At 71.2% G+C, this 55,832-nt stretch carries 58 protein-coding genes and 1 tRNA gene (2 of these 59 only partly in view); 38 read left to right on the top strand and 21 right to left on the bottom strand.

The annotated features are described in order from the left end of the window. From FB462_RS14575 to FB462_RS14545, 7 genes are all read right to left on the bottom strand, one after another. On the bottom strand, positions 1-145 hold the 5' end (the start) of the coding sequence (locus tag FB462_RS14575) for a TIR domain-containing protein (protein ID WP_208738920.1). The gene continues 1,400 nt to the left of window position 1, outside the view; only the first 145 of its 1,545 coding nucleotides appear in the window; it begins with the start codon at positions 143-145; its stop codon lies beyond the left edge, outside the window. A gap of 53 nt (positions 146-198) precedes the next feature. Continuing rightward, a complete protein-coding gene (gene hrpA, locus FB462_RS14570; protein ID WP_141862621.1) occupies positions 199-4,074 on the bottom strand; it encodes an ATP-dependent RNA helicase HrpA in 3,876 nt (1,291 codons plus the stop codon). Positions 4,075-4,156: 82 nt separating this feature from the next. Next, positions 4,157-6,001 (bottom strand): thioredoxin domain-containing protein, encoded by a 1,845-nt coding sequence (locus FB462_RS14565; RefSeq protein ID WP_141862619.1) that lies wholly within the window; start codon positions 5,999-6,001, stop codon positions 4,157-4,159. A gap of 82 nt (positions 6,002-6,083) precedes the next feature. Further along, positions 6,084-6,611 carry an ATPase gene (locus FB462_RS14560; protein ID WP_141862617.1) on the bottom strand — a complete coding sequence of 176 codons (528 nt, stop codon included), beginning with the start codon at positions 6,609-6,611 and terminating at the stop codon, positions 6,084-6,086. Between the two features lie 4 nt (positions 6,612-6,615). Continuing rightward, positions 6,616-7,683, bottom strand: coding sequence for an NAD-dependent epimerase/dehydratase family protein (locus tag FB462_RS14555; protein WP_141862615.1), 1,068 nt, complete (start codon positions 7,681-7,683; stop codon positions 6,616-6,618). Positions 7,684-7,711: 28 nt separating this feature from the next. Beyond that, positions 7,712-8,572: a sulfurtransferase gene (locus FB462_RS14550; protein ID WP_141862613.1), complete on the bottom strand. Its 861-nt coding sequence runs from the start codon at positions 8,570-8,572 to the stop codon at positions 7,712-7,714. A 207-nt stretch (positions 8,573-8,779) separates the two neighbouring features. Continuing rightward, a complete protein-coding gene (locus FB462_RS14545; protein ID WP_141862611.1) occupies positions 8,780-10,330 on the bottom strand; it encodes an MFS transporter in 1,551 nt (516 codons plus the stop codon). A 145-nt stretch (positions 10,331-10,475) separates the two neighbouring features. Between FB462_RS14545 and FB462_RS14540 the strand changes: the two genes are divergently transcribed. After that, a complete protein-coding gene (locus FB462_RS14540) occupies positions 10,476-11,135 on the top strand; it encodes a TetR/AcrR family transcriptional regulator (RefSeq protein WP_167510130.1) in 660 nt (219 codons plus the stop codon). Between the two features lie 267 nt (positions 11,136-11,402). On the opposite strand, the gene FB462_RS14535 is transcribed toward FB462_RS14540, so the two are convergent. Continuing rightward, positions 11,403-13,034, bottom strand: coding sequence for a dolichyl-phosphate-mannose--protein mannosyltransferase (locus FB462_RS14535; RefSeq protein WP_114850531.1), 1,632 nt, complete (start codon positions 13,032-13,034; stop codon positions 11,403-11,405). Between the two features lie 55 nt (positions 13,035-13,089). Between FB462_RS14535 and rsmI the strand changes: the two genes are divergently transcribed. The 6 genes from rsmI (at position 13,090) to FB462_RS14505 (ending at position 18,825) form a co-directional block, all read left to right on the top strand. Next, a complete protein-coding gene (rsmI, locus tag FB462_RS14530) occupies positions 13,090-13,911 on the top strand; it encodes a 16S rRNA (cytidine(1402)-2'-O)-methyltransferase (RefSeq protein WP_114850530.1) in 822 nt (273 codons plus the stop codon). Between the two features lie 130 nt (positions 13,912-14,041). Then, positions 14,042-15,622 (top strand): methionine--tRNA ligase, encoded by a 1,581-nt coding sequence (gene metG, locus FB462_RS14525; RefSeq protein WP_114850606.1) that lies wholly within the window; start codon positions 14,042-14,044, stop codon positions 15,620-15,622. After that, on the top strand, positions 15,619-16,557 hold the full coding sequence (locus FB462_RS14520; protein ID WP_180224784.1) for a TatD family hydrolase: 939 nt from the start codon (positions 15,619-15,621) through the stop codon (positions 16,555-16,557). The genes metG and FB462_RS14520 overlap by 4 nt, the downstream gene beginning before the upstream one ends. A gap of 2 nt (positions 16,558-16,559) precedes the next feature. Beyond that, on the top strand, positions 16,560-17,408 hold the full coding sequence (gene rsmA, locus FB462_RS14515) for a 16S rRNA (adenine(1518)-N(6)/adenine(1519)-N(6))-dimethyltransferase RsmA (protein WP_114850529.1): 849 nt from the start codon (positions 16,560-16,562) through the stop codon (positions 17,406-17,408). Positions 17,409-17,895: 487 nt separating this feature from the next. After that, positions 17,896-18,375 (top strand): hypothetical protein, encoded by a 480-nt coding sequence (locus FB462_RS14510; RefSeq protein ID WP_167510129.1) that lies wholly within the window; start codon positions 17,896-17,898, stop codon positions 18,373-18,375. A gap of 33 nt (positions 18,376-18,408) precedes the next feature. Beyond that, a complete protein-coding gene (locus FB462_RS14505; protein WP_114850527.1) occupies positions 18,409-18,825 on the top strand; it encodes a hypothetical protein in 417 nt (138 codons plus the stop codon). A gap of 157 nt (positions 18,826-18,982) precedes the next feature. On the opposite strand, the gene FB462_RS14500 is transcribed toward FB462_RS14505, so the two are convergent. Beyond that, entirely contained in the window at positions 18,983-19,723 is a 741-nt protein-coding gene (locus FB462_RS14500) for an SDR family oxidoreductase (RefSeq protein WP_141862607.1), read from the bottom strand. A 101-nt stretch (positions 19,724-19,824) separates the two neighbouring features. On the opposite strand from FB462_RS14500, the gene FB462_RS14495 reads away from it, so the two are divergent. From FB462_RS14495 to FB462_RS14475, 5 genes are all read left to right on the top strand, one after another. Next, positions 19,825-20,679, top strand: a complete 855-nt coding sequence (locus FB462_RS14495) for a helix-turn-helix transcriptional regulator (RefSeq protein WP_114850526.1) — start codon at positions 19,825-19,827, stop codon at positions 20,677-20,679. A gap of 52 nt (positions 20,680-20,731) precedes the next feature. Further along, a complete protein-coding gene (locus FB462_RS14490; RefSeq protein ID WP_141862605.1) occupies positions 20,732-21,727 on the top strand; it encodes an ATP-grasp domain-containing protein in 996 nt (331 codons plus the stop codon). An 85-nt stretch (positions 21,728-21,812) separates the two neighbouring features. Beyond that, positions 21,813-22,880, top strand: a complete 1,068-nt coding sequence (locus FB462_RS14485) for an LLM class flavin-dependent oxidoreductase (protein WP_114850524.1) — start codon at positions 21,813-21,815, stop codon at positions 22,878-22,880. Next, positions 22,880-24,184, top strand: coding sequence for an O-acetylhomoserine aminocarboxypropyltransferase/cysteine synthase family protein (locus FB462_RS14480; RefSeq protein WP_114850523.1), 1,305 nt, complete (start codon positions 22,880-22,882; stop codon positions 24,182-24,184). Before FB462_RS14485 ends, FB462_RS14480 begins: the two co-directional genes overlap by 1 nt. A gap of 9 nt (positions 24,185-24,193) precedes the next feature. Then, a complete protein-coding gene (locus FB462_RS14475) occupies positions 24,194-25,126 on the top strand; it encodes a 4-(cytidine 5'-diphospho)-2-C-methyl-D-erythritol kinase (protein WP_114850522.1) in 933 nt (310 codons plus the stop codon). 44 nt (positions 25,127-25,170) lie between these two features. On the opposite strand, the gene FB462_RS14470 is transcribed toward FB462_RS14475, so the two are convergent. Next, complete coding sequence (locus FB462_RS14470) at positions 25,171-26,808, bottom strand: glycosyltransferase family 39 protein (RefSeq protein WP_167510128.1); 1,638 nt, start codon at positions 26,806-26,808, stop codon at positions 25,171-25,173. A 91-nt stretch (positions 26,809-26,899) separates the two neighbouring features. Between FB462_RS14470 and FB462_RS14465 the strand changes: the two genes are divergently transcribed. From FB462_RS14465 to FB462_RS14445, 5 genes are read left to right on the top strand one after another with little or no spacing between them, the layout of a single operon-like run. Beyond that, a complete protein-coding gene (locus FB462_RS14465; protein WP_058741187.1) occupies positions 26,900-27,313 on the top strand; it encodes a TOBE domain-containing protein in 414 nt (137 codons plus the stop codon). After that, positions 27,310-28,452, top strand: coding sequence for a HesA/MoeB/ThiF family protein (locus tag FB462_RS14460; RefSeq protein WP_114850520.1), 1,143 nt, complete (start codon positions 27,310-27,312; stop codon positions 28,450-28,452). The genes FB462_RS14465 and FB462_RS14460 overlap by 4 nt, the downstream gene beginning before the upstream one ends. Before the next feature lie 37 nt (positions 28,453-28,489). Next, positions 28,490-29,293: a molybdate ABC transporter substrate-binding protein gene (modA, locus tag FB462_RS14455; RefSeq protein ID WP_141862603.1), complete on the top strand. Its 804-nt coding sequence runs from the start codon at positions 28,490-28,492 to the stop codon at positions 29,291-29,293. Continuing rightward, positions 29,290-30,075, top strand: coding sequence for an ABC transporter permease (locus tag FB462_RS14450; RefSeq protein WP_114850518.1), 786 nt, complete (start codon positions 29,290-29,292; stop codon positions 30,073-30,075). Before modA ends, FB462_RS14450 begins: the two co-directional genes overlap by 4 nt. Then, positions 30,072-31,097 carry an ABC transporter ATP-binding protein gene (locus tag FB462_RS14445; protein WP_229666948.1) on the top strand — a complete coding sequence of 342 codons (1,026 nt, stop codon included), beginning with the start codon at positions 30,072-30,074 and terminating at the stop codon, positions 31,095-31,097. The genes FB462_RS14450 and FB462_RS14445 overlap by 4 nt, the downstream gene beginning before the upstream one ends. On the opposite strand, the gene FB462_RS14440 is transcribed toward FB462_RS14445, so the two are convergent. From FB462_RS14440 to FB462_RS14430, 3 genes are all read right to left on the bottom strand, one after another. Then, a complete protein-coding gene (locus FB462_RS14440) occupies positions 31,094-31,333 on the bottom strand; it encodes a MoaD/ThiS family protein (protein WP_208738919.1) in 240 nt (79 codons plus the stop codon). The genes FB462_RS14445 and FB462_RS14440 overlap by 4 nt on opposite strands. A gap of 2 nt (positions 31,334-31,335) precedes the next feature. Continuing rightward, complete coding sequence (moaA, locus tag FB462_RS14435) at positions 31,336-32,373, bottom strand: GTP 3',8-cyclase MoaA (RefSeq protein ID WP_141863377.1); 1,038 nt, start codon at positions 32,371-32,373, stop codon at positions 31,336-31,338. Positions 32,374-32,483: 110 nt separating this feature from the next. Next, positions 32,484-33,968 (bottom strand): glycosyltransferase family 87 protein, encoded by a 1,485-nt coding sequence (locus FB462_RS14430; RefSeq protein ID WP_114850516.1) that lies wholly within the window; start codon positions 33,966-33,968, stop codon positions 32,484-32,486. Between the two features lie 21 nt (positions 33,969-33,989). Here FB462_RS14430 and FB462_RS14425 point away from each other — a divergent pair, with 21 nt between their 5' ends. The 4 genes from FB462_RS14425 (at position 33,990) to pheA (ending at position 37,957) form a co-directional block, all read left to right on the top strand. After that, positions 33,990-35,429 (top strand): molybdopterin-dependent oxidoreductase, encoded by a 1,440-nt coding sequence (locus FB462_RS14425; protein WP_229666951.1) that lies wholly within the window; start codon positions 33,990-33,992, stop codon positions 35,427-35,429. Beyond that, a complete protein-coding gene (locus FB462_RS14420; protein WP_141862599.1) occupies positions 35,426-35,878 on the top strand; it encodes a hypothetical protein in 453 nt (150 codons plus the stop codon). Before FB462_RS14425 ends, FB462_RS14420 begins: the two co-directional genes overlap by 4 nt. Before the next feature lie 9 nt (positions 35,879-35,887). Then, a complete protein-coding gene (locus tag FB462_RS17870; RefSeq protein ID WP_306669557.1) occupies positions 35,888-36,922 on the top strand; it encodes a bifunctional helix-turn-helix transcriptional regulator/GNAT family N-acetyltransferase in 1,035 nt (344 codons plus the stop codon). Between the two features lie 78 nt (positions 36,923-37,000). After that, positions 37,001-37,957 carry a prephenate dehydratase gene (gene pheA, locus FB462_RS14405; protein ID WP_114850513.1) on the top strand — a complete coding sequence of 319 codons (957 nt, stop codon included), beginning with the start codon at positions 37,001-37,003 and terminating at the stop codon, positions 37,955-37,957. 33 nt (positions 37,958-37,990) lie between these two features. Here the strand turns inward: pheA and FB462_RS14400 are convergent, their stop codons facing one another. Beyond that, positions 37,991-39,073: a diacylglycerol/lipid kinase family protein gene (locus FB462_RS14400; protein ID WP_141862597.1), complete on the bottom strand. Its 1,083-nt coding sequence runs from the start codon at positions 39,071-39,073 to the stop codon at positions 37,991-37,993. Positions 39,074-39,114: 41 nt separating this feature from the next. Beyond that, on the bottom strand, positions 39,115-39,483 hold the full coding sequence (locus FB462_RS14395; RefSeq protein ID WP_114850511.1) for a VOC family protein: 369 nt from the start codon (positions 39,481-39,483) through the stop codon (positions 39,115-39,117). Between the two features lie 61 nt (positions 39,484-39,544). Here FB462_RS14395 and FB462_RS14390 point away from each other — a divergent pair, with 61 nt between their 5' ends. The 4 genes from FB462_RS14390 to FB462_RS14375 all read left to right on the top strand — a co-directional run bounded on the left by FB462_RS14390 (position 39,545) and on the right by FB462_RS14375 (position 42,413). Further along, positions 39,545-40,021, top strand: a complete 477-nt coding sequence (locus tag FB462_RS14390) for a MarR family winged helix-turn-helix transcriptional regulator (RefSeq protein ID WP_141862595.1) — start codon at positions 39,545-39,547, stop codon at positions 40,019-40,021. 70 nt (positions 40,022-40,091) lie between these two features. After that, positions 40,092-41,360, top strand: a complete 1,269-nt coding sequence (serS, locus tag FB462_RS14385) for a serine--tRNA ligase (protein ID WP_141862593.1) — start codon at positions 40,092-40,094, stop codon at positions 41,358-41,360. Then, the gene (locus tag FB462_RS14380; protein WP_175326059.1) at positions 41,357-42,262 is read left to right on the top strand and encodes an HAD family hydrolase; all 906 of its coding nucleotides are present in this window, start codon (positions 41,357-41,359) and stop codon (positions 42,260-42,262) included. The genes serS and FB462_RS14380 overlap by 4 nt, the downstream gene beginning before the upstream one ends. A gap of 63 nt (positions 42,263-42,325) precedes the next feature. Then, a tRNA-Ser gene (locus FB462_RS14375) sits at positions 42,326-42,413 on the top strand. A 36-nt stretch (positions 42,414-42,449) separates the two neighbouring features. Here FB462_RS14375 and FB462_RS14370 read toward each other — a convergent pair. Continuing rightward, complete coding sequence (locus tag FB462_RS14370; RefSeq protein ID WP_141862591.1) at positions 42,450-43,568, bottom strand: tyrosine-type recombinase/integrase; 1,119 nt, start codon at positions 43,566-43,568, stop codon at positions 42,450-42,452. Beyond that, positions 43,568-44,110 (bottom strand): helix-turn-helix transcriptional regulator, encoded by a 543-nt coding sequence (locus FB462_RS14365; protein ID WP_141862589.1) that lies wholly within the window; start codon positions 44,108-44,110, stop codon positions 43,568-43,570. The genes FB462_RS14370 and FB462_RS14365 overlap by 1 nt, the downstream gene beginning before the upstream one ends. Before the next feature lie 122 nt (positions 44,111-44,232). Here FB462_RS14365 and FB462_RS17915 point away from each other — a divergent pair, with 122 nt between their 5' ends. From FB462_RS17915 to FB462_RS14325, 8 genes are all read left to right on the top strand, one after another. Next, entirely contained in the window at positions 44,233-44,436 is a 204-nt protein-coding gene (locus FB462_RS17915; RefSeq protein ID WP_141862587.1) for a helix-turn-helix transcriptional regulator, read from the top strand. Continuing rightward, a complete protein-coding gene (locus FB462_RS14355; protein ID WP_141862585.1) occupies positions 44,433-44,996 on the top strand; it encodes a helix-turn-helix domain-containing protein in 564 nt (187 codons plus the stop codon). The genes FB462_RS17915 and FB462_RS14355 overlap by 4 nt, the downstream gene beginning before the upstream one ends. Continuing rightward, on the top strand, positions 44,996-45,214 hold the full coding sequence (locus tag FB462_RS14350; protein ID WP_141862583.1) for a helix-turn-helix domain-containing protein: 219 nt from the start codon (positions 44,996-44,998) through the stop codon (positions 45,212-45,214). The genes FB462_RS14355 and FB462_RS14350 overlap by 1 nt, the downstream gene beginning before the upstream one ends. 34 nt (positions 45,215-45,248) lie before the next feature. Continuing rightward, positions 45,249-45,878 (top strand): hypothetical protein, encoded by a 630-nt coding sequence (locus FB462_RS14345; protein ID WP_141862581.1) that lies wholly within the window; start codon positions 45,249-45,251, stop codon positions 45,876-45,878. An 11-nt stretch (positions 45,879-45,889) separates the two neighbouring features. Then, positions 45,890-46,198, top strand: coding sequence for a hypothetical protein (locus FB462_RS14340; protein ID WP_141862579.1), 309 nt, complete (start codon positions 45,890-45,892; stop codon positions 46,196-46,198). A 4-nt stretch (positions 46,199-46,202) separates the two neighbouring features. Beyond that, the gene (locus FB462_RS14335) at positions 46,203-46,994 is read left to right on the top strand and encodes a hypothetical protein (RefSeq protein ID WP_141862577.1); all 792 of its coding nucleotides are present in this window, start codon (positions 46,203-46,205) and stop codon (positions 46,992-46,994) included. Between the two features lie 217 nt (positions 46,995-47,211). Continuing rightward, a complete protein-coding gene (locus FB462_RS14330; protein ID WP_141862575.1) occupies positions 47,212-47,910 on the top strand; it encodes a hypothetical protein in 699 nt (232 codons plus the stop codon). 759 nt (positions 47,911-48,669) lie between these two features. Next, on the top strand, positions 48,670-49,587 hold the full coding sequence (locus tag FB462_RS14325; protein WP_229666949.1) for an SGNH/GDSL hydrolase family protein: 918 nt from the start codon (positions 48,670-48,672) through the stop codon (positions 49,585-49,587). A gap of 60 nt (positions 49,588-49,647) precedes the next feature. Here FB462_RS14325 and FB462_RS14320 read toward each other — a convergent pair whose 3' ends face one another. Next, a complete protein-coding gene (locus tag FB462_RS14320; RefSeq protein ID WP_141862571.1) occupies positions 49,648-50,823 on the bottom strand; it encodes a flotillin family protein in 1,176 nt (391 codons plus the stop codon). Positions 50,824-51,161: 338 nt separating this feature from the next. On the opposite strand from FB462_RS14320, the gene FB462_RS14315 reads away from it, so the two are divergent. Then, on the top strand, positions 51,162-51,422 hold the full coding sequence (locus tag FB462_RS14315; protein WP_141862569.1) for a TM2 domain-containing protein: 261 nt from the start codon (positions 51,162-51,164) through the stop codon (positions 51,420-51,422). A gap of 31 nt (positions 51,423-51,453) precedes the next feature. Next, complete coding sequence (locus FB462_RS14310; protein ID WP_141862567.1) at positions 51,454-51,657, top strand: hypothetical protein; 204 nt, start codon at positions 51,454-51,456, stop codon at positions 51,655-51,657. A gap of 119 nt (positions 51,658-51,776) precedes the next feature. On the opposite strand, the gene FB462_RS14305 is transcribed toward FB462_RS14310, so the two are convergent. Further along, on the bottom strand, positions 51,777-52,046 hold the full coding sequence (locus FB462_RS14305; RefSeq protein WP_141862565.1) for a hypothetical protein: 270 nt from the start codon (positions 52,044-52,046) through the stop codon (positions 51,777-51,779). A 517-nt stretch (positions 52,047-52,563) separates the two neighbouring features. Here FB462_RS14305 and FB462_RS14300 point away from each other — a divergent pair. Then, a complete protein-coding gene (locus FB462_RS14300) occupies positions 52,564-53,112 on the top strand; it encodes a GNAT family N-acetyltransferase (protein ID WP_141862563.1) in 549 nt (182 codons plus the stop codon). Between the two features lie 58 nt (positions 53,113-53,170). Here the strand turns inward: FB462_RS14300 and FB462_RS14295 are convergent, their stop codons facing one another. Beyond that, positions 53,171-53,989, bottom strand: a complete 819-nt coding sequence (locus FB462_RS14295) for a helix-turn-helix transcriptional regulator (protein WP_167510126.1) — start codon at positions 53,987-53,989, stop codon at positions 53,171-53,173. Between the two features lie 116 nt (positions 53,990-54,105). Between FB462_RS14295 and hxlB the strand changes: the two genes are divergently transcribed. Beyond that, positions 54,106-54,714 (top strand): 6-phospho-3-hexuloisomerase, encoded by a 609-nt coding sequence (gene hxlB / locus FB462_RS14290; RefSeq protein ID WP_114850506.1) that lies wholly within the window; start codon positions 54,106-54,108, stop codon positions 54,712-54,714. 56 nt (positions 54,715-54,770) lie between these two features. Further along, positions 54,771-55,409, top strand: a complete 639-nt coding sequence (gene hxlA / locus FB462_RS14285; protein WP_114850599.1) for a 3-hexulose-6-phosphate synthase — start codon at positions 54,771-54,773, stop codon at positions 55,407-55,409. Between the two features lie 58 nt (positions 55,410-55,467). Here the strand turns inward: hxlA and FB462_RS14280 are convergent, their stop codons facing one another. Beyond that, positions 55,468-55,832 carry the final stretch of a PepSY-associated TM helix domain-containing protein gene (locus FB462_RS14280; protein WP_141862559.1) on the bottom strand. Its footprint extends 1,048 nt past the window's final position, so only the last 365 of its 1,413 coding nucleotides appear in the window; its start codon lies beyond the right edge, outside the window; the stop codon is at positions 55,468-55,470.

Below are 55,832 nucleotides of genomic sequence, written 5' to 3'. Positions count from 1 at the left end.
CAATGACTACGCCGCGCCCCGGGGTCCTTAGTGCGATTTTGAGTCGAGAATACTCGATTGGTTCGACGAAGGTGACGGTCGGTACGCCGGAGAGTTTGTAGACGTCTTCGAGCTGAAAGGTCACTGCCTGCTTGACGGTACTCATCGCCCGCCAGCCTATGAGGGATCATTGCCTTTGAAGACCCACCCGTTGTGGGGTCAGCGCGCGGCGGCCAGAGCCTTCGTGATGCGCTGCAGCGAGACCGTCTCGGCCGTCCCGAGCTCCTGCGCGAACAGGCTGAGCCGGAACTCCTCGAGCATCCACCGCGCGTGCACGAGCTCCGGGTGCGCGCCGATCGACGGCGGGAAGGTTCCACCGGCGTCGGTGTAGCGGTCCGTCGCGACGGACACCTCGCGCATCCAGCCGGCGTCGCGGCCGGGGTTCTGCAGGAGCTTCTGGACGCGGGCGTCGATGCCCTGCAGGTACACGCGGATGCGCCGGAGGCGGTCGAGGCCGGCGACGCTGACGAAGCCCGGGAAGACCAGGCGTTCCGACTGCTGGCGCATGTCACTGAGCGCCGGCAGGAGCGCCATGGAGTTCGCCTGCTTGAGGGCCTTGTCGGCGGCGCGCTGCGCGGTGAGGACCGCGGCGACCTCGGACACCGCCGTGAACATCGTGTCGACGACCGTCGCGGACACGGCGTCCCGCACGGCCTCGAACTCCGCCTTCGTGAAGACCAGGCCGTCCGGGTGCGCTCGACGGATGCCCGCGTCGACGACCGCGGCGAGCACGTCGTCGAAGAGCGCTGCGGTGGAGGGGTACGGGCTCGCGGCCAGCGCGAGCTTCTCCTGCGCGGTGAGGTGCGACTGCACGTAGGACACGGGGGACGGCACCGCGTGCATCACCAGACGCCGGACACCGGCCGGCATCCGGACGGCCCGGTCGCCCGGGGTCGCGAGCAGCTCGACGCCGACCGTCGCCTTCGGCCCGTCGCCCTCCTCGACCAGGGACGGGTACGCGCGGATCACCCCGCCGGCCTGCTTCGTGTCGAGCACCTGCGGCAGGTCCTGCGGCGGCCACGCCGTCATGCCGGACCGCTCCAGCTGCACACCGGAGGACGCCCCGGCGACGCGCGCCGCGCCTCCAGGCCGGGACGCAGCCTTCGCCGTGGCGGACGCGACGCTCTGCCGGGTCCGGTCCTTGAGCTTGGTCTGCAGGGCCGACAGGTCCTTGCCGGACTCGACCCGCCGACCGCGCTCGTCGACGACGGCCCAGGTCGGGAGCAGGTGCGCCGGGACGCGCGCGAGGTCGAAGTCGGACTCGCTGACGGTGACGTACGTCATCCGCTGGATCGCCTTGGCGAGCGTCGCGCGGAAGGACTCGGTCGGCTCCGTCGGGGCGTCGTCCGGTAGCTCCGCGACGATCTTCTCGGCCCAGTCCGCCGCGGGCACGACGTTCTTCCGGATCTGCTTCGGCAGCGACTTGATGAGCGCCGTGACGAGCTCCTTCCTGAGGCCGCGCACCTGCCAGTCGAAGCCTTCCTCGCGCATGCGGGGGAGCAGCGCGAGCGGCACCTGCACGCTCACGCCGTCGTCCTGCGCGCCGGGCTCGAAGCGGTACTTGATCGCGAGGCGCTGGTCGCCCGAGCGCCACTGCGTCGGGTACTCCTGCTGGTCCTGGGCGGCCTCGGCCGCGTCCTCGTCGAGCAGGTCGGACCGGCGCATCGTGAGGAGGTCCGGCTGGTCGCGCCGTGCCTGGCGCCACCACCCCTCGAAGTCGCGCGTCGTGGCGACGTCCGCGGGGATGCGGGCGTCGTAGAAGTCGTACACGCGCTCGTCGTCGAACAGGATGTCCCGCCGACGGGTGCGTTCCTCGAGCTGTTCGAGCTCGCGGCGGAGCTTCCGGTTGTCGCGGTCGAAGGCCTGCTGGGCGTCCCACTCGCCCTCGACCAGGGCGTGCCGGATGAAGAGCTCGCGCGAGTGCTCCGGGTCGACGCGCTTGTACTGCACGCGACGCCGCTGCACCACGGGCACCCCGAACAGGGTCACCCGCTCGTAGGCGACGGCCGCGCCCTGCTTCTTCTCCCAGTGCGGTTCCCCGTGGGTGCGCTTCAACAGGTCCCCAGCGAGCGGCTCGACCCACGCGGGGTCGATCCGCCCGACGGTCCGGGCGAACAGGCGACTCGTCTCGACGAGCTCGGCGGCCATCACGGCGTCGGGCTGCTTCTTCGCGAGGACACTGCCGGGGAACACCACGAACCGGGTGTTGCGGGAGCCGAGGTAGTCGCGCTTCTCCTTGTCGCGCAGGCCGATCTGGCTGAGGAGCCCGGCGAGCAACGACCGGTGCACCGCGTCGCCGTCCTCGCTCCGGGACTGCCCGACGCGGACGTCGACCTGCTTCGCGGCGCGCGACAGCTGGCGGTACAGGTCCTGCCACTCGCGGATGCGCAGGTGGTTGAGGAACTCGGCCTTGCACAGTCGCCGGAACGCACTCGACGACAGCGCCTCCTGCTGGTCCTCGATGTGGTTCCAGAGGTTGAGCAGGGTGAGGAAGTCGCTCGTCGGGTCGGCGAACCGCGCGTGCAGCTGGTCGGCGTGCGCGCGCTTCTCGAGCGGACGCTCGCGGGGGTCCTGGATGCTCAGGGCGCTGACGATCGCGATGACCTCGCGCCCGACGCCCTGCCGGCCCGCCTCGAGGACCATCCGGCCGAGCCGCGGGTCGATCGGGAGCCGGGTCAGCTGCCGCCCGGTCTTCGTGATGCGCCCGTCGCCGTCCACGGCCCGGAGCTCGCGGAGCAGGTCGAGCCCGTCCTTCACACCACGGGAGTCCGGCGGCTGCAGGAAGGGGAACGACTCGATGTCACCGAAGCCGAGCGAGATCATCTGCAGGATCACGGCTGCGAGGTTCGTGCGGAGGATCTCGGGGTCGGTGAACTCCGGGCGACGGTCGAAGTCGGGCTCGGAGTACAGCCGGATCGCGATGCCGGCGCTCGTCCGGCCGGCACGACCCGAGCGCTGGTTCGCGCTGGCCTGCGAGATCGCCTCGATCGGGAGCCGCTGCACCTTGGCGCGCGGGGAGTACCGGGAGATGCGCGCGGTGCCGGTGTCGACGACGTACTTGATGCCCGGCACCGTGAGGCTCGTCTCCGCCACGTTCGTCGCGAGCACCACGCGGCGGCGGATGCCCGGGGTGCTCCGCCGTTCGAAGACGCGGTGCTGGTCGGCTGCGGACAGCCGGCCGTACAGGGGCAGGACCTCGGTGCCCGGGTACTTCCGCCCCTCGATCGCGTCCTGCGCGTCGCGGATCTCGTTCTCGCCGGACAGGAACACGAGGACGTCGCCCGGGTCCTCCTGCGCCAGCTCGTCGAGCGCGTCGGTGATGCCCTGCAGGACGTCGCGGTCGTCCGCGCCCGCACCGCCGCGGCTGCCGCTGTCGTCGGTCCGCGGGTCGGTGTCGTCGTTTCGCGCGTCGGTGTCGTCGTCCGCGTCGGTGGCGTCGTCCGCCACGAGCGGGCGGTAGCGGACCTCGACCGGGTACGTCCGCCCGGACACCTCGATGATGGGCGCGCCGCCGAAGTGCTGCGAGAACGACTCCGGGTCGATCGTCGCCGACGTGATGACGACCTTCAGGTCGGGACGTCGGGGCAGCAGTCGCTTGAGGTAGCCGAGCAGGAAGTCGATCGTCAGCGAGCGCTCGTGCGCCTCGTCGATGATGATCGTGTCGTAGCGCTTCAGGTCGCGGTCGAAGTGGATCTCGTTGAGCAGGATCCCGTCGGTCATCAGCTTGATGCGGGTGTTCGCCGACACCTTGTCGGTGAAGCGCACCTGGTAGCCGACCAGGTCGCCCAGCTCGCCGCCGAGTTCCTCGGACACGCGCTCGGCGATCGTCCGCGCCGCGATCCGACGGGGCTGCGTGTGACCGATCGACTCGCGCCCGAGCTCCAGGCAGATCTTCGGCAGCTGCGTCGTCTTGCCGGAACCCGTGGCGCCCGCGACGATGACGACCTGGTGGTCGCGGATCGCGGCGGCGATGTCGTCCCGCCGCTGCGAGACGGGCAGTTCCGGCGGGTACGTGATGACGGGTGCGGCAGACATGAGCCTTCCAGGATAGCGGGCCGTCAGGCCCCGATCAGTCGGCGCCGTCGGGTCCCGGTCAGCCGGGGCCGTCGGGTCCCGGTCAGCCGGTCGCTCCGGCGGCCAGTTGCGCGGCGAGGTCCGCGGCGGACCGTGCAGGCAGGCCGCACACCCGGTCGTGGCACACGTACGCCGCGGCACCCGGCAGGTCGCGGCCCGCGAACAGTTCGAAGCCCGCCGCCGTCCAGGCAGCGGCCTGCTCCCCGGTCACCGTGCCGACCACGGTGCCCGGCCGCCGCGCGGCGACGGCGGCCGCGCGCATCGGGTCGTCGACCGGGGCCACGACGACGACCTCGCGCGACGGGCGCTGGAGCGCGAGCGCGACGCCGAGCGCGTCCGCGTGCCCCAGCGGACGCTCCGTGCCGGTGTGGGCCCGGTCCGCGACCAGGACCGCGGCAGCCTCGCGGTACCCGGCGTCGCCGGTCAGCGCCGCGAGCACGGCCGCCGCAGCGGCGAGCGCCACCGTGCCCGACCGCAGTGCCGTCTGCGGCTGTTCCCCCGTCACGGTCCCGGCCGCGGCGAGCACCGGGTCGACGGCGAAGCGTCCCGCGAGGCCGTCGTCCACCAGGGAGCGTGCGACCTGGGCGAACGCGACGTCGCCGGTGACCAGGGCGAGTTCGAGCAGCCCCTCGGCCAGGAGCCCCACGTCCTCGATCGTCGGCGGCGCACTCGAGGCTCCCCGCGGGGTGCTCGAGCGGACCGTGACGTGGCCGTCGCGCACGTGTCCCGCGACGATCGCGTCCGCGGCGCCGCGGGCGAGCGCGATCATCTCGGCGTCGCCGTGCCGTGCGCCGGCGATCACCAGGCCGCGGATCGCCAGGCCGTTCCACCCGGTGAGCACCTGGTCGTCGAGCGGCGGCGGGGCGAACCGTCCGCGCTCGTCGAGGGGGAGTCGGTACCACGCGCCCTCGACCCGCTGACCGTCCATCGTCGACTCGCTGTCCTGCGCGGCCACGAACGCGCCGTCGTCGCGCCGCAGGGTGTCGCGCAGGAAGTCCGTGATGCCTCGGGCCTGGCCCTGCTCGGCGACGGCGAGCAGCCCGGCGTTGTCGTACAGCATCCGCTCGTAGTGCGGTACGCTCCAGTCGCGCTTGGTCGCGTACCGGAAGACGCCGCCGTCGTCGTCGGTCAGCTCGGTGTCCCGGACGGCGCGCAGGCTGCGGTCCAGGAACGCGGCAGCGTCGTCGTCGCCGTCGGCCGCGACGTCGCCGAGGAACTCGAGGAGGGGCGCACTGGGGAACTTCGGCGCGCCTCCGAAGCCGCCGTACGTCGCGTCCTCGGCCGCCGCCAGCTGTCCGGTCACCGAGCGGATCGCATCGATGGACGGGAGGCGCGGCTCGCCCTGGTCGCCCGCGGCACCACCCCGGGCGGCCGCGTCCGCCTCGGCGCCCTGCCGGATCGCCGCCGCGATGGCGGTCGCGTTCGTGTCGACCTCGGACCGCCGCTCCCGCCAGGCGTCGAGCACCGCGGCGAGGACCTGCCGGAAGGAACCGACCTGTCCGACCGGGGTCGGCGGGTAGTAGGTCCCGGCGAAGAACACCCGACCCTCGGGCGTCGCGAACACCGTCAGGGGCCAGCCCAGCTGCTGGGTGAACGCGCTCGCGGCGGCCATCAGGCTCGCGTCGACGTCGGGCCGTTCCTCGCGGTCGACCTTCACGGCGACGAAGTCCCCGCGCAGGAGCTCGCCGATCTCCGGGTCGGAGAAGCTCTCCCGCGCCATCACGTGGCACCAGTGGCACGTCGCGTACCCGACCGACACCAGCACCGGGACGTCCCGCTCCCTTGCCTCGGCGAACGCGTCCGGGCCCCACTCGCGCCAGTCCACCGGGTTCGCGGCGTGCTGCCGCAGGTAGGGGCTGACCGCGGTGCCGAGTCGGTTGTCGCTCATGGGTCCAGCCTGCCCCGGCGTCGCTGGGCGCACCGGGCGGGGCGGGTGGTCTGTGGACGAGCGGCGCCGTGCACAGCTGCGGTCACACGAGCCAGCCGGCCAGGGTGGCGAGTCGACGCGCGACCTGCTGCGGGGTCAGGTCGTCGGTGTCCACCCGGGTGACGCCGTCCGCGGTGGCCGCGTCGAGCCTCCCGGCCGTCGCCGTGCTGTGTGCCAGCTGCGCCTCGGGGACCCGGCCACCTGCCCGCCGGGCGAGGCGACCTGCCGTGGTGTCGTCAGCGGCGCGCAGCAGGACGGCCGTGACCACCGGGTCGTCCCCCATCGCGGCGGCCAGGGCCGGCCACTCGAGGACGGACACCGTGTTCGTGAACACGAGCCGGTGGTGTCCGAGCTCCCGGTACGCCGCCCACAGTGCCGCGAGGTTCCGTTCGGCGAGACGCACCTCGGGGTGCTCGACGTGCGGCGCGGGGTGGGCGAGGTCGAGGAAGTCGCCCTCGACGACCGCGTGCCGGACGTCCGCGGCGACCAGCAGGTCGTGCAGTGCCTCGGCCGCGGTGGTCTTCCAGACGCCCGAGCGGCCGCCGACGAAGAGCACCTCGGACCGCGGCACCGGCTCAGTCCCGTCCGAGCGACAGCAGCAGCAGCGCGGCGTCCTCCGGGCCGTAGTCGAACATCCGCTCCCAGAACGGGTCCTCCGCCCACGGGACGTCGCCGCCCGCCGGTACCGCGTGGGCGGTCTCCAGCAACCATGCGACCTCGGGCCGGACGGCCTCGGCGTACCGCGGCGGCTGCCAGCCGAGGGCGCGCGCGGCGGTGGTGTCGAGCACGAACGGCGTCGGCGAGCTCCACGGGGTCGTCCCGACGAACGCCGGCGCGTCCTGGTCGAGCAGGACCTCGTCGAACCGGTGGTCGACCAGGCCCGCGACGGTCCGGACTATCTCGAGCACGCTCGGGGCGGTCTCGTCGGCGACGTTGAGGATGCGGCGGTCCGGGGCGTCCGCGACGATCCGGACCAGCGACGCGATGCCGGACGCCGCGGTCGTGTGGTCGACGCCTCGGCCGCCGTCGGCGAGCAGGATCCGCTCCCGACCGTCGAGCGCACGACGGACCACGAACCACTCGCGCGGGCGGCCGATGCCCACGCCGTACACCTTCGAGGGACGCAGCACCGTGACGGGGGCGCCGTGGTCGAGCAGCACCTGCTCGGCGGCGATCTTGGCGGCGCCGTAGCCCTCGCGGCTCGTGGGGTCGCCGTCCCCGGCGGGCACGGTCGGCTGCAGCTCGGTCACGGCACCGCCGAAGACCGGCCGCTCGACCGAGTTCGCGTGCCGCCCCTGCTCATCGGCGTAGACGGCCTTCGACGACACGAAGACCGTGGAGCCGACGTCGTCGAGGAACGGACGGAGCTGTAGGGCGTCGCCGCGGGTGGCGCCGACCGCGTCCACGAGCAGGTCCGCACCCGGGCGCAGGAGCTCCCGCAGCACGGCGGTGTCCCGGCGGTCCCCGGGGACGAACGTCGCTCCGGCGGCCGTCAGCGCGTCCGTGGCGGGGCCGCCGTGCCGGGCGACGACGTCGACCTGCCAGTCGTCACCCCCGTGGCCGGACGCGTCGAGGAGGTCGCGGACCACGGCCGAGCCGATGCCGCCGGTACCGCCGAGGACGACGGCGCGCCTGGTGCTCATGGCAGCAACGGTAGTGCCGCCACCGCGGTCAGGACGCCAGTCGCTCCGGCTCCCGCCGCCACCAGTCGAGCAGGGACCCGTCGTAGACCTTGACGTCGTCGTGTCCCAGGACCGTCAGTGCGAGGGCGTCGACGCAGGCCGCGTTGCCCACGCCGCAGTAGGTGACGATCTCCGACGCGTCGAGGACCGGTGCGAAGACCTCGGCCAGGGCCGGACGGCGCAGGAACGTGTTCGTGCGGGGGTCGACGACGTCGTCCGTGGTGATCGACGCGCTCCCCGGGACCACCGCGGGGTGGGTGTCGCCGAGCGACGCCGGGGGAGCGGCGAGCACGAGGGCCGCGGGTTCCTCGCCGCGGACCGCGCGCAGGACCCGGTCGTGGTCGACCCAAACCGGGCGTTCCTCACCCGCCAGGAACGGTGCACCGATCGCCGGGGCCGTCCCGTCGCGCAGGGCGCCGACGCGAACCGGTCGGCCCTCGTCCCGCCACTTGGTGAACCCGCCGTCCAGGACCGCCACGCGGTCGTGTCCGAACGCCCGGAAGATCCACCACAACCGAGCGGCCCACTCGCCGACGCTGTCGTCGTAGACCACGACGCACGACTCGTTCGTCACGCCGAGTGCCTGGACGGCGGTCTCGAACTGCTCCACCGTCGGTCGGGTGAACGGCAGGTCGGCATCGACGTCGGACAGGTCGTGCACGAGGTCCGCGTAGCGGGCACCCGGGACGTGCCCGTGCTGCTCGTACGCGTCGCGGGCGTCCTGCCACCGCATGTCCAGGCCGGCCCCCGTGGTGTGCACGGACGCGTCGAGGACGACGAGTTCGTCAGCACCGAGGTGGTCGGCGAGCCACTGCGTCGACACGAGCGGCGAGGTCAGGACGGGGGCCATGGCGCTCACGATATCCGGGGCCTCCGACGGGTCCCAGCAGGATCGACACAGTGCGCAACGCCGTCGTCCGGCAGGCGCGGTCCCCGAACTTCCGATCACCAGGACGGCCCGGGTCGCGCAGAAGTTCTGCGAGGCCCGGGCCGTCCGTGGTCGTCGCGACGCGTGGTGTGTGCGACGGGTGGTGCGTGCGAAGGGTGGTGCGTGCGGCTAGTGCGCCGCGGCCGGGATACTGCCCGTCGCGGTCGACGCTGCGTGCTCGAGCTTCGCGAGCCGCACCGACTGCCGGTTGATGAGCAGCCCGCCCGCCAGCGCCACCAGGACGAGCACGCCCGCCGAGATCGCGAACGCCGCGTGGTACCCGTCGAGCACCGCCTGCGCCTGCTGCAGCTTCGTCGGCGCCGCGGCGAGCCCGGAGAGCCGGTCTGCGACGACGTCCGCGAAGATCGTCGAGAGGAGCGCCGTGCCGATCGAGCCGCCGACCTGCTGCGCGGTGTTCACCGTCGCCGAGGCCACGCCGGCGTCGGCGCGTGCCACCCCGGTCGTCGCGGTGTTCATGGCGGAGGAGAAGATCGTGCCCATCCCGAGCCCGATGACGATCAGCGCCGGCAGGACGGTGCCCGCGTAGGTGCTGTCGACGTCGGTGCGCAGGAGCAGCAGGAGTCCGGTCGCGGCGACGAGTCCACCCGCGAAGACGAGCACCTTCGGCCCGACCCGCGGCAGCAGGCGGCCACCGATCTGCGTCGAGGACAGCATGATCGACGCCGGCATCGGCAGGAACGCCAGACCCGTCTGCAGCGAGGTGAACCCGAGGGTCTGCTCGAGGTAGTAGGTCAGGAACAGGAAGATGCCGAACATGCCGATCGCCACGAGACCGATCGCGATGAACGAGCCACCACGGTCGCGGTCGAGCACGACCCGGAGCGGGAGCAGCGGGTGCGCGACCCGGGTCTCGATGAGCACGAAGGCGGCGACCAGGACGACGCCGGCGGCGAGCATCACGATGGTGACCGGGCTGTCCCACCCGTTCGTCTCGGCGTTGGAGAAGCCGTAGACGATGCCGACCAGGCCGGCCGTGATCGTCAGGACGCCGGCGACGTCGATGCGGGGTCGGTCGACCTTCGGCGGGCGCGCCATGAACACGAGCGCACCGATGACACCGAGCACCGCGAACACGACGTTGACGTAGAGGCACCAGCGCCACGAGGCGTACTCGGTCAGCACGCCGCCGAGCAGCAGGCCGATCGCGGCACCCGAGCCCGCGATGGAGCCGAAGATGCCGAACGCGCGACCGCGCTCCTTCGGGTCGCGGAAGGTCGTCGTGAGCATGCCGAGGGCGGACGGGGCGAGGAGCGCGCCGAAGACGCCCTGCAGCGCGCGGGCCGCGACGAGGAGTCCGAACGAGTCGGCCAGGCCGCCGAGGACCGACGCCGCCGCGAAGCCGACGAGCCCGATGATGAAGGTGTTCTTGCGGCCGAAGAGGTCGCCGAGCCGCCCGCCCAGGAGGAGCAGGGAGCCGAACGCCAGGGAGTAGGCGGTCACGATCCACTGCCGCTGGTCGGTGGCGAAGCCGAGGTCGGCCTGGGCCGAGGGGAGCGCGATGTTCACGATGGTCGCGTCGAGCACGACCATGAGCTGGGCCAGTGCGATCACCGCGAGGGCGATCCACCGGTGCTGCGGGCGGTCGGGCGCTGCGCCGGTGCCGCTCGCGATGGTGGGAGCGGCGCCCGTTCGGGGCGCCGCGGTCTGTTCTGCCGTCACGGCAGCCTCCTTCGAGAAGGTGGAGGGGAGAGGTGGTCTGGTGGACCGGGAAAACGGATGCGCTGCATCCGGTTCGACCCACTGTAGCCCAAAACGGAGCAGCCGCATCCACTTGTTCCCAGAAAGTTCAACTACATTCGTCGGCGTGAGCACCACCGAGTCCGCCGCCGACGTCGAGCGGCCACTCCGCGCCGACGCCGCGCGCAACCGTGAGCTGATCCTGCAGACGGCGCGTCGCTGCTTCGCGGAACGCGGCACCTCGGTCACCCTCAACGACATCGCGCACGAGGCCGGGGTCGGCGTCGGCACCGTCTACCGACGCTTCGCCGACAAGGACTCCCTGATCGAGGCGCTCCTCGCCGCCAAGTTCGAGGCGCTCAACGACGCCGCGGCGCTCGCCGCCGACGAACCCGACCCGCGCGAGGCCCTGCGTGTCTACCTGATGGGCGTGTTCGCGTTCCGCGCCCGTGACCGCGCACTCGCCGACACCATCGTGCGCGCCGGCAAGGGTCGGCCGTCGATCGTGCGGGAGCGCGACCGCCTCGAGCAGCAGGTCGGTCGGATCATCGAGCGTGCGCGGGAGGCCGGGGTCGTCCGGGTCGGGTTCGACCACCGCGACCTGCCGATGCTCACGACGATGGTCGGTGCGGTCGCGGACGCCACACGCGAGACCGATCCGGAAGCGTGGCGGCGGTACGCGCAGGTGATCGTCGACGGGGTGCTGCCGCAGGCGCCGGTGTCGGGGCTGCCCGGCACGCCGCTCGACCGCGAGGCGCTCGAGCGCGCGCTGCACGCGTCCCCCTGACGGACGCGGCCTGCCGCGCGCCGGTCGGGGACCCGCGCCGCACGTCCGTCAGGTGACCGTCCACCGGCCGGGAGGCGCGTGGCGGGGCCGACCCGTGCCTCCAGTCCGTCCCCCGGTCGCGTCGCGACGTTCCTGCCCATCGCACGTGTGATGGGAGGACGGATCGCGCGTCGGAGGACGGAAGGAACGCCCTTCCATGCGCGGATCGGTCAACCATGCGCGGGTCGGTCGACCACGCGCGGATCGGCACCCCAGGCGCGGGACCGCCTACAACCAGCTGGGCAGCCAGTAGTGCGACCGGATGAAGTCCCACGGCATCTGCATCCCGGTCCACATCGGGTACCAGTACGCCGATGCGAGCACCACGACGCCCAGGTACACCCCGACCCAGGTGAGCGCTAGGGTCCGACGGTGCCGGGGATCGTCGCGCCGCCCGACCACCAGCCCGATCGCCGCCGCGAGCGCCATCACCATGAAGGGCTCGAACGCCACCGTGTAGAACTGGAACACCGTACGGTCGGTGTACATCAGCCACGGCAGGTACCCCGCCGCGACCCCGACGAGCACGAAGCCGTACTCCCATCGGCGCCGCAGCACGAACAGCACCAGGAGCGCCACGGTCGCGACCACCGCCGCGTACCAGACGAACGGGTTCGCGATGCCGGTGATGGCCTCGCCGCAGCGGGAGGACCCGCAGCCGCCCTGCCCGGCGTCCGTGCCGACGTAGTACATCGACGTCGGCCGTTGCATGAGCAGCCAGAGCAGCGGGTTCGCCTGGTACGAGTGCGGGGTGTGCAGGCCGATGTTGAAGCCGTAGATCTCGGACTGGTAGTGCCACCAGTTCTGCACGCTGTCCGGCACCCACGCCAGCACGCCCGTCCACCGCTCGCCGCCGGACGCGATCCAGTTCCGGTCCCAGCCGTCCTTCGACACGAACCAGCCGGTCCACGACGCCAGGTAGGTCGCGGCGGCGATCGGCACAGTGAGCAGGAACGTCACGGGTGCCTGCTGCAGGAACGCGCTCGACGACCAGAAGGCCACGCCCGCCCGGCGGCGCATCATCATGTCGGCGAGCACCGAGTACAGCGCGAAGAACGCCAGGAAGTACAGCCCGGACCACTTCACGGCCGATGCGGCCCCGAGCGCCAGGCCCATCGCCAGCAGCCAGGGCCGCCAGAGCAGCACCGGCCCCCAGAGCGTGTCCCGGTCGGCCGCGGTCCGTGCGGCCACCCAGCGGTCGAGCCGCCGCTGCGCCCACCGCCGGTCGAGCAGCAGTGCGCCGGCGCCGAGCACGACGAAGAACGTCAGGACGCCGTCGAGCAGGGACACCCGGCTCAGGACGATCGCCTGCCCGTCGACCGCGAGCAGGAAGCCGGCGAGCGTGCCGATCGCGGTGGAGCGGAACAGGGACCGGGCGATGAGGGCCGTGAGCAGGACGGTCGCGGTGCCGAGCACGGCGACCGTGATGCGCCAGCCGAACGAGCTGTCGGCGCCGAACAGCAGCATGCCGAGCCCGATCAGGTACTTCCCGAGCGGCGGGTGCGCGATGAACTCGGCGGCGCTCGAGTAGAGGTCGGTCTGCCCGCTCGCGAACCGCTGGTCGGTGGTCGGAGCGCCCTCGTCCGTGGCGTTCGCCGGCCAGGTGCCCTCGTACCCGAGGTGCACGATCGACCAGCTGTCCTTCACGTAGTACGTCTCGTCGAACACGAGCGAGTGCGGGTGCCCGAGCCCGACGAGCCGCAGCACCGCGGCGAGGAGCGTCACGGCGAGCGGACCCGTCCAGCGCCACACCGCGACCCGCCGCGACGTCGAGAGCACCCGGCCCCACCAGTCGTCCAAGCGGGAGCCGACCGGCCCGGAGGGCGTGGTCGTCGGGTCGTCGGTCAGCTCCGTGGTCATCGAGAGGTCATCCTACGGATCGCCCTCGAGCCGGACCTGCCACCACAATGGGGAGGTGATCGTCCTCGCAGCAACGCCCATCGGCAACCTCGGCGACGCGTCCCGCCGGCTGGTCGAGACCCTCTCGAACGCGAGCGTGGTGGCCGCCGAGGACACCCGGACCGCGATCCACCTGATGCGGGCGCTCGGCATCGAGAACCGCCCCCGGCTCATCGCGCTGCACGAGCACAACGAGCGGGCGAAGGCGGCCGAGGTCGTCGAACTCGCCCGCGACGAGGACGTCGTGGTCCTCACCGACGCGGGCATGCCGGCGATCAGCGACCCGGGCTTCCCGCTCGTCGAGGCCGCTGCGGCCGCCGGGGTCACCGTGACGGCGCTGCCCGGCCCGTCCGCGGTGCTCATGGCGCTCGCCGTCTCCGGACTGCCGACCGACCGCTTCACGTTCGAGGGCTTCCCGACGCGGAAGGGCGGTGAGCGACGGCGGCTGTTCGCCTCGCTCGCGGGGGAGCAGCGGACGATGGTCTTCTTCGAGTCGCCGCACCGTCTGGCGGACACGCTCACCGACATGGCATCCGGCTTCGGGGACGACCGCCGTGCGGTGGTGTGCCGGGAGCTGACGAAGCTCCACGAGGAGGTGCGCCGCGGGACGCTCGCCGAGCTCGCTGCCTGGGCGGCGGACGGGGTGCGCGGCGAGATCTGCGTCGTCGTCCAGGGCGCCGCGGGGGAGTCGGACGTCACGAGCATCGAGGACGGTGTCCGGCTCGTGCTCGAGCGGGTCGCCGCTGGTGCCCGGATGAAGGAGGCGGCGTCCGCCGTCGCGGACGCGACGGGGCTGTCGAAGCGCGACCTGTACGAGGGCGCGCTCGCCGCGCGCTGACGGGACCGGCCACCGGCCTGGAGGATCGGGGCGGGCCCGCCACGATCCTCCCGTCCGGTGCCCGGCCGGGTTCTCCACAGGCCCGCGGGGGCGCGTCTTCCGGTCCGCGCCCGCCCGTAGGATGGTCCGCATGTCCGACGGGTCCTCGTTCAGCATCACCACGCCGATCTTCTACGTGAACGACGTGCCCCACATCGGGCACGCCTACACCGAGGTCGCCGCGGACTTCATGGCGCGCTGGCACCGGCAGCGGGGTGACGACACCTGGCTGCTGACCGGCACCGACGAGCACGGCCAGAAGATCCTCCGGACGGCGTCGGCGAACGACGTGTCGCCGAAGGAGTGGGCGGACCGGCTGGTCACCGACGCGTGGAAGCCGCTGCTCGACACGGTCGACGTGGCGAACGACGACTTCATCCGCACCACCGACGAGCGGCACGAGCGCGGTGTGACGGCGTTCCTGCAGAAGCTGTACGACGACGGCTTCATCTACGCCGGCGAGTTCGAGGGCTTCTACTGCGTGGGCTGCGAGGAGTACAAGCAGCCGAGCGACCTGGTGCCCGGCACCGGGGCGTACGAGGGCCAGCAGGTCTGCGCGATCCACTCGATCCCGGTCGAGGTCCTGGCCGAGCGCAACTACTTCTTCCGCATGAGCGACTTCGAGCAGCGGCTCCTCGACCTGTACGAGTCGAACCCGCTGTTCATCCAGCCGGAGAGCGTCCGGAACGAGATCGTCTCGTTCGTCAAGCAGGGCCTCCGTGACCTCTCGATCTCGCGGTCGAGCTTCGACTGGGGCATCCAGATCCCCTGGGACCACGACCACGTCCTGTACGTGTGGTTCGACGCCCTCCTCAACTACGTCACGGCGCTCGGCTACGGCTCAGACGACGACGAGGCGTTCCGGCGCCTCTGGCCGAGCGTGCACGTCGTCGGCAAGGACATCGCCCGGTTCCACGCGGTCATCTGGCCCGCGATGCTCATGGCCGCGGGGCTGCCGGTCCCGGAGCGCGTGTTCGGCCACGGGTGGCTGCTCGTCGGCGGCGAGAAGATGTCGAAGTCGAAGCTGACGGGCATCGCGCCGTCGGAGATCACCGACACGTTCGGCTCGGACGCGTTCCGCTACTACTTCCTCCGCGCGATCACCTTCGGGCAGGACGGCAACTTCAGCTGGGAGGACATCTCCGCCCGCTACGCCGCCGACCTCGCCAACGGGTTCGGCAACCTCTCGTCTCGACTGGTCGCCATGCTCCAGAAGTACTTCGACGGTGCGGTCCCCGCCCGGGGCGAGCTGACCGACTCGGACCGGGCGATCGACGCCCTCGCGGTGTCGGTCACCGAGCGTGCCGACGCGGCAGTCCAGGCCTTCGCGCCGCACGACGCGATCGCGATCGTGTGGGAGCTCGTCGACGCCCTGAACGGGTACATCACCGAGCAGGAGCCGTGGGCCCTCGCCAAGGACGAGGCGCAGCGCGAGCGGCTCGGCACGGTGTTGGCGACGGCGCTGCGGGGGCTCGGCACCGTGAACGTGCTCGTCTCGCCGGTGATGCCGAAGGCGACCGAGAAGCTCTGGTCGGCCATCGGCGCCGGCGGCTCCGTGACGGAGCAGCGCGTCGACCGCGCGTACGAGTGGCAGGGCGCCGAGACCGTCGTGCCGCTCGAGTCAGGGCTCTTCCCGCGCATCGAGCCGCAGCACGAGCAGGGCGCCGCGTGACCGACGCGGCGGACGGCTCGCACGTCCGGGCGCGTGGCGACGGGTCGTCGGGCGGGTCGAAGCGGGACCTGAGCTACCCGCCGCTGCCCCAGGCGCTCGTGGTGCCGGTCTACGACAACCACACGCACATGGAGATCGCCGACGGCGTCGGTGAGGGCGGCGACGGTCCGCTCGACTACCGGGAGCACCTCGACCGTGCGTCGAGCGTCGGCGTGCGCGGTGTCGTGCAGGTCGGCACCGACCTCGCCACCTCGGAGTGGTCCGCGCAGATCGCCGCGCGCGAGCCCCGCGTCCTCGCCGCCGTCGCGCTGCACCCGAACGAAGCACCCGTGCTGGCGGAACAGGGGCTGCTCGACGAGCACCTCGCCGGGATCGAACGGCTCGCGGCGCTGCCCCGGGTCCGGGCGATCGGCGAGACCGGGCTCGACTTCTTCCGCACCGGCGAGGACGGCCGCGCCGCCCAGGTCCGGTCGTTCGAGGAGCACATCCGCATCGCGAAGGAGCACGACCTCGCGCTGACCATCCACGACCGCGACGCGCACGACGCCGTGGTCGAGGTGCTCGACCGTGTCGGCGCTCCCGACAAGACGGTCTTCCACTGCTTCTCCGGCGGCCCCGACCTCGCGCGCCTCTGCGCCGAGCGCGGGTGGTACATGTCGTTCGCCGGCACGGTCACGTTCAAGAACGCCCAGCTCCTGCGCGACGCGCTCCAGGTGGTGCCGCGCCACCTCGTGATGATCGAGACCGACGCACCGTTCCTGACGCCGACGCCGTACCGCGGTCGGCCGAACGCGCCGTACCTCATCCCGCTCACCCTGCGGTCGATGGCCGAGACCCTCGGCACCGACGCCTCGATGCTCGCCGCGCAGATCGCGTCGACCACGGAGCTCGTCTACGGCGCTTGGGACGCCGAGCCCGTCACGGTGGACGAGTGATGATGGGTGCCCTGCTCGGCCCGGCGGAGATCCGGGACCTCGCAGCCAAGCTCGACGTCACCCCGACGAAGAAGCTCGGCCAGAACTTCGTGCACGACGCCAACACCGTCCGCCGGATCGTCGCCGCCGGGCGGGTCACCGCGGACTCCCGCGTGCTCGAGATCGGTCCAGGGCTGGGGTCGCTCACCCTCGGGCTGACCGAGACCGGCGCCTCCGTCACTGCTGTCGAGATCGACGGCCGGCTCGCGGCGCAGCTGCCGGACACCGTCGCCGCGATGCAGCCGGACGCGCGCCTGCAGGTCGTGCACCAGGACGCCCTGACCGTCGCCGCCGACGACGTGCCCGAGCAGCCCACCCACGTCGTGGCGAACCTGCCGTACAACGTGTCCGTCCCCGTGCTCCTGCACCTGCTCGCGACCTTCCCGACCATCGAGCGCGTGCTCGTGATGGTCCAGGCCGAGGTCGGGTACCGGATCGCCGCGGGTCCGGGCAGCAAGGTCTACGGCGCGCCGAGCGTCAAGGCCGCCTGGTACGGATCGTGGTCGACCGCGGGGCAGATCAGCCGGCAGGTCTTCTGGCCGGTGCCGAACGTCGACAGCGTGCTCGTCGGGTTCGACCGGCACGACCAGCCCGGCGACGAGGCCCTGCGGGCGCAGGTGTTCGCGCTCGTCGACGGTGCGTTCCAGCAGCGGCGGAAGATGCTGCGCCAGAGCCTGTCCGGGGAGCTCGGCAGCAGCGCCCGGGCGACGGAGCTGCTCATGGCGGCCGGGATCGACCCGACGGCGCGCGGCGAGGCCCTGTCGCCGGAGGACTTCGTCCGCCTGGGTCGCACGGTCCTCGACGCGTCCTGACGCTCGGCGCCTGGCGCGGCCAGGTGTCTGACACGGCTCGGGTGCGCGGCGGTCCGGCGTGCCCAGTGCAGCCGGGAGCAGGCCACGCCGCCAATCTCCGCGGCGCGCTGTGCTCGCGATGAAGCGGGGTGCACTCGCCCCTCGAACGATCGCGGCGTCGGCAAGATACGAAATACTGGCTCGCGCCGAACCCCACGGGATACCGTCTCTCCACACGAGCGAAGGAGCACCGATGACCCCGACTGATCCTGCCGACGCAAACGCCCGAACCTCGAGATCGCGCAGCCCCCGTGTCTTCTCACGCGACGAGATCGAGGCGATCAAAGCCCGGACCCCGACGCCGGCCGGCACACCGGAGGAGCGGCGGGCACGCCTGCAACGAGCGCTCAACACCTTCGCCTCCGGCAAGGAGTTCACGCCGGCATCGCGACTCCTGCGACGAGGGTGACCGTTCGTGTCGTCGTTCGAGGAGTCAGGGACGCGCGGTGTGCTCGCGTTCGATCACTTCGCCGCGGTACCGGCGCGAGTCGTCCTCGACTCGTGGTTCCTCCGGCGGGCCATCGACACGACGGCTCGGGGGCATGACGCTGCGGCGGCGTTCCTGCAGCGGCTGGACCTCGTGAGCGCCGACTGTTTCTACAACGGCCTCACCGAGCTGGAGCTGATCGAGTCTGCGCATGCGATCGGTCGGCCCGGGCTCCTGGCCGAGTGGGGGACCATCAAGTCGACGACACGCGTGTACTGGGTCGGCGTCGACGAAGTCGCCGACGATGTCGAAGCTCTCGTGGCGCGATACGGACTGACTGCGAGCGGAGCCATCCAGGTCGCCACGACGATCGCGGTCGATGCTGACGCACTCGTGAGCGTCGATCCGGGACTCGCCGTCGTCGACGCTGCGACGCTGTCCCTGCTCGTCGACGTCGACAGTGTCGCGGCCGCGCGACGGTACCGCGGTCAGCCGAGCTGAACGACGCCTCGACGGAGCCCTAGGCTCAGAGGCGTGCACCCTTCTCGCTCCCGGACCGCCGACGCGATCACGCTCGGCTTCCTCGTGGTCGGGCTGGCGGTGATCGTCATCGCACTCGTCGCCCTCGTGCGGGACGTCCGGGACGACGCCGCGTGGGCAGCCGTGCTGCTCGGCCTGGGAGTGGGCGTGTGGGGGCTGTGGTTCCGGCGGCTCGGGACCGATGACGCCGCCGACGAAGCGACCTTGAACCGCTCCGCCACGGGCCGGATCGGCACCGTCGCGATCGTGGGGGTCATCGCGGGCGGTGCGTACTGGTTGCTCCGAGGGGCCCTCGACCGCACGGTCGCCGAGGCGGTCGTCGTCACGGGGATCACGCTCGCGCTCTGGATGGTGAACCGCGTCGTCGACGCACAGATCCGCCGTCGACGCGCCGCGGGCGAGGCCGACTGACGGGCAGCCCGGACCGCCCGCACCGGCGGGCGGAAGCGCGGCGTCGCGTGCCCCCGCACAACCGGAAGCACACCGCACCACGGACTTCAGCGGCGCGCTGCGCTTCCGGTTGTGCGGACCTCCCGGACGCGGGACCGCGGTGGCCCGCCGGACGCGCTCAGTGCCCGCGGCCGGCCATCGCCTCGAGGATCTGCTGGTGCGTCCCGTCGCGCTCGGCCCACCGGAGCGGCAGGACGTCCTCGACGAGGACCTCGGGCGCCGCACCGGAGCGCAGCAGGTCCATGACCTCGTCGGCGAACGCGTCGAGGGGCATCCCGCCGAAGTCCGCGCCGCCCATCAGGTCGGTCCGGACGGCCGGCGGCGCCAGCTCGAGCACCTGGACCGAGCTGCCGACGAGCTGCTGCCGCAGGGCCTGCGTGTAGGAGTGCACGGCGGCCTTCGTCGCGCTGTACGTCGGCGTCGCGGTGAGCGGCACGTACGCGAGCCCCGAGGTGACGGTCACCAGGGTCGATGTCGGCCGCGAGAGCAGCTGCGGCAAGAATGCGTCGATCAGGCGGATCGTGCCGAGCAGGTTCGTCTCGACGGTCGCCACGGCGTCGTCGATGTGCCCGGGGTCGCGAAGGTCCTCGTTCCGCATGATGCCGGACATCGTGACGAGGCCGTCGAGCGCGGGGTGGCGGTCGAGGACCTCGGCCGCTGCGACGCGGATCGAGGCAGGGTCGGAGACGTCGATCGCGACGGTGTCGAAGCCGTGCTCGGCGGCGAGGGTGTCGAGCAGGGAGCGGCGCCGCCCGCCGATGACGACGGTGCTGCCCGCCGCCTGCAGACGCTGGGCGAGCGCGAGTCCGATGCCGGAGGTCGCGCCGGGGATGAAGACGGTGCTGGTGGTGGTGTCCATGACGACCACGATCCGCTCCCCGCCCGCCCCGCACCAGGACGCGCGCATCGGGGGACCGGCGATCCCTGGTTCCGGGCCGCCCGTCGGAGGACGATGGGCACATGGACCGCCACGCCCTCGCCGACTTCCTGCGTCGCCGCCGCGAGCTGCTCCGGCCCGAGGACGTCGGGCTCGGTGCAGGGGCCCGGCGCCGCACGCCCGGGCTGCGACGCGAGGAGGTCGCCGCCCTCGCGGGCATGAGCGTCGACTACTACACGCGGCTCGAACAGCAGCGCGGGCCGCAGCCGTCCGAGCAGATGATGGCCGCGATCGCTCGGGCGCTCCGGTGCAGCCTCGACGAGCGTGACCACCTGTTCCACCTCGCCGGCCACACCGCGCCGGTCCGGATGCACCGGGCCGACCACGTCGACCCCGCGATCCTCCGGGTGCTCGACCGGCTCGAGGACACCCCTGCGATCGTGGTGAGCGACCTCGGTGAGACGCTCGTCGAGAACCGGCTCGCCCGGGCCCTGCTCGGCGGGTCGGTCGACCTGCCCGGCAACGAGCGCTACCAGGCGTGGCGGTGGTTCGTCACCGGCACCGAGCCGGCGAAGTACGCTCCCGAGCAGCACGAGCGCCTGGGCCGGGTGGTCGTCGCGTCGTTGCGGGCGGCCGTCGGGCTCGCCGGGCCCGGGGATCGCCGTGCGACCGAGCTCGTCGCCGAGCTGCAGCGCCGGAGCCCCGCGTTCGCCGAGGTCTGGGAGCGACACGAGGTCGCGACGCGGTGGTCGGACAACAAGACGATCCTGCAGCCCGAACTCGGACGCATCACGGTCGACTGCCAAGTGCTGCACACCGACGACCAGGCGCAGGCCCTGCTGCTGTTCACCGCGCCCCCTGGGAGCGAGGACGCCCAGAAGCTCGAGCTCCTCGGCGTCCTCGGCACGCAGCAGTTCGGCACCGAACCGGCGCGGTAGCACCGCGTCACACTCCTGGCACCTCCCGACCATCCGTGCCTAGGGTGGGGCGGTGAGCACTCCGCGCGTGTACGTCATCCACGAGAACCCCGAGTGGTTCCCACCGCTCGCCGCCGCCTTCGCTGCCGAGGGCGTCCCGGTGCAGGAGGTCCTGCTGACCGAGGGGCAGATCGACCTCGGGGCGGAGCCGGAGCCCGGCGTGTACTGGAGCCGCATGTCGGCCAGCAGCCACACCCGCGGGCACGAGCACAGCAAGGAGTACACCCGCGCCGTGCTCGGCTGGTTGGAGCGTGCCGGTCGCACGGTCGTCGGCGGCAGCCACGTGCTCGAGCTCGAGGTCTCCAAGGTCGCCCAGCACGGGCTGCTGCAGGCCGCGGGCTTCGACGTCCCCCGCACCTCCGCCGTCTTCGGCACGGCACCGCTCAAGGAGGCCGCCCGCACCTTCACCGGCGGGCAGGACGTCCCCTTCATCACGAAGCACAACCAGGGCGGCAAGGGCCTCGGCGTCCGCCGGTTCGACTCGCTCGCCGAGTTCGACGCGTACGTCGACAGCCCCGAGTTCGAGGCCCCGGTCGACGGCATCACCCTGCTGCAGGAGTACCTGACGGCCCGCGAGCCGTTCATCACGCGCGCCGAGTTCGTCGGCGGCGAGTTCGTCTACGCGGTGCGGGTCGACACGAGCGCAGGCAGCTTCGAGCTCTGCCCGGCCGACGCGTGCGAGGTCCCCCAGGTCATCGCGGGGGCGGTCTGCGACGTGCCCGGTGTCGAGGCACCCGGTGCTCCTGCGGCGTTCAGCCTGCGCGAGGAGGTCACGTCTGAGCACCCGCTCGTTCAGCGCCTCCGCACGTTCCTCGCCGACCAGGGCATCCAGATCGCGGGCGTCGAGTTCATGGAGACCACCGACGGTCGCACCGTCGTCTACGACATCAACACCAACACGAACTACAACCCCGCCGTCGAGGCGGTCGCGCCGGTCTCCGGACCGCGCGCCATCGCGCGCTTCACGGGCGCGCTCCTCGAGCGCGACCACGCGGTCGCCGCGGTCTGAGACGAACCACCCACCGGCCTGGAGGCACGGTGCGGGCCCGCCCCGTGCCTCCCGTCCGTCACTCCCCACCAGCAAGGAACCACTCGTGCGATTCGGATACTGGACCCCGCTCTTCGGCGGTTGGCTGCGCAACGTCGAGGACGAGGACATGCCCGTCACCTTCGACTACGTGAAGCGGCTCGCGCAGCGAGCCGAGCGCATCGGCTTCGACCTGACCCTCGTGCCGGAGCTCAACCTCAACGACATCAAGGGGACGGCGGCACCGAGTCTCGAGGCGTGGGCGCTCGCGGCCGCGCTCGCGGCGACGACCGAGCGCCTGGAGATCATGGCGGCGATGCGGCCGGGCTACCACCTGCCGGCCGTGACGGCGAAGCAGGCGGCGACCATCGACGAGATCTCGTGCGGCCGGTTCACGTTCAACGTGGTGAGCGCCTGGTGGGCGGAGGAGGCGCGCCAGTACGGCGGCATCTTCTCGGAGCACGATGACCGGTACGCGCGCACCGAGGAGTTCGTCCGGATCCTCAAGGGTCTGTGGTCGGAGACGCCGTACTCGTTCTCGGGCGAGTACTACGACGTGCAGAACGCGCACCTCGAGCCGAAGCCCCGGGTCACGCCGCGGATCTACGCCGGCGGCGAGAGCGAGGCCGGCAAGAGCTCGATCACGCGCTTCGCCGACGCGTACCTGACGCACGGCGGCACGGTCGACGAGCTCCGGACGAAGATCGCCGAGATGCGCCGCCGCCGCGAGGACGCCGGAGCAGCGCCGTTCGAGGCGTTCGGCATGGCCGCGTACGTCATCGTGCGCGAGACCGAGGCGGAGGCGCAGGCCGAGCTCGCGCGCATCACCGACGTGCAGCACGGCAAGGCGTACGAGTCGTACCAGGACTTCATCTCAAAGTCGCAGCTCGAGCACGTGCCGTCGCTCGAGGACTACTCGGTGTCGAACCGCGGCCTGCGCCCCGGGTTCGTCGGGACGCCGCAGCAGGTGGCGGACCGGATCCTCGAGTTCGAGGACGCCGGGGTCGACACGCTCCTGCTGCAGTTCTCGCCGCAGGCCGAGGAGATGGAGCGCTTCGGCGAGCAGGTCATCCCGCTCGTCCGTCCGACCGGTGCGTCCGTCTCCCCGTCCGCCTCCGCCGGGTCGGTCGCCTGATGGCGGTCGAGGACGACTGGGCGTTCGAGACCCGGCAGATCCGCGCCGGGTTCAAGGCCGACCCGGGCTTCGGCGGGAACGTGCCGCCGATCGCGCAGACCGCCGCGTTCGTGTACCCGTCGGGCGAGGACGCCGCGGCGCGGTTCCTGCTCGACGCGCCCGGGCACACGTACTCGCGGGTGAACAACCCCTCGGCCGCCGCGCTCGAGCGGCGGATCGCCGACCTCGAGGGCGGGATCGGTGCGCTGGCCCTGGCGTCCGGGCAGGCCGCGACGTCGCTCGCGGTGCTCGGCGTCGCCCGCGCCGGCGACCACGTCGTGTCGAGCGCCTCGCTGTACGGCGCGACGTACACGCTGTTCGCGTCGACGCTCCGCGACCTCGGCATCACCTTCACGTTCGTGCAGGACCCCACCGACCTGTCCGAGTGGGCCGCCGCGGTCCGTCCGGAGACGCGGGCGTTCTTCGGCGAGAGCATCCCGAACCCGCGCGGCGACGTGCTCGACTTCGCCGGGGTGGCCGGCGTCGCACACGAGGCCGGGGTCCCGCTCATCGTCGACAACACGATCGCGACGCCGTACCTCGTCCGGCCGATCGAGCACGGTGCGGACATCGTCGTGCACTCGGCGACGAAGTACCTCGCCGGGCACGGCAGCGCCATCGCCGGGATCATCGTCGACAGCGGGAACTTCGACTGGGCGGCACATCCGGAGAAGTACCCGCAGCTGACGACGGTCGAACAGTCCGGGTTCGCCGGCACGGCGTTCACCGAGAAGTTCGGTCGGCGGGCCTTCATCCAGCGCACCCGGTCGAAGCTGTCCGCGGACCTCGGCCCCGCGATCGCCCCGTTCAACGCGTTCCTCGTGCTGCAGGGCATCCAGACGCTCTCGCTCCGGATGGACCGGCACGTGTCCAACGCCGCGACCGTTGCGAGCTGGCTGGACGCGCACGACCAGGTCGGCGGCGTGCACTACGCGGGCCTGCCGTCGTCGCCGTGGCACCACCTGCAGCAGCGCTACGTGCCGAAGGGGCCGTCGGCGGTGCTGGCGTTCGACCTGGTCGGCGGGCTCGAGGCGGGTCGGCGGTTCGTCGCGGCCCTCGAGCTGTTCGACCACGTCTCGAACATCGGCGACGTGCGCTCGCTCGTCGTGCACCCCGCGTCGACGACCCACGTGCAGATGACCCCGTCGGAGCGGGCGGCCGCGGGCGTCGGGGAGGGGCTCATCCGACTGTCGATCGGACTCGAACACGTCGACGACGTCCTGGCCGACCTGGAGCGTGGTTTCACCGCAGCGCGCGCGGGATAGGTTGGAGCCATGACCTCGCTGGCCGCTCCGACCCGCGTACGGGTGCGCGCTCCCGGCAAGATCAACGTGTTCCTGTCCGTCGGGGCCCTGCAGGACGACGGCTACCACGACGTCGCGACGGCGTACCAGGCGGTGTCGCTGTACGAGGACGTCACCGCCGAACCCGCCGACGACTTCTCGGTGCGGTTCACCGGCCCGATCGACACGAGCGGGGTCCCGACCGACGAGTCGAACCTCGCGATCCGCGCAGCCCGCCTGGTCGCGGACGCCGCCGGGCACCGCGGCGGGGTCCGGCTGACGATCGACAAGCAGGTCCCGGTCGCCGGCGGCATGGGCGGAGGGTCCGCGGACGCCGCGGCGACCCTGCTCGCGGTGGACACTTTGTGGGGCACGGCGCTCGGCCGTGAGGGGCTGCTGGCGCTGGCCGCACGGCTCGGGGCGGACGTGCCGTTCGCCTTCGCCGGCGGCACGGCCGTCGGCACCGGACGCGGGGACGAGCTCAGCCCGGCGCTCGCCAAGGGGGAGTTCCACTGGGTGCTCGCGCTGAGCGACGCCGGACTCTCGACCCCGGCGGTGTACCGCGCGCTCGACGCGCACCGGGAGCGCTACCGGGCCGACATCCGGCCGGCGCCGACCACCCCCGTGGTCGAGACGAACGTGCTCCAGGCGCTCCGCGCGGGGGACCCGGGGCTGCTCGCGGACTGCCTGCACAACGACCTGCAGGCTCCGGCGATGCGGCTCCAGCCGGCGCTCGCGACGACGCTCGAGATCGGCGAGAAGGCGGGTGCGCTCGCGGGCATCGTGTCCGGCAGCGGACCGACCGTGGCCTTCCTGGTCGCCGACCGTGACGCCGCGCTCGAGGTGCAGGTCGAGCTGAGCGCCGCCGGGCTCGTGGCGCTCCGGGCGACCGGCCCGGTGCACGGCGCACGCGTCGTGCACTGACCGTCGGCGGTGCCGCGCGCTCCAGCCGCTGCACTGACCGGGCGTCAGCCCTTCACGAACTCCGTCATCACGACGCGGCCGGAGCGGAACTGCTGCTCGACGTGGAAGCCGTGCTCGGCCAGGACGGCGGCGGTCTCCGGCTCGATGTTCCGCGCCTTCGGGGTCCCGCCGACGAACCACACGGTGTCGATCTCGCCGAGCCGGGCCGGGATGGTGGTCGCGAGGTCACCGTTCTGGTTCCACAGCACACCGCTCTCGGCGCCGATCTTGGTCGCGCCCAGGTCGGTCATGCCGGTGAACGCCCACGGGTACGAGATCCGGATGATGTCGGCGGTGGTCCCCGGGTGGCCGTAGACGCTGCCGAACACGACGCCCTCGTTCGCACCGGCACGACCAGCACGCTCGCTGGCGATGATCGACGCGGCGTTCGCCCAGGTGGAGTCCTGCTTGGACTGCGGGCTCTTCACGTACACGGCGGAGGGGATGCCGCCGACCAGGCAGACGGCCACGGCGGCGGCGAGCAGGGCCCGCGGACGGACGAGCGTGACGGCGAGGGCGATGAGGAGCGCCACGAACGGCAGGCTCAGCGACGCGTACTTGGGAGAGTAGAGGTGCTTGCCGAGCGCGGTCGCGATGAGCAGCACGCTCGTGGGCAGCACCGCGAGGGGCAGTGCGACGCGGACCGCCTGCGCCCGGACGAGGTCGCGGACGTCGGGGACGCGGCGGCGCGCGGCGATCAGCGGGACGGCGGTGCCGAGGGCCATGAGGACCCAGGCGACCGCGGCGTACAGGGTGATCCCGCCGAACCAGGCGGTGGAGAACACCTGCGGGAGCGTGCGCTCCCCGATGCCGGAGATCCACGCGACCTGCTTCGACTGGGCCATCACCTCGAGCACGAGGGGCGAGACGAGCAGGGCGGCCCCGGCGGCTGCGACGAGCCAGCGGACGAGCGTCCGGCGGCTCACGAGCGGTGTCGCGCCACGGCCGGTCCGTTCCGCCCGACGCTGCGCGGCCACCGTCCACCCGAGGGCGACGGCGTGCGCGACCACGGCGAGCGACAGGTAGACGTTGAACGTCACCGAGACGAGCGCCACGACGCCGTACGCCACCCACCAGCGAGTGCGGTGCGTCGTCCGTGTCCGTCGGACCGCGGTCAGGCCGACGAGGGTGAGCAGCACCGCGAGCGTCGTGATGGTCGCGTAGGGGCGGCCCTCGGACCCGGCCCACTGGACGCGGGGTAGGGCGATGAACACGAGTCCGGCCGTGATGCCGAGCCGGCGACCCCCGAGCCGGCGGCCGAGCGCCACGAGGAGTCCGGCGGCCACGCCGATGGCGAGGGCGCTCGGGAAGCGGAGGGTGAAGGGCGTGTAGCCGACGAGCCAGAACCAGGCGTGGATGAGCGCGTAGTACAGGCCGTGCACCGCGTCGACGTTGTGCAGTTCGGCCCAGAGCTGCGGCCAGCTGCGCTGCGCGCTCGTGACCGTCGCGCCCTCGTCGTACCAGAGCGACGGCACCCAGGCGAAGGCGGCGCCCGTGAGCACGCCGATCGCCCCGACCGTGAGCTCGGGCGTCCGGACGACGGCCAGGCCGATCACCGAGGACGCGGAGCGCAGGCGCGATCGGACCGGCGGGACGCCGACGGTCGCGGGCACACGGATCGTGCCGGTCTGGGGTGCTGTCACGTGCACGACGGTATCCGGGCCGTCTGGACAGGTGCCCCGCGCGGCCCCGGCCGTCCGTGAGAGTTCGCGATGCCGTAGGGTGCCGTCCACCATGACGACACTCCGCATCCGTGATGCTGCGCGGTACCTCGGCGTCAGCGACGACACCGTCCGACGCCTGGTCGAGGCCGGCACCCTGCCCCGGTCCGAGGACGCCGCCGGGCGCACGGTGGTGCTCGGGAAGGACCTGGCGGCGTACGTCCGCGGACGCGACGCGGGGCTCGACGACCCGTCCGGGGTGCGGAGTTCCGCGCGGAACCGCTTCGTGGGGATCGTCACGGACCTGGTCGTCGACGGGGTCGTGGCGCAGGTCGAGCTGCAGGCCGGCCCGAACCGGGTCGTGTCGCTGATGACCTCGGAGGCGGTGCGCGACCTCGGGCTCGAGGTCGGGTCCGTCGCCGTCGCGTCGGTCAAGGCGACGATGGTGACGGTCGAGGTGCCTGACCGTCCGGAAGGCGCACGGTGACCGGCGACCCGTCCGGGATGCGCACGCCGATGCGTCCCGATCCGGCGCGCCCCGACCCGGCGGACGGCGACCCGCTGGTGGTCCGTCGGCGGATGACCTCGCGCACCGCGGCGCTCGCCGGGGCCGGGCAGCGCGCGACCGACGCCCTGGCCACGGGCCGGGTGCTCGTCGTCGGGGCCGGAGGGCTCGGCGCCCCCGTCCTCACCTACCTGGCCGGCGCCGGGCTCGGGCGGATCACGGTCGTCGACCACGACGTCGTCGACGCCTCGAACCTCGCCCGGCAGACGCTCTTCGCCCTCGCCGACGTCGGACTCCCCAAGGCCGAGGTCGCCGCGGCGCGGGTCCGGGCGGTCGACCCGGTCGCCGAGGTCGTCGCGCTCGCGGAGCCCTTCCGCCCGGAGCACGTGGCCGACCACGACGTGGTGGTCGACGCGGCCGACAGCGTCGAGGTCACCCGGGCGGTGTCGGACGCCTGCGCCGCCGCGGGCATCCCGTTCGTCTGGGGCACGGTGCTCGGGTTCGATGGACAGGTCTCGGTGTTCCACGACGCCGCGGATGATCCGGTCGACTTCCACGACCTGCACCCGGAGGCTCTGCCGGACGAGGGGTCCTGCGCGCTCGACGGCGTGCTCCCCGCGCTGTGCGGCGCCGTCGGCGCGGTGATGGCCGCCCAGGTGACGGCCCTGCTGGCCGGACCCCGACCCGGGTCGACGGCACCGGACCGACACCTGCTCGGTGCGCCCCTGCTCGGTCGGGTGCTCACGGTGGACGCCCGGCGGTGGCGGTGGACGGAGAGCCCGCTGCGGCGTGGTCCGGGCAGCGGTCGTCCGGTGCCGTCTGCCGACGTCGAGCCCGAGCGCACCTCGCCGAGCGCCCTGGCCGAGCGGCTCGCCGGCGACGGGGCACCGGTGCTCGTGGACGTCCGCACCGACGAGGAGCGTGCGACGGGGACGATCGCCGGGTCCGTCACGCCGGACGCCCTCGCGGACGACGACCCCCGCCCGGTCGTCGTGGTCTGTGCTTCGGGGCGACGCGCGACTGCATGGGCACGGACGGCGATCGCCGCGGGACGGGACGCGGTCGTCCTCGACGGCGGCATCACCGCGTGGCGGTCCGAGGGCCACCCGACGACGACCTGAACCGCGAGTGACCCGCACCTGCGGCTAGGATCACAGTGTGAAGCCGCTCCTGCGTTCCGCTGTCCTGCTCGTCGTCGCGGGTGTCGCCCTGACCGGGTGCACCACGCAAGCCGCCACCAGCGGCACGGGCACCGGGACCCCGTCGGCCTCGGCGACGCCGTCCGGCAGCATCACCGTGTTCGCCGCCGCGTCCCTCCAGAAGACCTTCACCGCGCTCGGGGAGCAGTTCGAGGCGGACCACCCCGGCACCACGGTCACGTTCTCGTTCGCGGGGTCGAGCGACCTCGTCAGCCAGGTGCAGAACGGGGCCCCGGCCGACGTGTTCGCCTCCGCCGACCAGGCCAACATGGCGAAGCTCTCGTCGTCGGACCTCGCCGCCGGCTGGCCGCGCGACTTCGCCACGAACGTCCTCGAGATCGCGGTCGCCCCGGGGAACCCGAAGGGCATCCGGAGCCTGGCCGACCTCGACCACTCGGGCGTGCAGCTCGTCACGTGCGCGTCACCCGTGCCGTGCGGTGCCGCGACGCAGGAGGTCGAGCGGGCCGCCGGCGTGCAGCTGCACCCGGTCAGCGAGGAGCAGTCCGTCACCGACGTGCTCGGCAAGGTGGAGTCCGGCCAGGCCGACGCGGGGCTCGTCTACGTCACCGACGTCCGCGGTGCGGCGGGCAAGGTCGACGGCGTCCCGTTCGACGAGTCGGCGAAGGCCGTCAACACGTACCCGATCGGCGTCCTGCAGGAGTCCTCGAACCCGACCACCGCCGCCGCGTTCGCCACGTACGTCCGCTCCGACGCCGGGCAGCAGGTGCTCGAGCGCGCCGGGTTCGGCCGTCCGAAGGGATGACCCGCACCCCCGTCCCCTGGTGGCTCCCCGCCCCCGCGGTCCTGGGCGGCCTGTTCGTCGTCGTGCCCGTCCTCGCGATGGTCGGTCGCGTCGACTGGTCCTCCTTCGTCGCCCTCGTCACCTCGCCCGCGTCGACGACCGCGCTCGCCCTGAGCCTCGGCACCGCCGCTGCGACCACGGGCATCGCGTTCGTGCTCGGCTACCCCCTGGCCGTCCTGTTCTCCCGGTCGACCGCCCGGTGGGTGGGCGTCCTCCGTGCCCTCGTGCTGCTGCCGCTCGTCCTGCCGCCCGTGGTCGGCGGCCTCGCGCTCCTCGCGGCCTTCGGGCGGCTCGGCGTGCTCGGCGCGTTCCTCGACGCGCACGGCCTGCGGATCGCGTTCACCACGACGGCGGTCGTGATGGCGCAGGTGTTCGTCTCGATGCCGTTCCTGGTGTCGAGCGTCGAGGGTGCCCTGCGCGTCGGCGGCGACCGGTACGAACGCGTCGCGGCGACCCTGGGCGCCGGACCGACCCGAACGTTCCTGACCGTCACGACCCCGCGGGTCCTGCCCGGCATCGTCTCCGGTCTGGTGCTGTGCGGTGCGCGGGCGCTCGGGGAGTTCGGCGCCACCCTGACCTTCGCGGGCAGCCTGCAGGGCGTCACGCGGACGCTCCCGCTCGAGGTCTACCTGCAGCGCGAGGTCGACCCGGACACGGCGGTCGCCCTCGCCCTGGTGCTCGTGGTCGTCGCGGTCGTCGTCATCGGGGTCACGTCGCTCCGCACCCGGACGGTCGTCGCGTGACGGCCCCCGACGCCGGTCTGCGCGTCCACGTCGTCGACCGTGACCGCGACGTCGACGTCACGATCGCGGTCGGTCCGGGGGAGTGCGTCGCGCTGGTCGGTCCGAACGGCGCCGGCAAGTCCACCGTCGTCGAGACCGTCGCGGGGCTCCTCCGCGCTCCCGACAGCACGGTCGCGCTGGACGGCCGCGACCTGGCACGGCTCCCGGCGCACCGCCGACACGTCGGGTTGGTCGCCCAGCGCGCCGATCTGTTCCCGCACCTGTCCGTCGTCGACAACGTCGCTTTCGGTCCGCGCGCGGCCGGGACGGGCGGCCGGGAGGCACGTCACCGGGCCGTCGCGGCCCTCACCACGGTCGGCGTGGCCGGGCTGGTCGACCGGGCGCCGGGGGCCCTGTCCGGCGGGCAGGCGCAGCGCGTCGCGATCGCCCGGGTGCTCGCCACCGACCCCGCGGTCCTGCTCCTCGACGAGCCCACCTCGGCGCTCGACGTCGACGCCCGCGCCGCCGTCCGCGAGGCCCTCGCCACCGCGCGCGCCGGTCGGCCGACGGTGCTCGTCACGCACGACCCGCTCGAGGCCGTCGCGCTCGCCGACCGGGTCGTGGTGCTGCAGGACGGACGCGTCGTCGAGCAGGGACCCGTCGACGCGGTGCTCCGGCACCCCCGGACGCCGTTCGCGGCGTCCTTCTCCGGACTCGCGCTCGTCCGCGGGACCGCCACCGCGGGTGGGATCGCACTCGACGGCGGCGGTGCGCTGGCGTCGACGACCGGCACCGTGCCTCCAGGCCGACCCGTCGTCGCCGCCCTGCACCCGACGGCCGTCCGCGTGACGCGGGACGGGCCGGGGCCCGCGCGCACGGTGACCTCGCTGGAGCCGCGCGACGGACTCGTGCGCGTGCGCACGGCCGACCTGGTGGCGGACGTGACGGTCGCGACGGCCGCGGGGCTCGGACTGGCGCCGGGCGTCACAGTCCGGCTGTCGGTCGCGCCGGACGAGGTCGCGGTCTACGAGCCGGGCGCCTAGCCGCCGGCGAAGGGTGGCATCACGTCGACCGTGTCGACGCCAGCGAGCGGTGTCGAGCGGTCGCGTGTGGTGACCCCGTCGACCAGGTAGGAGCAGCGCTCCTGCAGCGCCGCCCAGCGATCGGTGTCGGAGGCGGCGACGGCGCGCAGGGCGTCGTCGAGGGTCGCGGCCGACGTGGTGGTCTCGTCCTGGCCGACCGCGGCGCGGGCCGCGGCGAAGAAGCGGAGGGTCGTCACGGTCAGCCGCCGATCGCGCTCATGCCGCGGGACGGGTGCACGATGCCGTCCACGTCGTCGCCGTGGTCGCGGGGCTTCGCCCACATCGCGCGCCGCCACGTGTCGAGCAGGGCGTCGTCGTCGGCGCCGTCGCGCAGCGGGCCGAGCAGGTCGACCTCGTCGTCGGAGAACAGGCACGAGCGGACGTGGCCCTCGGCGGTCAGACGGGTGCGGGTGCAGTCGGCGCAGAAGGACTCGGTGATGCTCGCGATGACGCCGACGGTGCCGAGCGGTTCGCCGTCGTGGGTGGACACGCGGTAGCGCTCGGCCGGGGCGCCGTTCCGCGGGGCCTCGTCCGGGGTGAGCACGAAGCGCTCGCCGAGGAGCGCCCGGGTCTCCGTGGCGGTGACCATCGTCGCGCCGTCCCAGGCGTGCCCGGGGTCGAGGGGCATCTGCTCGATGAACCGGAGCTCGTGGCCGCGCTCGAGGCACCAGGCGAGCAGGTCCGCCGCGAGGTGGTCGTTCACGCCGCGGAGGAGCACCGCGTTGACCTTCACCCCGAGGCCGGCGTCGGCGGCGGCCGCGATGCCCTCGAGCACGCGGTCCAGGAACGGGCGGCGGGTGACCTCGGCGAACACGTCCGGGTCGACGGTGTCGAGCGAGACGTTGACCCGTCGGAGTCCGGCGTCCGCCAGCGCCTGCGCGCGGTTCGCGAGGCCGATGGCGTTGGTGGTCAGGGAGAGCTCGACGTCGTGCGCGGCGCACCGGCGGACGATGTCGACGAGGTCGGCGCGCAGGAGCGGTTCGCCACCCGTGAACCGGACCTTGCGCACGCCGAGGCGGGCGGCGGAGAGGCCCACGAGCCGGTCGATCTCGTCCGCGGTCATCAGGGCGTCGGACGGGATGACGGGCAGTCCCTCGGCCGGCATGCAGTACGTGCAGCGGAGGTTGCAGCGTTCGGTGAGCGAGACGCGCAGGTCGACCGCGGTGCGGCCGAAGCGGTCGAGCAGCGCCGGTTCGTCGGCAGGTCGGGGCGGCAGCTCGGCCGAGCCGCTGCGCACCCGGCGCAGGAGTGAGGCGACCGGGACGGACGCCGGTGCACCCGCCGCAGGAAGCCCCGCAGGCGCACCCGTCGTGGGCCGTTCGCCCGTCGCGGGCAGGATCCTCGCCGTCACCGGGCCGATGCTACCGGGCGCCGCCGACCCTCCGGTCCGCCGTCCGTTCCGCTGTCCGTCTGCCGCCACCGCCGCGGGTCGAGCCGTCGACCCCACCGCCGCCACTCGTCACGGTCGGTCCGGACGACCGTGACCACCACGATCACGAGCACCGCGGCGCCGAGCCACCAGCGGAAGGCGTCGGCCGAGGGCCACACACCGCGGAGGGCGATCGCGAGCCCGAGGGACAGCCACTCCCACCGGCCGGACAGCACCACGAACGGGATGAGGAGCAGTGCGTACCAGGGGTACCGCGGGGTCACCGCGAGGAACGTCACGCCGATCATCAGCACCTCGCCGGACCACGGCCGGGCGGGGTCCGCGAGGCGCCAGGCCACGACGGCCGCGAGCAACACCACGAGCCCGACGACGACCGTCGCTCCGTCACCGGGGACGAGCAGGGAGACCAGGGCGAAGCGGGAGCCGTCCTCGTAGCCCTCCTCGGAGAGGTAGCCGGGCAGGTAGCCGAGGACCTTCACGCCGGTGCTCAGGACGTACGGCACGTAGAGCAGTCCGAAGACCGCGACGCCGACGGGGATCGCCCACCAGTGTCGCCACCGGCCGAGGAGCGGCGGGTACACGATCGCCGGGATGAGCTTCGTCGCGGTCGCCGCACCGAGTGCGATGCCGCCCCATACCGGCCGGCCGAAGGCGACGAGCACCACACCGGCCGTCGCGAGCGCGGCGCCGAGCACGTCGACGTGCGAGTTCGTGACGGCCTCGGACGCGACGAGCGGCGACCACGCCCAGAGCGCGGCCCACCAGGTCGGCCGTCCGAGGCGGCGCAGGGTCACGACGAGCCCGACCGTGACGCCCAGGGAGACGAGCAGCCCGGCGACCTGGAACGGCATGTACTGCGCGGTGACGGGAACGAACGCGCGGACCGCCGCGAACCACAGCTGCGCCATCGGCGGGTAGATCGTCACGACGTCCGGTCGGTTGATCGCCACGCAGTGCCCGTCCGCGCCGTCCCCGAGCCCGCGCATCCGCGGTTCGAGGGGCTTGCACGTGCCGTCGATCTTGTCCGGGAAGAGCCACTCGGGGCGCAGGGCGGCCAACGCCCCGGACTGCGGCGTGTGCGCGTACGGTGAGACACCCGCGTGCTGCACGATGCCGTCCCAGGCGTACCTGGCAGAGTCGGTGCTGGTGTTCGGCGGGCCGACGAGCGCCGCGACCCCGACCACGACCGCCCCACCGAGGACGATCCGGGTCACCCAGGCACGGGGTACCCAGCGGAGCGCGAGGACGGCTCCGGCGAAGACCGCCCAAGCGATGAGCGTCCACGCAACGAATGGTGCACGATGACCGGCACGGAGGAACCCCAGATGCGTGATGCCGAAGGCGATGACGCCCGCGAGCGCGAGCACGCCCACGACGGCGACCACGGTCGGCAGGACGCCGGGCCTGGTGGGCAGCGGGACGGCGCGCAGTCGTTCGTTCATCGTGGCCCGAGGCTACCGATGGTGCGACGGCTGCTGCTGGACGCACGGTCCGCGGCGGCGTCGCCGAACCGGAACGCCCGCTCGGCCGTCGTCTGGGGTCGGCTGCTCGGCGTCGCGTTCCTCGTGTGCTTCGGCACCGGGGTGTACAGCCACCTGCTGCAGGACCCGCTGCCCGGGATGCGCTTCCCGACCCGGCCCGTGCAGTTCTACCAGTTCACGCAGGGCCTGCACATCACCGCAGGCATCGCGATCATCCCGCTCCTGCTCGCCAAGCTGAACGCGGTGATGCCCGCGCTCGCGCAGACGCCGCCCGTCCGCGGCGTGTTGCACCTGCTCGAACGCCTGTCGATCGCGGTGCTCGTGTCGGCCGCGATCGTCCAGGTCGGGACCGGGCTCGTGAACACGTACCAGTGGTACCCGTGGCCGTTCCCGTTCCGGCAGGTGCACAACGCGCTCGCCTACGTGATCATCGGGTCGCTCGTCGTGCACGTCGGCGTGAAGCTGCGGATCATCGCGCGGTACTGGCGCGCACGCGACGCGTACGACGCGGACGGTCGCTTCGTCGCGGACCCGACGGTGGGCAGCGAGCTGCTCCCCGACACGGGTCTGGAGGATCGTGGCGTGTCCGGCCCCTACCCCCGCGGCCTCACCGGCCGCCTGCTGCGGTGGGTGGACGGCGCGCCGGCCGCAGCCGCGCCTGACGAGTCTCGCGCTGCGCGACACGACTCGGACGCGACGTCCCGCGACTCGTCGCCCAGCGCGAGTCTGGGTTCCGGTGATCCGGACCGTGGGCCCGCAGCCGACGGGGCGGAGGCGGGGCGTGCCTCCCGTCCGGCCCGGACGGCGACCGACGGCGGACGCGAGCGGATCGCCCGACGCGGGTTCGTGGCGGGCGTGACGGCGGCGACCGTCGGCGTCGTCGCGCTCACCGCCGGGCAGTCCACGCGACTGCTCGAACCCTTCAACGTGTTCGGGGCACGGCAGCGGCACCTCGGGCCGAACGACCTGCCGGTGAACCGCACCGCGCGCGCCGCGGGTGTGCTGGCCACCGCCACCGCCGCGGACTGGACGCTCACCGTCGTCGGACCGGGGATGAGCCGGACGTTCTCGCGTGCCGAGCTCGTCGCCCTCGGCACCACGACGGCCGATCTGCCGATCGCGTGCGTCGAGGGGTGGAGCCAGACGGCGACGTGGAAGGGCGTGCGGATGCGGGACCTGCTCGAGACCGTGCAGGCCGACCCGTCGTCGCCGCTGCGGATCACGAGCCTCGAGCGGAGCGGCGGTTACCGCGTGACCGAGATGGGGCCGGAGTACGCCGCCGACCCGACGACGCTCGTCGCGCTCGAGCTGAACGGCGCGACGCTCGACCTGGACCACGGGTTCCCCGCCCGGGTCATCGCGCCGGGACGACCCGGCGTCCTGCAGACGAAGTGGATCGGGAAGATCGAGGTGATCCGATGAGGGCCGCGAGGACCGTGCTCGTCCTGGTGGGCGTGCTCGTGATGGCGTTCGGCGCGTGGACGATGGTCACGACCGTGCGGCCGGAGCGCATCTGGGGGCTCGTGACGTGGCTCGTCGCAGCGGTCCTGCTGCACGACGTCCTGCTGTCGCCGTTCGTCGTCGGCGCGGGGTTGCTGCTCCGCCGGGCCGGGCGGTCGCTGCGCGTCTGGGTGCTCGTCACGGTCCAGGCCGCCGTCGTGCTCGGGAGCGTGCTCGCGCTCGTCGTCGTGCCGGAGATCGCCGCGAAGGCGCACGGGCAGAAGAACCCGACGGTGCTGCCGTTCGACTACACGACCCGGCTGCTCGTCGTCGAGGGGGTCCTGCTCGCGGTGGTGGTCGGGGTGCTCGTCGCCGGGATCGTCGTGGCCCGACGGCGCAGGCCACTGGTTGCAGCGACAACCAATCGGTAGCATGTGGGGATGACCGACGAGACCCCGTGGCTGACGCGCGACCAGCTGCGTGCCTGGATGAAGCTCGTCGCCGTCATGGAGCTCCTGCCCGCGGCGCTCGACCAGCAGCTGCAGCGGGACGCGGACCTGACCCACTTCGACTACATGGTCGTCGCGATGCTGTCCGAGACGGAGTCCCGCACGCTGCGGATGTCGGCGCTCGCCGCGGCCACCAACGCCTCGCTCCCGCGGCTGTCGCACGTCGTGTCCCGGCTCGAGAAGCGCGGTCTCGTGACGCGGTGCCCGTCCGCCGACGACCGGCGGGCGACCGACGTCCGACTGACCGACGCCGGGTACGACACGATCGTGCAGGCCGCGCCCGAGCACGTCCGGACCGCGCGCCGCTACGTGATCGACGCCCTCGCCGACGAGCAGGTCGCGCAGCTCGACGGGATCACCCGGGCGCTCCTCGGCCGGCTCGACCCCGAGGGGCGGTTCGCCGCGCTGACGTACCCGCGGGGGGACGAGGCACTCTGTGAGGCGCGGCTGACCGGCGCGGACGCCGGCGAGGGGCTACCCGAGGTCCCCGGGGTGCTGTTCCGCGACGCCACCGCCGACGACGGACCGCTGCTGCGCCGGGCGACGCTCCGGGCGATGAACTGGCGGACCGAGACGTTCACGGACGCCGACCTCGACCGCCCCGAGTTCGCGCACTACTTCGACGGGTTCGACCCGGCCCGGGACCGCGGTGTCGTCGCCGTGGACGGGGACGGCCCGGTCGGGGTGGCGTGGGCGCGGTTCCTGCCGGAGGACGACCCCGGGTACGGGTTCGTCGCCGCGGACGTGCCCGAGCTGACGATCGCCGTCGACGCCCGGGGGCGCGGACGCGGTGTCGGGGGAGCGCTCCTCGAACGCCTGCTCGACGCCGGGCGGGCTGCGGGGTGGCCGGGGGTCAGCCTGAGCGTCGAGGACGGGAACACCGGGGCGCGGATCCTGTACGAGCGGGCCGGGTTCCGGACGGTGGGGCGGAACGGCGACTCGGACACGCTGCTCGTCCGGACCTGATGGGCACGCTGCGCGTCGGCGGGCCGGGCGCGGTCCGCGTCGGTGTGACGGGACTGGTACACCAGTAGGCTCGGAGGCATGACCGAGCGCGCCGAGCCGACCGACACCTACTCGTACCTCGGTCCCGCCGGCACCTTCACCGAGGCGGCCCTGAGGCTCGTCGACGCCGCGGCCGGCAAGCCCTGGCGCAGCGTGAACAACGTCGGCGAGGCGCTCGACGACGTCGTCACCGGCCGGTCCGTCGGCGCCGTGATCGCGATCGAGAACAGCGTCGACGGCGGGGTCAGCGCCACGCAGGACGCCCTCGCCCGGATCCCCGGCGTCCGCATCGTCGGCGAGTACCTGGTGCCGGTCGACTTCGTGCTCGTCGCCCGGCACGGCACGGCCCTCGCGGACGTCCGCACCGTGAACGCGCACCCGGTCGCCTACGCCCAGACCCACCGCTGGCTCGAGACGAACCTGCGCGGACACGGGCACATCCCGGCGTCCTCGAACGTCGCCGCAGCGACTGCCCTGCTCGACGAGCACCCCGTCGCGGACGCCGCGGTCGCCCCGCCCGGGATCACCGACCACCACGACCTGGCCGTGCTCGCGTCGTCGATCGGGGACAACGCGTCGGCGGTCACCCGGTTCGTGCTCGTGTCACGCACGCTGGCGATCCCGCCGCGGACCGGGGCGGACAAGACGAGCGTCATCGTGGAGCTGCCGGCGGACCACCCCGGTGCGCTCGTCGACATGCTCGAGCAGTTCGCGACGCGGGGCATCAACATGGGGCTGCTGTCCTCGCGGCCGATCGGTGACGAGCTCGGGCGCTACCGGTTCGTCATCGACCTGGACGGCCACGTGCACGACGAGCGGGTGGCGGACGCGCTGCTCGGCCTGCGGCGGTTCAGCCCGCGCGTGACGTTCCTCGGGTCGTACCCGCGGGCGGACGGGTTCCGGCCGGAGGTGTCGGCGCGCTACTCCGACGAGGCGTTCGTCGAGGCGCGGGACTGGCTGCGCGCGATCGTCTCCGGCGAGCCCGACGCGGACTGAACCGGGCGGCGCGGGGCCGCCGCCCGGCCCACGTCAGCTGTGCGCGTCCTCGACCCGCCGGGTGTTGCGCGTCTGGTCCTGCGGCCCGGCGACCCGGACCCGCAGCCCGCCGGCGTCGATCCTCGCCCGGAACGCGACGACCTCGCCCACCGGGTCGCCGTCGATCTCGAACTCGTCCGGCCGCTCGAGGCGTGCCACGAACTCCTCACCGCGCAGGTAGCGCAGCGGGCGCTCCTCGCGGGCCGCGGTCGCGATGCGCTTGCCGACCTGGGTCTGCCCGATCTTCGAGCGCTGGAACGAGCGCAGGATCGCGTTCTCCCAGAACACCCGGGCGCCGATCCGGACCCAGCCGAAGAAGCCGCGGGGACGCATGACCACGATGTCGAAGACGCCGTCGTCGATCTCGGCGTCCGGCAGCAGCGTCGCGCCGGCCTGCAGCATGCCGCAGTTGCCGACGATCAGCGAGTGGGCGCGCACCGACTGGTTGCTCTCGCCGTCCAGCCGGTACCGGAACTCGAACGCGTCGGCGTCCCGCACCGAGCGGAAGAGCGAGTCGACGTAGGCGAGCCAGCCGACCTTCTTCTTGAGCTCGGGCTTGGTGTTCACGAGCATGCGGGCGTCCAGGCCGAGGCCGGCCATCACGACGAACCCGAACTCCTCGCGGCTGCCGTCGGGGCGTTCGACCTGGACCTCGCCGATGTCGATCGGGCGGTCCTCGCCGCGGAATATCGTCCGGACGCTCGCGCCCAGGTCGTCGATCGGCGAGGGGATGTTGCGCGCGAGGAGGTTGCCCGTCCCGCTCGGGAGCAGGGCGAGTGCAGCCGCCGAGCCGTGCACGACCTCGGCGACGGCGCGGACGGTGCCGTCCCCGCCGGCCGCGGCGACGACGTCGGCCCCGGCCTCGAGCGCGGCCTTCGTCATGCCGCCGCCCGGGTCCTCCTCCGTGGTCTCGAACCACAGGGTCTCAGCCCAGCCGGCCTCCTGCTGGTGCTTCGCGACGGTGCTCTTCAGGGTCTCCAGGTGCACCTTGACCGGGTTGTAGACGACGGCGGCCGTCTTCTGTTCGGTCGGGAGGGCGTCCTGGTCCGCGGGCGCGGTCTCCGATGGGGTCGACATGCCCCCGACGTTACCGACCGCGCCCTGCGAGCGGACGGGCGTCAGCGTCCGTCGTGGAGCGTCACGTGGTAGCCGTCCGGGTCGGCGAACGTGAAGGTCCGACCGAAGGGGCCGTCGAACGGTGCGGTGACGATCTCGTGGCCGTCGGCGACGAGCGCGTCGTGGGTCGCCTGGACGTCGGTCGCGTGGAACCACAGCGCCACCCCGAGGCCCGGCTGCGGGGCGGCGTCCAGGTCGGTGCCGGGGACCACGTCGCGCAGTGCGAACGCGATCGGCTCGGTCTGGAACACGACGGCGTGCGGCGGGCCGGCGGGGGATCGGACGAGCCCGAGGTACCGCTCGTAGAACGCCTGTGCGGCGTCGAGGTCGCGGACCTGCAGCGAGGTGAAGTCGATCCCGGTGGCGGTCATGGTGTGCTCCTTCGTTGTGTGTCAGTTGTCTGACACGATGAATCTATGTCAGACTCCTGACATGCGTCAAGACGATCGACACGACGAGCGCATCGACCTCGACTCCTCCGTCGGGTACGTCCTCAAGGAGGCCGCGAGCGCCCTCCGAGCCGCGATGGAGGACGCCCTCCGTCCCTTCGGCATGACGATCACGCACTACTCGTGCCTCGAACTGCTCGCGCAGCGCCCCGGGATGTCGAACTCCGAGCTCGCGCGCGGCACCTTCGTCACCCGCCAGTCGATGAACACGCTCCTGCAGCAGCTCGAGCGGGACGGCGTCGTCGCGCGGGCCGCGACGCCGACCGCGGGCAAGGTGTTGCCGACGCGCCTCACGGCGGCGGGCTGGCGGCAGCGCGAGCGCGCGAGCGCCGCCGTCCGCGAGGTCGAGCTCCGCATGACCCGGGACCTCGACGAGGCGGGCCGCGCAGCGGCCTTCCGCCTGCTCCGTGGGATGGTCGCCGCCCTGCGCGACGACCCGTCGACGGACGCGACCGGATGACGGGCCGGAGGCCCGTGGCAGCGCTGCCACGGGCCTCCGGTCCGTCACCGGGTCCCCCTAGGATGAACCGGTGATCGATCTCCAGCTGCTGCGCGACCACCCGGACGTCATCAAGGCTTCGCAGGAGGCGCGCGGCGCCTCCGTGTCCGTCGTCGACGACGCGGTGGCGGCGGACGCGGCGCGCCGCGCGGCGATCACGGCGTTCGAGGCGCTCCGCGCCGAGCAGAACGCCTTCGGCAAGACCGTCGCGAAGGCCCCGAAGGACGAGAAGGCCGCCCTCGTACAGCAGGCGCAGGCGCTCGCCGCGAAGGTCAAGGAGGCGCAGGCCGAGGTCACCGCGGCCGAGGAGTCGTTCGACCGCGTCGTCCGGTCCATTCCGAACGTCGTGCTGCCGGACGCGCCCAAGGGCGGCGAGGACGACTTCGTCACGCTCCGCACGGTCGGCACGAAGCCGACGTTCTCGTTCGAGCCGAAGGACCACGCCGACCTCGGCGAGCACCTCGGCATCATCGACATCCCGCGCGGCGTCAAGGTCTCGGGCTCGCGCTTCTACTTCCTCCGCGGCCTCGGCGCCCGGCTCGAGATCGCGCTCATGAACCTCGGGCTCGACCGCGCGGTCCAGCACGGGTTCGAGCCGCTCATCACCCCGACGCTCGTGCGCCCGGAGACCATGGCGGGCACCGGGTTCCTCGGCGAGCACGCGGCCGAGGTCTACCGGCTCGAGGCCGACGACCTGTACCTGACCGGCACGAGCGAGGTCGCCCTCGCCGGGTTCCACGCCGACGAGATCCTGTCGTTCCCGGAGTCGGGCGAGGGCATCCGGTACGCCGGCTGGTCGACGTGCTACCGGCGCGAGGCCGGGTCGGCAGGCAAGGACAACCGCGGCATCCTCCGCGTGCACCAGTTCAACAAGCTCGAGATGTTCTCGTACGCCCTGCCCGAGCACGCCGAGGCGGAGCACCAGCGCCTGGTCGCGATGCAGGAGTCGATGATGCAGGACCTCGGACTGCACTACCGCGTCATCGACGTCGCCGGCGGCGACCTCGGCACGAGTGCTGCGCGGAAGTACGACATCGAGGCGTGGGTCCCGACGCAGGGCACCTTCCGCGAGCTGACCTCGACCTCGAACTGCACCACGTTCCAGGCCCGTCGCCTGGACACCCGGTACCGCACCGAGAGCGGCAAGACCGCGCCGGTCGCCACGCTCAACGGCACCCTCGCCACCACCCGGTGGATCGTCGCGATCCTCGAGACGCACCAACAAGAGGACGGTTCGGTCGTCGTGCCCGAGGTGCTCCGGCCGTACCTGGGCGGCGTCGAGGTGATCGCACCCCGATGAGCACCGCGGGGCGGTTCGTGGACGGGTCGGCGCAGGGTGGCGGCACCGCCGGCGCAGCTGGCGCTGCCGGGGGCGGCGCCGGCGCTGCTGGTGCTCCGGCTCGGACGAAGCGGTGGCTCGTGGCGCTCGACGTCGACGGCACGACGATGCGCGAGGACGGGGTCATCACCGACGCCGTCGTGGCCGCCGTGCGCGACGCCGAGGCCGCCGGGCACGAGGTCATGCTGTCCACCGGTCGCAGCGAGGGCATGACGGTGCCGCTGCTCGAGACGCTCGGCATCCGCCCGAAGTACCTCGTCTGCGCGAACGGGGCGCTGATCCTGGGGCGCCGCGAGGACGGCGGGTACGACCGCGTGCACGTCGAGCGCTTCGACCCGTCCGAGGTGTTGCAGACCATCCACGGCGCACTCGAGAACGCGGCGTTCGGCGTGGAGGACGAGACCGGCCACTTCCTGCTGTCCGGCAACTTCCCCGACGACACCATGACGGTCTCCGGCGAGCACGTCCCCTTCGAGCGGCTGCTCGGGGTCGAGGCCACGCGCGTGGTCGTCATCTCGCCCGGGCACGACACCGAGGACTTCCTGCAGGTCGTCGAGCGGATGGGCCTGCACAAGGTCTCCTACTCGGTCGGCTGGACGTCGTGGCTCGACATCGCACCAGAGGGCGTGACGAAGGCCACCGCGATGGAGCGTGTGCGCGAGTGGCTCGACATCCCGCGCTCCCGGGTCATGGCGGCCGGTGACGGGCGGAACGACATCGACATGCTCCGGTGGGCCTCGACCTCCGGGCGTGGTGTCGTCATGGGGCAGGCACCGTCCGACGTCGTCGACGCGGGCAACGAGCTGACCGGCGGGGTCACCGACGACGGTCTGGCCGCGGCGCTCGACACGCTCCCGCGCTGACGGTCGGCGGGGCCGCTAGACTCCTCGGGACGCGATCACGTCTCGCCACGTGGTCGCGTCGCTGGAGGGTTGTCCGAGCGGCCGATGGAGCCTGTCTTGAAAACAGGTGGGCAGTGATGTCTCGTGGGTTCGAATCCCACACCCTCCGCCACTGCCGAGGTCCGCTGACCCGCGAAAGCAAGCGGATCTAGCGGGACTCGTCCTTGTTTCGGGCGGCCTCTGCCCACATCTTGCCCACAACTGTCCGCGCGAGCCCGTCATCGAGCCTGCCCGCAACGACGTCGAGGTCGTCTTCGAACAGGTCCGCGTACACGTCGAGTGTCATCGCTGCCGAGGCGTGACCGAGCATCCGTTGCACCGCCTTCACGTTCGCGCCGGCACTCACCGCCAGGCTCGCAGCGGTGTGCCGAAGCCCGTGCGGGGTCGTCGACGGTATCCCTGCCTTCTTCACGGCCGCGGGGAACCAGCCGTGGTCGTTGTGCCAGCGTCGCTCGTGCGTGCCGTGCTTCGTCGCGAAGACGAGAGCGTCGCCATCCTTCCCCTGGCAGCGCTCGCGCAGCGCAGGTGCCAAGAGTGCGGGGAATGGTACGGAGCGCCGCTTGTGGGTCTTCGGCGTCCCGACCGTGATGACGTTCGCTACCTCGACCGCGTTCACCGTGACGTTGAGCCGTCGTCGGGTGAAGTCGACGTCCTTGACTCGGAGGCCGACTGCCTCTCCCCAGCGCAGACCCGTGTACGCGAGCACGAGGACGAGCGTCGACCGGTCGCCGGCCGCGAGCGCGAGGTCAGACACCTGCTCGTGCGTGAGATACACGTGCTCCTTGCGCTTCTTCCGCGGCAGGTTCACGTCACGCGCAGGGTTTGTCAGGATGCGGCGGTCCTTTACCGCGGTGTCCAGGATGCTCGCTAGGACTCCATAGTTGCGGATCACGGTCGTCGCACTCGCCGAACTCATCGAGGTCACCCACGTCTGCACAGCGCTGTGCTTCACGTCGGACACTCGCGTCTCACCCCATACGGGCTCGACGTGCAGACGCCATGCGATCTCCAGCGGACGGAACGAAGACGGCTTCAGGTGCGTTTGATTCGCGAGCCACGAGGGGCCAAGCGCACCGATAGTCTCGCGTGCGTCTTCCGGGCGGACGAACTCACCTCGAGCCTTCGACACCTCGACCGATGCGAGGAACAGCTCGGCGTCGCGCTTCGTCCTGAAGCCGCGCTTGTCTGTTTGCTTCCGGTCCGGAGTTCGGTAGCGCACCCTGTAGCGCTTGCCGCCGTTCGTTGTATAGGTCTCAATCGAACCCATCAGTCAAACGGCCCGTACTCGGTCACGTCCACTCCCAGGTCCAGAAGATCTTGACGACTGGCGGCCAGCTCTCGCTCGTTCTCCGCGTCACGCTCGCTATCCGTAGCCTTCGCGCGATCGAGGCGAGTCCGCCGCAGCTCGCTCTGGTAGCGGGACAACGCCTTCAGTGTCGCGAGCACGAGTGCCCGCCCCGGACTTGCCGGCTTCTGCTTCTCGAGCATGGCTGGGCGTTCGAGAAACCAGTCGATTAGTCGCGCCGCCGTTGTGGAGTGATAGGCGTTCTTGCCTCGGACGATCTGCACATGTCGGAATGGCTCATGTAGGGGCAGGGCGAGTGCGACCGGCGGGATGTCCAGTACCCACGCGATAGCGAGCATCTGATCGACGGTGATGTCGGTCTTGCGGCCGGACTCGATGTTGGCGATGACGGACCTCGACAGCTCCCCTCCCAAGTTGTCGCTGAGGTCTTGAGCGCTCATCCCGGCCATCTTCCGGTAGCGAGCAAGGCGGTCTCCGAGGCCTGAGCTGGGTCGAGCGGTCATGGCAACACACTAACGAGGTTTCCGACACGCTCACGACCCCCAATGGTGGACTTGTGCCAGTGACCACGGTACTGTGTAGCCAGCACACAACAACGTGGCTAGCAGCACAGAAAGGCTGACAAGTGGAATCACTGTTGACCCCGAAGCAGGTTGGCGAGATCGCGGGAGTGACTGAGCCTGCTCTCGCGCAGATGCGGTACCGCGGCACAGGCCCGGTGTACCGCCAGCTGAGCGCCCGGACCATTCGCTACCGAGAGGCGGATGTGCAGGCATGGATTGATGCGTCCGCACGCACTCAGACCGGCGATCTGCAGGAGGCGTCGTGAGCGCGACCGGCACATCACTGAAGACGTTGCGCGAGAGCTTCGGGCTCTCCCGCATGGACGTCGCGGCGCAGTTCGACCTGTCGGGCCGATGGGTCGAGATGCTCGAGAGCGGACGCATCAACCCCAACCCGGCGTTCGTCGCCAAGTACACGCGCGCCATCGTGCACGCGTTCAAGAAGAAGGCCCACGGCGAGCGGCAACTCGACGCGGGCAGTGACCGGAATCCCTACCAGGAGGAACAGATCGTGAAGAACGGTACTGCAACAACTCTAGTGCCCGCCACTGTCGCTGTTGCTTGCAGCAGGGTCGGCTGCATGAACTACGGCGGAACCCACGAGACGGATCCGAACGAGGAACCGTTCCACAGCGCGTTCGCGTGGTGGGAGAACATGCACTGCCAGGTGAACGTCGACCTCGAAGCCGGCCGCTGGTCCGTCAGCGGGGTCTTGTCTGACGACGACCGACCGTTGGCTCCTGAGCTCGTCACTGCCTGGATGGCCAACTACAACAGCGCCGTCTGCCTCGCGGCCGAGCTCAACGCGGGGGAGGCGAGCTGCTGATGGGCTCCTGGAACGTGCGCAGCAAGCACACCACCGCACGTGACCGGCTCTCGATCGAGCAGCGCGAACGTGACGTCCGTGCCGGCGTCTGGCGGGGGCAGTCCGACAACGAGATCGCCCGGAACCTCGGAGTCTGCAGCATGACCGTCCTACGCATCCGGAGGCGGCTCAACCTGCCGAACGTCTACGGCCGACGCCCGGTGCAGGACGCAGCCTGAGCCAGATCCAGCGCAGACGGAAGGAGGGGAGCGCATGACTGATGCCCGGTTCCCCGAGCGCTACCTCAGTGATCGACGCGTTCTGCGACTCACCGCGGACGAGTTCCGCGGATGGGCGTTCGCAACCATCTGGTCCGTGTCCAACCGCACTGACGGGGTGATCCTCAGCGACGAGCTGTTGCTCGTCCCGTTCATGTCCGCGAGCACTGCGCAGAAGCTCGAGGCGTCCGGCCTCTGGGCAGCAGACGGCAACGGGTGGGTGATCGCTGATTTCCCCCAGACGCAGACCAGCCGGCACGAGCTCGAAGTGCTGGACAACGCGCGTCGGCGTGAACGGGAGAAGAAGGCGCGACAGCGAGCTGCCAAGACAGGCGCTCCCGTCTCCTTCTCTGATGTCCCGGGGGACGGTCCCGGGGGAAGTTCCCGGGGGATGTCCCGGGGACATGTCCCGGAGGACAACACAGGAAGGACAGGCAGGGAAGAAGAGAAGTGGTTCGTCGACAACGAAACCGGTGAGATCACTGACCCTGCACCCTCCGTCCCTGCTGCCTGGGGTGCTCGGACGTGCCGTGTCTGTGGGACTGAGATCCCTGCGGACTCCCCGGTGCCGTGGTGCCCGAAGCAAGACGACGAACACAACAACTACCGCGCCCAAGCGGCGTGAAGGAGAAGCACATGAGTAGTGCACAGAACGAAGCGGAGCAGATCCTGCGTGACCTGCTGAAGAACGAGTCGGACGAGCAGCAGCAGCTGGTCCGGCGGATGACGAAGGGGCTGAACAGCAATGAGCTCGCGGACTTGCTGCAGATGGGCCTCGTGAGTGGCCGCATCGAGGTGGGGGAGCCGGCTCCGGCGTTCCTCGGCGATGACGGCACCGCGGCCCCAGTCGAGAAGAGCACCGCTGGTGGGTCGATGGCCCTCAACGATGATGCGGCGCTGATTCGCGCTGCTGGCGGCACCAACAACAACGAGAACTGGAAGTGACCACATGGCGATGACTGACGAGGACTTCCTCGACAACGTTGACAGGATCATCGACGCTGGCGGCACCGTCACCGACGAGTACACACGCCTCAAGGGCCGCCTCAGCGCGTTCCACAGCCTCGAGAACGCGTCTCTGGCACTGCTCAAGCAGGCGGTCGCTTCCGACGTGCCCATGGACCGTGTGGCGGAGCTGCGATCCCTGTCCTACGCGGAGCTGGCGACCCCGCCTGAGCAGGCGGTCGTCCGGAACGCCGTGCGGGGTGAGCTGATTCGGCTTCTGCGGGTGGAGTACGCGCAGACCGCGGAGGGGAACTACGAGGGGGTGGGCCTTCGCTTCAACGACACCGCCTCCCGGTACACGGATGCCCACCACACAGTGCCCGCTTCCACCGACCCGGCAACTCTGGTCAGCGCTACCGCCAAGGTGCGGAACGCGTGGACTGAGGGGCAGGCGCTTGCTGTGGAGCTCACCGCGTTGGCTGACCTGCTCGTGGTGGCTGCATCGCTCACGGGCCGGCAGGTGGGCTCCAAGGGTGCTCGTGTGGGCCTCACCGTGCTGGGTGCTGGCCTGCACCGACGTGAGCTGTGGGATGCGTACGACGCAGGCTGGTCCGCTGTCCTCGACCTTGGTGCTGAGCTCCATGCTCCTGACCTCGAGCAGTTCGAAGCGCTTGCAGAACCTCGAGCAATCGAAACACGTTACGTGCAAGGTGACATGGGCATGCGGGCCGTCGAGTGGGACCCCGAAGACGAGCACACCGCTGAAGAGGAAGCGCAGCACTTCACGCTGACGTAGCGGACGCAAGGGTGTGAGGCGGCACCAGCAGCACCTGTTGGTGCCGCCTCACACCTGACACCCGCACGACACAGAGGGGGCCGTACACCCCCACCCCGGGGTCCACGGCGGCCCCAACAGGTAAGCGCCGCTATACCTCCCCCGTTTTTTTCCAAACGCACAGTCCGCAACGATCCACTCTCTGCGGCTGATTTCGACTCTGAGTACAGGAGTAACAATGAAGGTTCACGTGGGGCCAAACTCCGAGCCCGTCGATCTGAGTCGGCCTGCAGGCCGCGACATCCACCCAACGCTTTGGGGCCTCAAATTTGGCGACCTCTACCGCGCCGATGTGCCGGCTCTCGGTTGGCGCGTGGAAGCGATCGCTTACAACGAGACCAGGGTGTTCGGCATTAGTGATTACGACGGGGTGAACTCTTCGGGCTCACCGTTCGAGGACGGGGTGGGGGTCGCTCCGATGGCCCGCTGCTTCCACCGTGAGCACTCGATGACCCCGTCGGTGTTTCATGATCGGGAAAATGCACCCTATCCAACCTGTTTCTGCGGGTACCGGATCGTGCACGATCTCGCCGACATTGCGTCCTTTCTGGAGGAGTATCGAGACGCGTTCCTAGCGCGACTGCTGGTGCCAGCTGGGTACCAGGCAACGCTCTGCATTGCGGCGGTTGTCGGGAAGGGACTCGCCAGCCAGGGAACTTGGGATGATCCCGATGGAACAGTTCGGTGCCAGTGGACTGCGCTCGATACTGACCTGTTCCTCGACCAGAGCGACGCACATGTTGCTTCTCTGCTTGCGGGTAGTTTCCACGACGTGCATCTCGTCGAGCACCTGACGGACGTCCATGAGGAGAGTCGCTGCAAGGGTCGATTTCGCCTCGCCTGCAATGAACTAAGCGCCGATCAGAAGGAGACATAGGAGAAATCCTGCGGTAGAATCACCTTGTCGATTCCAGTCGGTCGACAGCGAAACGCCCTCTTTGCCCATGGAGAGGGCGTTTTCGTGCATTATGCGGTAGAATTGCGGTAAGCATTTGCGACTAGTCCGAGCCCTAGTTGCATCAAACGGAAGGGCAATCATGGGCATTGCAGGCGCAGTCGGGAACAACTCCCCGACTGGATCGACCGAACTCCTTTTCATCGACGGCGGAGACGCTTTTACTGAGCACACCGACGTGCTCGACGGCGGCAATGCTGCAGTGGGTGAACGCTGATGGCGACGCAGCGAATCGCGGTCCGCCGAGACACCCTCGAGAACTTCGTCGCTGCTGGCGTCGTACCGCAAAACGGGGAGCCGGTCGGGGTGATCGGTCCCGACGGCAAGGCGACTGCCTACAAGATCGGTAACGGTGTCGACGCTGTAGACAAGCTGCCAGCGCTCAGTCAGGGGGAAGTCGGACCTCAGGGGGTCCCAGGCGCGAAGGGGGACCCGGGCGGTGCTTTCACCTACGCGTCCCCAGGTGTCTACAGCGCAGCGGGTGCCGTCGGCATCCCCGCCCTGACTGGCAACAGCCTCGAGTACCTGCAGCAGCAGCGCGCCCGAGCTCTGCAGTCCTGGTGGTTCGCACTTGCGAACCGCGATTACGCTCCCGCGGTCGTCCGTTTCGGCCCCGGTGACAGCATCACCGAGGGGCAAGGCGCGACGACTCGCGATCGGCGCTGGGTGCAGCGGGCACAGATGCTGCTTCGTCGTCACTTCCCGACCACCGCGCTCGGGAGCGGCGGAGGTGTCGGTTGGATCGACCCGTGGCAGATGGCGAACTCGTTCGGTCAGCCGGCCACGGTCGCCGGGAACCTTCCTGCGAACCCGGGCGGCGGTACCAGCTACACGGACACTGGATTCGGCCTGAGCCGCCGCACGTACATCCTGAAGGCGTCGACCGACACGTGGACGATCACCGTCAAGGGCACGAGCGTCGACATCCACGGCGTGCAGGTCAACGGGGCCACCGCGACCGTCACCGTCGACGGCGGGACACCGCAGACGATCTCGTTCGGCGGAAGCGGGGTGTCCGACGGGAAGGTCATTCGAGTCACCCTCGGGGCGTCCGGCAGTCACACGATCACCCTTGCTGGGGCGTCCGGGAGCTTTTACTTCTCGGGCATCTATGTCAACGACGGCGACGAGAACCAGGGCGTGCACACGTACGGCAACGGCTACTACGGGCAGTCGACCACGTTTTTCGCCAACCTGGACGCTCCGAAGCCGATCGCTGCGATCCAGCCGAGCTTGTTCGTCATCGCGCTCTCGATCAACGACTACGCGGCGAACGCGTCAGCGTCCACGGCGAAGCAGAACCTGCAGAAGATTATCGCCGCGTGCAAGGCGAACGTCACCACGCCGCCGTCGATCGTGCTCATGCCGTACTGGCTCCGCACCGGTACCTTCACCGGCGACGCCTGGTCAGCGTTCGTCGCCGCTCAGTACGAGATCGCAGCGGCCGACCCATCGGTGTGCGTCCTCGATCTGAACGCGCGCATGCCGGCCGCCAACGGGGCCGCGGCGAATCCGTACTACACGGACGGCATCCACCCCACGGACATGTCGCACGCGTTCATCGCTGACCAGCTCGTTCGCTTCCTCAGCCCCATGTGACGACACGCGGACGACCAGACCCCCTCGGGTTCCTTCGGGAGCTCGAGGGGGGTCTGCGCACTACTTGACCACGTTCTGCAGTGTCTTCAGTAGGGCTGTGATCGAAGTTATTGCCTCTGGCGTAATTGTTCCGTCTGATTCTGGTCGTCTTTCCTCATGATCGGGGATTCTCGAGAAAATGCGTTGCCCCATGATCATGCGCAGTTCGGACCGTTCAGCTTCCGGCATATCGTCGGTGAATGGCGGAAGTGCTAGTAGGTCCAGAGCGCGGTAAGTGGCGTCAACGGAATTGCGGTGTCGGAGGGTCGCCTGCTTGAAAGCGAAGGCTGTGAATCCGAAAATCGGAATCGAAAGTGCGGCTCGAGTGATTGTTACTGAGATATCAAGACCCGAGATATCTTGAAAGTGCCAAATCAGGTAGCCTACGCCCGCCAGGGCGGTAGTCGCACCTAATATATTCCAAAGTCGGTACGCATTCAGTTCAGACTTCGCGTACGTGCCGTAACCGCCAGAGACCGAACCGTCCGAAACAAAAGCGAGCAGCTTCTTAGCTGTCGCCTCGTCGGCGGTCAATTTGTCGATAATCGCCTTCGCGTCGGCCAGAAGTTGTTTACCCTGGCTTTCTGCGTCGGCCTTGATGGACACTCGCTGCGCCTCTGCAAGTATCTGCACCTCCTCCATGGCTGAGGCACGTTCGGAATCGGAGGCTGCTTTCTGCTCACGGAGAGCATCTTGGAGAGCTTCGGTAGCGGCTTGCGCCTCTGCAACGACTTGTTGCGATCTCGCCTCCACCGTGCTGGAAGTATCCTGCAGGACCCGCAAGGCTTCCCGTGCGCTTTCGACATCGCCCAGTAGGGCATCAAGAGATGCTGAAGCAACAGTGCGTTCGGCCTCGTCAGCGTCGACGTTGACGCGATCACGTTCCGCTTTTGGCAGCGCTGGCCATCGATTAACTTCCTCGAGGATTTCGTCTACATATCGATCGAGCTGCGAGACTGTCGAGTTTGTCATAGCCCCGCTTTGGTCCCAGCCCTCAATGAGGTTGGACAACTGGGAGGCGTGACTTTGTAGGCGTGTCAGAGAGTTGATGCGGTCGCGCGGCAAAAGCCTCAAATTTGACGATCGGTAACGCCGCGCATACTGAACCGCCGCGATCGCTCGACTGACAGTCTCTCGATCGGTGCTGGACCGGGGCGCGGCCGCTGACAGCAGCTCTGAGAGTTGCTCCAGGTCCAACCACGCAGCGTGGTTCCGAGCTTCCTTGAGTTCGTCTTGGGTAGTCATGGGTTCGACGCAGATTACGGGCCCCGAACAGTTTGCGCTGTCCCTCCTACAGGGGGCTTTCGCGTACGGCGTCTCGCCACACCCACGCGCACTCGGCTCCCTGCCCGAACCCCCACTCGACGAGCACGTCCCGTTCCGTGTAGGCGATGACGCGGCCCTCGAGCTCGCGTGTGCCGTCGGTGCGAGCGTCGGCACCAGCCCCCGCTTGGGGGCGTCGATATCTCGGGGGCGGTCGCTGTACGTTCCCAGAGGTGGGAATCGCTCACTGATGATCGACCAGGAGACCCGACATGACCAGCACTGCTCCGGCACCCCAGCCCACCTATACGAACGCCCGCCCTCAGAAGCACATCGGCACCGCCTACAAGTGGCTGATTTTCTTCGGCGGTTTCGGGGCTCACCGCTACTACATGGGCAAGATCGGCACCGGCATCCTCTACACGTGCACTGGTGGTCTCGTGGGTATCGGTGTCCTCGTCGACATCTTCACGCTCGATAGTCAGGTCGTTGACGTGAACGAGAAGAACTCCGTCGCGCCGACGCTTCGCTGACCCAACTCACACCTAACCGGAGGAAGGCCCCATGGCAGACCTGTTCTACAACGGCCAGCAGATCCAGAGCACCGCAAGTCAGGACGAGCTTGCGACCGCTATCGGGAAAGCGCTTACGCTGACTCAGCAGCTCGGGCGACCGGTGTTTGCTGACGTTCCGGTGCCAGCTGGAGTGCAGAAGATTCTGGTCGGACACAGCACTTCGATCGTTTTGCGGGCCGACGCCCCGGCCTAATCCGGACTAGTACGGGTGAGACTGTCCTGTCGACGGTGCAGGGCAGCGACCCCCGGGTGGCCCTGCACGGCAGTCCCAAAGGTTAAGTGCCCTCATCCCTCCCCGCCGAAAAAAAGAGGTCAGCCGGCGGGCCGCTCGTCAGGGAGGGCGGTGAACCAACGTTCGGCCTCGGTCCTGCTGATCAGCGGCTTCCGTCCCAGGTACCTCGGTCGCAGCTTGCCCGTGGCGATGTCGTCTCGCAGGTAGGAGACGCTGACCTCGTACGCCTCTGACATGCTCTGTACTGAGAAGGCCCGCTTGCCGTCGAGCTCGGGTTCGGCTTCTGGCTTCGCTCTGGTGAGCTCTTCACGGATGATCCGACGGATGATGCTCTCAATGTCCCCTGTCATGACGTCACGGTACGGCCGTCTGTCGAAGACATGCGCGCGCTCTGCGACATCCACCAACTGTCGCCGCCCAGCGCCTAGCGTCCAGACATGAATGGTGCACCTGACGACAGCGAAGCCCTCGACGTGGCCAGACTCGCAGCATGGCTTCGCATCAGCGAATGGAAGGCGCGCGATCTCGGCAACGACCCGCAGTTTCCGTCGATCCGAGTTGGTCGTCAGCACCGCTTCTGGCCATCCGAAGTTCGTGCGTACCTATCGCAGCCGCGCGACCCGTGGAAGCAGTCCCCGCAGTCGCTTGGACGGAAGCGCAAGCGAGACGGTGACGGCCCGTCGCAGCTGCGTAGGATGCGGAAGCGTTAGGTGTTCGCCGTGCCCACATTTTGCCCACACTCCGTCGCGATTGAGACTCAAAGTTGTTAGCCAGTGACGCCCCAGATGGCGGTAACTCCGGACTTCCTGGGCCAAAGCCCGCCAACAGCGGGTTGTGGGGAGCGTTCGAATCCCACACCCTCCGCGCATGAGCACCGGGACCCGCCTCCGACCGGTCGAGCTGGCCGACGCCGCCGAGCTCGCCGCGATCGTGAGCGCGAGCGCCGACCACCTGCGGCCGTTCGAGCCGACGCGGCCGGAGCACTACTACACCGAGGCCGGTCAGCGCGCGACGATCGGCGGGCTGCTCGCGGCGGCCCGGACCGGCGGTTCGGTGCCCTTCGTGATCGTGGGGGACGACGACGAGTTGCTCGGCCGGATCACTCTGAGCGGCGTGACCCGCGGTGCCCTGCAGTCGTGCGCACTCGGGTACTGGGTGCGTGCGGACCGGGTGCGCCAGGGGCACGCGACGCGGGCGATCGGGCTCGCGGTGGCGCACGCGTTCGGTGCGCTCGGGCTGCACCGGGTGCAGGCCGAGACCCTGCCGGAGAACACCGCGTCGCAGCGGGCGCTCGAGCGGAACGGGTTCACCCGGTACGGGCTCGCGCCGCAGTACATCCGCATCGCGGGCGAGTGGCGCGACCACGTCATGTTCCAGGTGCTGGCGCCGGGCGACGCCGCGGACCTCACGCGCTGAGCGACACCTCACGCGCTCGCGCTCCCGTGAGGTGTCGCTCAGCGCGAGAGGTCGTCCGTCAGGGCCGCGCGCCGAGGGCGGCGAGCTCCGCGCGGGTCCTGGCGCCGTGCTTCCGGAGCAGGTTCGCCACGTGGTACTTCACCGTGTTCGGGCTGATGCCGAGGCCGTCGGCGATCTCGCGGTTGCCCACGCCGGTGACGACGAGCCGGAGCACGTCGCGCTCCCGCGAGGTCAGGTCGGCGTCCGCGGGCAGGTCGACCGTGCCCGGCGCCGGGTCGAGGGGGAGCGTGATGTCGAGCGTCGAACCCCACCCGGGCGTCGAGTCGACCTGCAGGGTCCCGTCGAGGGCGACGACCCGCTCGGCGATCGGCCGGACGGCGTCGTCGTGGGCGTCGAGCGTGCCGGCGCCGTCGTCGCGGAGCTGCACGAGCAGGTTCCGGCCGTCGCAGTCCCACTGGATCCGCACCCGCCGGGCGACGCCGTCGTCGACGAGCGCGAGCACCGCCGTCCGGACGATCGCGCGGGCACCGTGCGCGACGGCTCCGGGGAGCGCGCGTCCGGTGGCGGGCGGTTCGACGAACTGCACGTCCAGGTCGCCGAACCGGACGAGCGGGCGCAGGTCGGCCCGCAGCCGGGAGAACGCCCCCGTGACGGGCTCGAGCAACGTGCTGCGCTGCCGGTCCGTCACCGTCCGGAGCTCGACGAGCGCGGCCGAGGCGATCTCGACGGCCTCGGCGCGGGCCGCGGTGTCGGACGACCGGGGGGAGCGGAGCACCGCGAGGACGGACTCGAGCGTCAGGGCGTGCCGGTCGGCCTGCTCGGCGACCGTGCGGGCGTGCTCCGACGCGGCTGATCGACTTGCAGGGGTGTCCGTCACGGCGACTGAACCTACCCGCCCCACCCTGCCGGTCGCTGCACGCCCACCCGATCGGATGGGATGACCGCCCGGCCGGGCAGCGGCGCTCCCACCGACGCCGGAGCAGCATCGTCGTCATGCACAACAGCAGCACGCCCGACGGCGGCAGCACCGCCGACGGCAGCAGCACCGCCGACGCCCTCGGACTCGTCGCCGACGAGCTCCGCGCCCTCGTCGACACCGTCCGCGCCGCCGACCAGGCCCCGTTCGAGCGCGCGCTGACCCTGCTCACCGACGCCGACCGCGTCTTCGTGCACGGTGCCGGCCGCTCGGGACTCGCGCTCCGGATGACCGCGATGCGACTCATGCACCTCGGACTGCGCGTGCACGTCGTCGGCGAGGCCACGACCCCGGCGATCGGACGCGGCGACGTGCTCCTCGTCGCGAGCGGCTCCGGCACGACCGGCGGCATCGTGCAGGCCGCACGGACCGCGGCCGACGTCGGCGCCCGGGTGCTCGCGGTGAGCACGACCGACGACTCGCCGCTCGCGGCGGTCGCCGAGGCCACGCTCGTGCTCCCCGCCGCGACGAAGACCGACCGCTCCGGCACCGCGTCGGCACAGTACGCCGGGAGTCTCTTCGAGCAGGGTGTCGCCCTCCTCGGGGACGCCCTGTTCCACGCGCTCTGGCAGCGCAGCGGCCGCTCCGCCGACGAGCTGTGGCCCCGCCACGCGAACCTCGAGTGACGCCGCGCATGACCGGCACCGCGACCCCCACGAACCACCACCGGAAGGACACCACCATGCAGCTCCAGTTCGCCATGGACACCCTGACCACCGAGGACGCCCTCGACCTCGCCGGCAAGGCCGCGCCGTACGTCGACGTCATCGAGCTCGGCACGCCCCTGATCAAGAGCGCGGGCCTGTCGGCGATCACCGCGATCAAGCAGGCGCACCCCGACAAGACCGTGTTCGCGGACCTCAAGACGATGGACGCCGGTGAGCTCGAGGCGGGCATCGCGTTCGACGCCGGCGCCGACCTCGTCACCGTGCTCGGCGTCGCGGGCGACAGCACCATCGCCGGCGCCGTCAAGGCAGCCGAGGCGCACGGCAAGGGCGTCGTCGTCGACCTGATCGGCGTCGAGGACAAGGCCGCCCGCGCGAAGGAGGTCGTCGCGCTCGGCGCCACGTTCGTCGAGATGCACGCCGGCCTCGACGAGCAGGCCGAGGAGGGCTTCACGTTCGAGACGCTCCTGCACGACGGTGAGGCCTCCGGTGTGCCGTTCTCGGTCGCCGGTGGCATCACGACCGACACGATCGGCGCCGTCCAGGCGTCCGGCGCCCGCATCGCGGTCGCCGGCAGCGCGATCTACAGCGCCGACGACGTGGCCGCGGCCGCGAAGGCGCTCCGCGACGCGATCACGGAGCAGTCGGCCGCCTGATCGGCACCGCCTGACGGACGGGAGGATCGTGGCGGGGTCGCCACGATCCTCCCGTCCGTCACCGGGTCGCCCCGGGACGCGACCGGAACGCGGTGACCAGCGCGTCGACCAGCAGGAACCCGAGCAGGGTGACCCCGACGACGGGCAGCAGCAGCGCGAGCCCGATCGCGACGGCGACGACGGCGATCGCACCCCACCACGGTGCGCGTGCGAGCGCGCCGTCGGCGGGCGCGCGGCCGACGCGCGTGCCGGGCGTCCGTCGCTGCCACCACATCACGTACCCGAGGACGACCATCGCGGCGATGCCGAGCGCCGCCGCGAGCAGCACGAGCTGGTTCGGCAGCCCGAACAGCGCGCCCATGTGGGTGTTGATGCCGAGCTTCGCGGCCTTCGCCATGAGCGGGTAGTCGTCCCAGGTGACCT

The sequence above is a fragment of the Curtobacterium citreum genome (genome assembly GCF_006715175.1).
In the GTDB taxonomy this organism is placed as follows: Bacteria; Actinomycetota; Actinomycetes; order Actinomycetales; family Microbacteriaceae; genus Curtobacterium; species Curtobacterium citreum.
Note: the sequence above shows the minus strand (reverse complement) of the source record. Positions and strands in the feature narration are given on the sequence as shown.

Bases quoted from the DNA above. Each gene is read 5' to 3' on its own strand.
- FB462_RS14395 (WP_114850511.1), bottom strand. From the start codon at position 39,483: ATGACCGCCACCGGGATCGACTTCACCTCGCTGCAGGTCCGCGACCTC.
- FB462_RS14330 (WP_141862575.1), top strand. From the start codon at position 47,212: ATGAAGGTTCACGTGGGGCCAAACTCCGAGCCCGTCGATCTGAGTCGG.
- FB462_RS14365 (WP_141862589.1), bottom strand. From the start codon at position 44,110: ATGACCGCTCGACCCAGCTCAGGCCTCGGAGACCGCCTTGCTCGCTAC.
- FB462_RS14310 (WP_141862567.1), top strand. From the start codon at position 51,454: ATGGCAGACCTGTTCTACAACGGCCAGCAGATCCAGAGCACCGCAAGT.
- metG (WP_114850606.1), top strand. From the start codon at position 14,042: ATGTCCGACGGGTCCTCGTTCAGCATCACCACGCCGATCTTCTACGTG.
- FB462_RS14475 (WP_114850522.1), top strand. From the start codon at position 24,194: ATGACCTCGCTGGCCGCTCCGACCCGCGTACGGGTGCGCGCTCCCGGC.
- FB462_RS14350 (WP_141862583.1), top strand. From the start codon at position 44,996: ATGGGCTCCTGGAACGTGCGCAGCAAGCACACCACCGCACGTGACCGG.
- hxlB (WP_114850506.1), top strand. From the start codon at position 54,106: ATGCACAACAGCAGCACGCCCGACGGCGGCAGCACCGCCGACGGCAGC.
- FB462_RS14305 (WP_141862565.1), bottom strand. From the start codon at position 52,046: ATGACAGGGGACATTGAGAGCATCATCCGTCGGATCATCCGTGAAGAG.
- FB462_RS14315 (WP_141862569.1), top strand. From the start codon at position 51,162: ATGACCAGCACTGCTCCGGCACCCCAGCCCACCTATACGAACGCCCGC.
- FB462_RS14380 (WP_175326059.1), top strand. From the start codon at position 41,357: ATGAGCACCGCGGGGCGGTTCGTGGACGGGTCGGCGCAGGGTGGCGGC.
- FB462_RS14390 (WP_141862595.1), top strand. From the start codon at position 39,545: ATGCGTCAAGACGATCGACACGACGAGCGCATCGACCTCGACTCCTCC.
- FB462_RS14495 (WP_114850526.1), top strand. From the start codon at position 19,825: ATGGACCGCCACGCCCTCGCCGACTTCCTGCGTCGCCGCCGCGAGCTG.
- FB462_RS14335 (WP_141862577.1), top strand. From the start codon at position 46,203: ATGGCGATGACTGACGAGGACTTCCTCGACAACGTTGACAGGATCATC.
- FB462_RS14325 (WP_229666949.1), top strand. From the start codon at position 48,670: ATGCTGCTTCGTCGTCACTTCCCGACCACCGCGCTCGGGAGCGGCGGA.
- FB462_RS14430 (WP_114850516.1), bottom strand. From the start codon at position 33,968: ATGAACGAACGACTGCGCGCCGTCCCGCTGCCCACCAGGCCCGGCGTC.
- rsmA (WP_114850529.1), top strand. From the start codon at position 16,560: ATGGGTGCCCTGCTCGGCCCGGCGGAGATCCGGGACCTCGCAGCCAAG.
- FB462_RS17870 (WP_306669557.1), top strand. From the start codon at position 35,888: ATGACCGACGAGACCCCGTGGCTGACGCGCGACCAGCTGCGTGCCTGG.
- pheA (WP_114850513.1), top strand. From the start codon at position 37,001: ATGACCGAGCGCGCCGAGCCGACCGACACCTACTCGTACCTCGGTCCC.
- hrpA (WP_141862621.1), bottom strand. From the start codon at position 4,074: ATGTCTGCCGCACCCGTCATCACGTACCCGCCGGAACTGCCCGTCTCG.
- FB462_RS14465 (WP_058741187.1), top strand. From the start codon at position 26,900: ATGACGACACTCCGCATCCGTGATGCTGCGCGGTACCTCGGCGTCAGC.
- FB462_RS14535 (WP_114850531.1), bottom strand. From the start codon at position 13,034: ATGACCACGGAGCTGACCGACGACCCGACGACCACGCCCTCCGGGCCG.
- FB462_RS14550 (WP_141862613.1), bottom strand. From the start codon at position 8,572: ATGGCCCCCGTCCTGACCTCGCCGCTCGTGTCGACGCAGTGGCTCGCC.
- FB462_RS14420 (WP_141862599.1), top strand. From the start codon at position 35,426: ATGAGGGCCGCGAGGACCGTGCTCGTCCTGGTGGGCGTGCTCGTGATG.
- FB462_RS14370 (WP_141862591.1), bottom strand. From the start codon at position 43,568: ATGGGTTCGATTGAGACCTATACAACGAACGGCGGCAAGCGCTACAGG.
- FB462_RS14480 (WP_114850523.1), top strand. From the start codon at position 22,880: ATGGCGGTCGAGGACGACTGGGCGTTCGAGACCCGGCAGATCCGCGCC.
- FB462_RS14500 (WP_141862607.1), bottom strand. From the start codon at position 19,723: ATGGACACCACCACCAGCACCGTCTTCATCCCCGGCGCGACCTCCGGC.
- FB462_RS14340 (WP_141862579.1), top strand. From the start codon at position 45,890: ATGAGTAGTGCACAGAACGAAGCGGAGCAGATCCTGCGTGACCTGCTG.
- FB462_RS14450 (WP_114850518.1), top strand. From the start codon at position 29,290: ATGACCCGCACCCCCGTCCCCTGGTGGCTCCCCGCCCCCGCGGTCCTG.
- FB462_RS14300 (WP_141862563.1), top strand. From the start codon at position 52,564: ATGAGCACCGGGACCCGCCTCCGACCGGTCGAGCTGGCCGACGCCGCC.
- FB462_RS14565 (WP_141862619.1), bottom strand. From the start codon at position 6,001: ATGAGCGACAACCGACTCGGCACCGCGGTCAGCCCCTACCTGCGGCAG.
- FB462_RS14555 (WP_141862615.1), bottom strand. From the start codon at position 7,683: ATGAGCACCAGGCGCGCCGTCGTCCTCGGCGGTACCGGCGGCATCGGC.
- FB462_RS14400 (WP_141862597.1), bottom strand. From the start codon at position 39,073: ATGTCGACCCCATCGGAGACCGCGCCCGCGGACCAGGACGCCCTCCCG.
- FB462_RS14345 (WP_141862581.1), top strand. From the start codon at position 45,249: ATGACTGATGCCCGGTTCCCCGAGCGCTACCTCAGTGATCGACGCGTT.
- hxlA (WP_114850599.1), top strand. From the start codon at position 54,771: ATGCAGCTCCAGTTCGCCATGGACACCCTGACCACCGAGGACGCCCTC.